Raw genomic sequence first — 46544 nt, 5'->3', positions numbered from 1 at the left:
AGATTCTGTCCATCGGCGATCGCCGCGGCGACGCGCAGCATCCGCAGCCAGAGTTTGTACCGGCGGAAGCTTGTCCCCGTCTGCGCGGCGAAGACGTGGAGGAAGTGACTGGGTGACATGGCGACCCGCGCTGCGACCGCTACGGCCGATGTGTCGACAGTGGGGCCGACGTCGGGATCGGCGAGATGGTCGATCGCCGCCCGGATCCGGACATCCATCGTGGAACTGTCTGTCGTGCAGAGCAGTTCGTCGATCTCGCCGACGGTGCCGTGGTTCGCGAGGGTGATCAGCCGGTCCTCGTCCCGGTGCCCGAAGGCGAAGCCGTCCCGGACGTCGAGCATCCGATCGAGGTGTTCGCCGGCGCGGTGCGCCGTGGCGTCCAGATAGCCGAACATCATCGTGTGTCCCGACGCGACGACCTGGTGGACACGGCGTGGACTGACCAGGGCGCTGTGCGCGACCACGTCCGGTATGCCGTCGACCCGCAGATCGAATGGAGCATCGACCCCGACGACCAGGCAATGCACCGACGTCGAGTGCGGCGCGAGGCGCAGTGACGGCCCCACGTACACCGCGCGCCCCGCGGCGACCCGCAGCACCGGTCCCACGGTTCCATCGGTTTCTGGAAGCGACCGATCGCTCATCGGGCCGATTCTAGGACGGGAAGACGATCACCGGGCGAGTCATTCGCCACGAGGCAGAAGGAGTCGGAGATGCCGGAGCAGGATCTCACCGCAGGACTGGGCGCGCAGACGGTCGTCGATCTGCCGGCGGGACCGGTACGGGTGTACCGCCGCGGGGCTGGGCCGACGATCGTCTTCGTGCACGGGATGTCGGTGAACGCAGCAGCCTGGCGTCGCGTGGTCCCGGCTCTGGCCGACGAGTTCGACTGCGTGACAGCCGATTGGCCGTTCGGCGCACATCAGATGCCGATGTCGCCGGACGCCGACCTCAGTGCACCCGGCATCGCCGACATCATCGCGAGCACCATCGAGCGACTCGGACTGTCCGACGTCACGTTGGTCGGCAACGACGGCGGCGGGCTCCTCACCCAGGTGATGGTGACCCGACATCCCCATCGGATCGGTCGGGTCGTCCTCACCAATTGTGATGCGTACGAGAACTTCCCGCCGCCGGAGTTCGACTACCTGTGTCGTGTCGCGCGGCTGCCGGTGTCCCCTCGGCTGGCATCTGCGGCGCTACGCCCGGCGTTCGTGGGCAGGCTGTTCGGACGTTGGTGCCGGGGCTTCGGCGGCCTGCACCGACATCCGGTGCCCGACGCCGTCATCGACCACCATCTCCGTGGTCTGCGGGAATCGCCCGAGGTGTTCCGCGACTTCGTGAAGTTCCTCCGCTCGGTCGACGCCGAACACGCGATCACGGCCGCCCGAGGCTTCGGCGACGTCCACCAACCGGTGCTCGTGGCCTGGGCGCCCGGCGATCGGTTCTTCCCGGAGCACCACGCGCACCGTCTTGCCGCAGACTTCCCCGATGCTCGGCTGGAGTTCATCGATGACTCGAACACCTGGGTCGCCGAGGACAACCCCGACCGGGTGATCGAGCTGATCCGGGGATTCGTGGATGGTGGTCGGTCGCCGTCCGTCAGTCGTTGACCTTCGCGATCACGTTGTCGGCGTACCAGTTCAGATGGTCGATCTTCTTCTGCAGCGGTTCGGTGTCGGGACCCTTGATGTAGGGCAGTCGGAATCCGACGATGACGTCCGTGACGCCCTTGTCCTCGAGACGTTTCACACCGTCGACGGAGTAGGCGTCGACCGAGATCACGTGGATCTCGAAGGGGTCGTCCAGCTTTCCTTCCGCCTTGCGGATCTCGTTGATGCGCGCGATGAGTGAATCGAGCTCGTCACCGTCTCCGCCGCCGTGCATCCAGCCGTCGCCGCGAACGACCGCACGACGCAGCGCCGGCTCGGCGTGGCCGCCGACGAGCAGCGGGATGGGCTCGGTGGGAGCGGGCGACATCTTGATCTTCGGGATGTCGTAGAACTCGCCATGGAACTCGAAGTACTCGCCGGTTGTGAGGCCCCGGATGATGTCCATGCACTCGTCCATCCGCTTGCCGCGGCGTTTGAAGTCGACGCCCATGAAGTCGTAGTCCTCGGGCCATGGGCTGGTGCCGACGCCGAGCGCGAAACGGTTGTTCGTCAGGAACGCAACCGAGCTCGCCTGCTTCGCGACCAAGGCGGGCGGGCGGACCGGCAGCTTCACCACGAAGGGGGTGAATCGGATCGTCTCGGTGACCGCACCGAGCGCGGCGGCCTGGATGAAGGTCTCGATGAAGGCCTTGTCCTCGAGGAATTCGCGGTTTCCGTCCTCGGTGTAGGGGTACGTCGCATCCGACTCCTCTGGGTACGCGAGCGAATCGGGGATGGTGAACCCCTGGTAGCCCGCTTTCTCCGCGGCCTGCGCCAGCGGCGCATAGTACGTCGGATCGGTCATCGCCTCGGCAAAGGTGAACCGCATCGTGCTCCTCGGGATCGCGGGTCGGGGGCGTCGTCGCCTCCCATCGATTAGAACATGTTCTAGTTTGCCGATGGGGTGAACGGTCGGCGTATGCCTCTCTGCGCAGGTCACACGCCGCTCCGCGAGACGGAAGTTCGGCGGGATGACATCTGTCATCGACCGATCGTCCGGGATGTCACGGCGAATGCGTGATGCCGCGTACTACTGACCGGCGCTCGTGCCGAGCAGAGTCGAGAACAGAACCCGAGACCATCGAGAAGGAGACTTGTGATGATGAGTTCGACCTCGACCCCGGCCACCGATTCCGCCGAGTCGCCGCGCACGCCGGACGCCCAGCAGATCTTGATGGACAGCTTCGGCGGTGTCTCCGGGATGATCTACAGCGCCATCCCGGTCGTGGTGTTCGTCGCCGCGCACGCCGCCGTGTCGCTGCCGATCGCGATCGGTGCCGCGCTCGCCGTCGCGGCGGTGACCGCCGTATGGCGGATCGCCCGCAAGGAGCGGGTCAGCACGGCCATCGGAGGGGTCATCGGTGTCGCGGTCGCCGGTGGTGTCGCGGCCTGGACCGGCTCGGCCGACGGGTACTTCCTGATCGGCATCTGGGCAGGCCTCGCGGGTGCAGTGATCACCATCGCGAGTCTGGTGGCTCGACGCCCGCTGACCGGACTGCTGTGGAACGCCCTGCACGGCCGGCGCCACGCATGGCGCGCCGATCCGAGCGTCCTCCGCGCCCACGACATCGCCACCCTGACCCTGGCCGTCCTGTTCTCGGCGCGGTTCGTGGTCCAGCAGGCCCTCTACGAGTCCGAGGCCACCGGATGGCTGGCCTTCGCCAAGGTCGCCATGGGCACCCCGCTGCTGGCTGTCGCCCTGGTCGTGGTCGTGTGGGCCTTCCGCCGCTCGTCCAAGCGGCTCACCGACTGACGGCGACGATCGAATCGGTGAGGATGTCCATCCCGCGGTGGAGGTCATCCTCACCGATCGTCAGCGGCGGGGCGATCCGGAAGACTCCACCCAGTCCCGGCAGTTGGACGATGTTGAGATGCAATCCACGAGAGAGACACTCGCCTGTCAGGTCGCGGCCGAACTCGTCGGCGGAACGGTCGGACCGGGCGTCCCCGGTGAGCTCGAGGCCTTGTAACAGTCCGCGTCCGCGCACGTCGACGACGACCTCGAAGCGATCCTGCAGACCGGTGAGGCGGTCGCGGAGCTGTTCACCGAGCTTCTGCGAGCGGTCGACGAGGCCGTCACGGTCGATGACTCGCAAGACGGTGAGCGCCACCGCCGCGGCGAGAGGATCGGAGACATGGGTGGTGAAGAAGAGGAATCCACGCTCATGGCATACCTCCTCGATCTCCGGCGAGGTGACGACCGCCGCGACGGGGAGCCCCGCACCCAGAGTCTTCGACAGGGTCACCAGGTCCGGCACCACGCCGTCACGCTCGAATGCGTACATCGCACCGGTGCGCCCCAGTCCGGTCTGCGCCTCGTCGGCGATCAGCAACATGCCACGCTCGACGCACCGCTCGTGCAGGCGGGCGAGGTATCCGACGGGGAGGTCGATGAGTCCGCCCGAGGAGATGATCGGCTCGACGATCGCTGCGGCGAGGCTTCCCACGGACTGCCGGTCGATAAGCCGAAAGCCGTAGTCCAGCTCGGTCTCCCAGTCGTAACTGCCGTCCGCGTGCCGGAACGGCGATCGCAGGGCATCGGGCGTGGGCAGGGCCAGGTTGCCCGGCACCATCGGGCCATAGCCGCGCCGACCGGCGGAGAAGGTCGCGGCCCGTGCCCCCGAGGTCATGCCGTGCCAGGACCGGTCGAAGGAGATGATCTCGTGCCGTCCGGTGTACAGCTTGGCCAGTTCGAGCGCCGCCTCGTTGGACTCGGCGCCGGTGGTCAGCAGCAGGACCTTGCGCAACGGGGCCGGAAGGGTGTCCGAGAGCGCGGCCGCGACGTCCAGCAACGGCTGACTGACCATTCCCGAGAACAGGTGGTCGAGGGTGGCGACCGAGTTGGACACGGTCTCGACGATGTCGGGATGACCGTGTCCGAGAAGTGAACTCATCTGCCCCGAGGTGAAGTCGAGGATCTCGTCACCCGACGAGGTGAACACGGACGAACCGGCGGCCCGCTCGATGAGCAGCGGAACGAACGCCGATCCGTAGCGCACCAAGTGGTCGGTCGCACCGGGCGCCAACGTGGACGAGCCGGACAGGGCATTCGACGGGTCGCTCATGATTGCCCATTGAACACCGTCGTCGGCGGTGACGCTCGTCGATCAGGACGGTCGGGAGAAGCGCTCTCGTCGACCCAGGCGGCGGAGCCGGACCCATTCCGCGAATCCACGCGGATCCCGTTGTTGGACCAGGAAATACCATCCGAAGCGGGCGTACTCCTGCGGCAACAACTTCCGCATTCCCGGCTGACTCATGAGGTATCCGCGATTGCGGTAGGTGAAGTACCGCTTGGTGTCGTCGTCGGGGTACTGCGTGTGCATCCGGCCACCGAGGATGGGGCGGAACTCCGCCGAGCCGTCGGGGTGCAGGTACCCGGTGGTCAGGCAGGTCCCGAACTTCAGGCCGGACCGCTGGAGCCGCCGGTGCATCTCTACCTCGTCGCCGCGGAAGAAGAGCCGGAGGTCGGGGACCCCGATCTCGTCGATGGCGCGTGCCGAGAACAGCGCACCGTTCATCAGAGACGCGATGCCCGGCAGGAGATCGTCGGACTCGCTCGCTGCGCTCCCGGCGTCGGTGTCGGCGAACAGCTCAGAGCGCCTACGGCGCCAGACCAACCCGCGGCGCAGTGGGAAGGCCAGGGTGTCGAGGTCGTCGATGTTCGCCACCACCGGCGACACCTCGTCGAGACCGTGCCGGGCGGCGCAGTCGAGCAAGGTGGACAACACCGACGGTCCGTCCGGACGGCCGTCGTCGTCGGCGCACCACACCCAATCAGCGCCCAGTGCCAGCGCATGCAGCATCCCGAGGGCGAACCCGCCCGCCCCACCGAGGTTGCGCTGCGACCCGAGGTAGGTGGTCGGGATCGGCTGTGACGCGACCAGTTCGGCGACGGCCGGCTCGTCGGCATTGTCGACCACCACCAGGTGGTCGACCGGGCGGTCCTGAGTCGACACCACGGCCAGGGACTCGGCCAGCAGGGCGACACGACGATGTGTCACCACGACGGCGACGACGCGGTCACCGGCTTTCGTCACGCTGACGCCTCATCGGTGCCGGTGCCGGTGCCTGAGCCCGTGGTCCCGGAGTCTTCCTGCTGCGTCGACGCGATCACCTTGCGGACGTGGGCCGCGGCGGTCGGGCCCTCGTAGGCCTCGACGACCTCTTCGATGCCACCGTCCATCCGGACCTCGCCGTGGTCGATCCACAGTGCGCGATCGCAGAGCTGGGCGAGGAACTCGTTGGAGTGGCTCGCGAAGACCAGGATTCCCGACCGCTCGACCAACGCCTGGAGCCGGACCCGTGCCTTCTTCATGAATTCCGCGTCGACCGCGCCGATGCCCTCGTCGAGGATCAGGATCTCGGGGTCGATGCTGGTGACCACGCCGAGCGCGACGCGCACGCGCATGCCGGTGGAGTATGTGCGGAGTGGCATCTGCAGGTAGTCACCCAGCTCGGTGAACTCGGCGATGTCGTCGATCTTCTTGAGCATCTCCTTGCGTGTCATGCCCAGGAACATGCCGCGGATGATGATGTTCTCGTAGCCCGAGATCTCCGGGTCCATGCCGACGCCGAGGTCGAAGACCGGCGCCACGCGCCCACGGATCGTGCACGCGCCACGGGTCGGTTCGTAGATCCCCGACAGGAGGCGCAGCAACGTCGACTTCCCGGCGCCGTTGTGGCCGACCAGCCCGATGCGGTCACCGTGCTGCAGATGGAGGTTGACGTTCTTGAGCGCCTCGACCACCACCACGTTCGACTCGGTGGACCCGATGACACCGCCGGCCTTGCCGAGCACCGACTTCTTCAGCGACCGCGTCTTCGCGTCGAAGATCGGGAAGTCCACGCAGGCATCCCAGGTGTCGACCCGTACCTCGCTACTCGCTCCCATTGTCGTCCTCCTACACCCAGTACGAGACCCGGGCGCGATAGTTGCGCATCACCAGGATCGCCATCAGCCATCCGACCGCCGTGCAGCCCAGCACGATCGCCCAGTGGTAGAACTCCACCGGCTCGCCCAGCAGCGGTCCGCGTGCGATCTCGATGTAGTGGAACATCGGGTTGAGCTCCACCAGCTTCAGGCGGCTCGACGTCTGGCCGGTCGTGTTGTGCAGGCTCGTGGTGGTCCAGATGATCGGTGTCATGAAGAACACCAATTGCACCGCGGTGGTGAGCAATTGACCGATGTCGCGGAATCGGGTCGACAGGATGCCGAACACGATGGTGACCCACAGTCCGTTCAGCACGAACAGGACGATCGCCGGGAACACCAGCAGCGCAGTCCAGTTCAGTGGTTGCGGGAAGATCGCGAAGACGATCGCGTAGATCACGATGTTGTGCGCGAAGATGATCAGCTGTCGCCACACCACCCGGTACACGTGCACGCTGACCGGTGCCGGGATCTGTTTGATCAGTCCCTCGTTGGTGGAGAACACCACCGAACCGTCGAGGATCGAGGCCTGGATGAAGTTCCAGAAGATGAAGCCGAGCGTGACGTAGGGGAGGAAGACCTTGATGTCCATCCCGAACAGCTCGCCGTAGAGCAGGCCCATCGCGACCGCGGTCACACCCGTGGCGACGGTGATCCAGAGCGGTCCCAGCACGGACCGGCGATACCGCTGTTTGATGTCCTGCCATCCGAGGTGCAACCACAGTTCGCGGTTGCGCAGGCCGGCGTTGAGGTCGCCGAACGCGCGACGCAGCGTGCGGGACCCGGAGGCCGTCGGGCGCGCCGGGATGGCGTCGTCGTTCACTACCGCTGACACGGGGACTCAGCATACAAGCGGTGGAGCCGACGCCCGTCGGACGATCGGTCCCGGGGCATCCGAGGCGTGTCCGGGGCGGCCCCGATGGTGGTCAGAGGTACTGACCAGTGCTCGGGCCCTGCCCCTGGCCGGGCGTCATGGTGACGCCTGGCGGGAGGGCACCCTGTCGCATCTGCTCGAGTTGCGCACGGGCGGCCATCTGCTGGGCGAACAGAGCGGTCTGGATGCCGTGGAACAGTCCTTCCAGCCAGCCGACCAGCTGCGCCTGTGCGATGCGCAGCTCCGCGTCGGATGGCGTCGCATCGTCGGAGAACGGCAGGGCGAGCCGCTCCAGCTCCTCGCGGAGCTCCGGTGCCAGACCGTCCTCGAGCTCGCGGATCGACGACTGATGGATCTCTCGGAGCCGGTTACGACTGGCGTCGTCGAGCGGTGCCGCTCGGACCTCCTCGAGGAGTTGCTTGATCATCGTCCCGATCCGCATCACCTTTGCGGGCTGTTCGACCAGGTCGGCCACCGACGGGTCGGCGTCGTCACCCTCACCTTGTCCGCCGACGATGATCACCTGGTCGCCGTCGCCGGGCTCGCCGCCGGGCGCCGAGGCGGATCGCGGGTCTGGGCTGCCGAACGCGGGAGGAGTCATGGCCCCATTGTGCCCAACTGCCCGTGCCGGAACCTCAAAGGTCGGGTCCGGCGGGGGAGATCGGGTACGTCGAACGGCGGGACCTCGGAGTCTAGGGTGTTCCCCATGGCCTTCGATGTCGCCGCGGTGCGTGGGTTGTTCCCCTCGCTCGGCGACGGCTGGATTCATCTGGATCCGCAGGTCGGAATGCAGATCCCCGACTCGGTGGCGACCGCGGTGTCGGCAGGGTTCCGGCAACTCGTCTCCGCCCCGGGCGGTGTCTATCCTGCCGCGCACGCATCCGCCGAGATGGTCGACACCGCTCGTCGTGCGGTTGCCGATCTGGTCGCCGCCGACTCCGCCGGCATCGTGCTCGGCCCATCGCGCGCAGTTCTGCTCGCCGGCCTGGCCGAGGCGATGACGCCGGAGACCTGGCTGCGCGGGGACGTGGTGGTCACCCGACAAGACGACGAACCCAACATCGTGCCGTGGGTGCGCACGGCAGACCGCTTCGGCGGGCGGGTCCGCTGGGCCGAGGTCGACGTGGAGACCGGCGCGTTGCCGGCCTGGCAGTTCGCCGACCTCCTGTCGGAGAAGACCGCGGTGGTCGCGGTGACCCTCGCGTCGTCGACGACCGGTGCCATCACCGACATCGCCGAGGTCGCCAAACAGGTGCACGAGGTCGGGGCGACGCTGATCGTCGACGCCACCAGTGCTGCGCCCTACATCTCGCTCGACATCGACGAGCTCGCGGCCGATGTGATGGTGGTGTCCGCGGAGCGATGGGGCGGCCCCCGCATCGCCGCACTGGCCTTCCGCAATCCGCGGATGATCGATCGCCTGCGGCCGCTGTCGATGGACCCGCGCGCCACCGGCCCCGCGCGCCTGGAACCCGAACCGCACGCCGGAGCGCTGTTGGCGGGTCTGGTGGCGTCGGTCGAGCATCTGGCCTCGCTGGACGACACGGCCATCGGCAAGCGGCGGCGCCGACTCGTGAAAGCGCTCGACGGAGTCTACGAGTACCTGCAGCGATTGACCTTCTATCTCATCTCCACCCTCCAGCACCTGAATCAGGTCAACGTGGTCGGAACGATCGAACACCGCATCCCGGCGGTCAGTTTCACCTTCGAGGGCGTCAGCGCCGACAAGGTCGTCCGCCGACTGGCCGACAACGGCATCTGTGCGCTCGCCGATGTCCCCAGCCGTGCGCTGCATCGCGTCGGTGTCGACGACTTCGGCGGGGCGGTCACCGTCGGTCTCGGCCCCTACTCGACCCCGTACGAGGTCGACCACCTGGTGCGCACGCTCGGCTCACTGGGCTGACCGCCCGGCGCACCGGTTTCGCCATACCTGTGTCCGTCGGGTTAGGTTTGCCGAGATGAATTTTGCCGTGATGAATACTCTCCACTCCCGTTACGAGGTCACGTCGTGAGCGCACGTCCCGACGGCGGCGACGCATCGCTGTCCGAGGCGGAGCAGGCAGTCTGGCGTCAGGTCGTCGACGGCGGGTGGGGTCTGCTCGCGGTGGTGAACGAGAGCATGGCCCGCAGCAACCTGTCGCCGGCTGACCTACGGGTACTCGAGGCCCTCGACGCATCCACGCTGTGCAGCATCAGCGAGCTCGCCGGTCGGACGCACATCCGCCTCAGCACGCTGTCCCGACACGTCGCCCGACTCATCGACGAGGGGTCGGTCGAGCGCGTCAGTTCACCTGTCGACGGTCGGCATCGACTCGTCCGCGTCACCGACCACGGGCGCGACGTCCTCCGTGAACATGTGAAGGCCCGCGACATCCTGATCCGACAGCACGTCATCGACGTACTGTCGGACGAGGATTTCGAGAGCCTCGGCCGGATCTTCGGCAGGATCGCCGACAACCTCTGAGGCTTCCGGGTCACCCGTCTCGGTCTGTGTCCGCCCCGACGCTCAGCAGGACCTTCCCGATCGCGTCCCCGCCGTCGAGATGTGCGTGCGCGGCCTCGACGTCGTCGAGTGAGAACACGCGATCGACGATCGGCATCACCTGTCCGGACTCGATCAACGGCCACGTGTGTCTATGGGTGGCGGCGACGATCTCGCCCTTCCCGTCGGGGCCGTCGACCGGACGCGCGCGCAGGGTGGTCCCGAAGACGGCGGCGCGCTTGGTGAGCAGCTTGGCGATGTTCAGTTCGGCCTTGATCCCGCCCTGCATGCCGATGATGACGAGGCGCCCACCGGTGCCCAGTGCGTCGACATTGCGCTCGAGGTACTTCGCGCCGAGCAGGTCGAGGATGACCTCGGCGCCACCTTCGGCGGTGACGATGTCGGCGAAATCTTCTGCGGTGTAATCGATCACGATGTCCGCACCGAGCTCACGGCAGCGATCACGTTTTGCCTCGGTGCGTGCGGTGGTCGCGACCCGCGCACCGATCGCGTGCGCGACCTGGATCGCGTGGGTGCCGATGCCGCTGGAGCCGCCGTGCACCAGGAAGAGGTCGCCGGCGGCGAGACCACCGGTGAGGATCACGTTGGACATTACCGTGCAGGCCACCTCGGGCAGAGCCGCGGCGGACACCAGGTCGACACCGGCCGGGACGGGGAGCACCTGCGGGGCAGGGACCGCCACCCGCTCTGCGTATCCGCCGCCCGCGAGCAGCGCGCAGACCTCGTCACCGACCGACCATCCGGTCACCTCGGCGCCGATCTCGGCGATCCGACCGGAAACCTCCAGCCCGAGGATGTCCGACGCGCCCGGTGGCGGCGGGTACTTGCCCTGCCGTTGCATGAGGTCGGCGCGGTTGACACCCGCGGCCGCGACGTCGATGATCACCTCGCCCGGGCCAGTGGTCGGGTCGGGCACGGTGGTGACGGACAAGGATTCGGAACCGCTGACAGCACGCATCCATTCGATGGTCGCACATCGCTTTCCAGGCCTCCGACGTGCGGCGACGCGATACGGTGTGGCCCGACGAGAGGGAGTGTGCGATGCGGGGGTCGGTACTGGGGTCGGTACGTATGGGTGCGGTGCTGACCGCCATGGCGGCCGGGATCGTCGGCCTCCAGGCGCCGACGGCCGGGGCTGCGCCGGCGTGTGCCGGTGTGGTCGTCACGAAGGTCGAGCCCTCGCCGACGCTGACCGGATGGTCGGAGAACGTCGGGTACGACGCGGCCGGGAACCTCTGGGTGTCACGGATTCTCGAGAACGTCGTCGAGCGGCGTGACCGGCAGGGCCGGGTCACCGCGCGCGTCCGGGTCGAGTCCCCGGGTGCTGTTCGCCGGGGACCGGACGGGCTCCTGTACGTGGCCTCCGGTGACTCGCCGATCAACATGCTGCCCGGGACCCCGCTGATCGGGAAGGTGCTGCGGATCGATCCGCGGCGGCTGTCGGTGCCGCCGACGGTCTTCGCGCGCGGACTCGGGATGCCGAACGGACTGGCCGTCGACCGTACCGGCGACGTGTACGTTTCCGACGGACGACTCGGGGTCGTCCGCATCCGCCCCGACGGGTCCATCGATCGCGCGTGGTCGGCCGCTGCGCCCAAGAACCTCAGCCCGAACGCCACCGTCAACGGGACCGGCGTCAACGGCGCGACCATCGTCGGTCGCACCTTGTACGTCACGCTGACCACCAGCGCATCCGGCCGCGTGCTGCGTGTTCCGCTGGCCGACCCGGGTGCACACTCGGTGGCCGCCGACCTCACCGCTCCGCTCCCCGGTGTGCTCGACGATCTCACCCAGGTCACACCGGGACGGCTCGCGGTCGCATCGACCACCGGCCAGGTCCACCTCGTCGACCTCGCGACCCGTCGGACGTGCACGGTGAACGTCGGGCAGCCGGTGACCGCCGTGGCCGCGGTACCCGGATCGACGGGCCGACTCGTGGCCGCCACCGAGTCGGGAGCACTGCTCACCCTGTCGGTCAGGTGAGTGCGAATGCCCGGATGCACTTTGCTTAACTAGTTCTTCGAACTGCGGCTTCAGACCGGAGGCCGCGACCGTGGGATCCGGGAGAATGCGTGGCATCAGGGGTTACCGAATCGGATGGCGTCCCGTGGCTCGATGAGCTCGAGATGGCTGCCTGGCGCGCCTTCATCGACGGCTCGTGGCACCTGACCGCGGTGATCAACGCCGAGATGCAGGAGGAGTCGGGGGTCGGGCACACCGAGTACCGCATCCTGGTGGTGCTGTCGGAGCATCCGGAACTGCGGATGTCTGAGCTCGCCGTTCACGGTTTGAGCACCCCGAGCACGGTCTCGCGGCTCGTCACGCGACTGGTCGAGATCGGGCACGTCGAGCGGCTGCCCGCGCTCGAGGGGGTGGATGCCCGCAACCGGTATGTGCGGATCACGCCTGCCGGCCGCGAGTCCCTGCACTCTGCAGCGGCCAAGCATGTTCGACATGTGCGCAGCCACCTCGTCGATCACCTCACCCGTGACGAGTTGACGGTTCTCCGCGACGTGTTCGAGGGCCTTCGTGACCGCCTGGGGCGTCCTGAATCCGGTCGGTTCAGCACCCGCCGGGCCCGAGTGTCGAGGCCGGGCGGTGACGCGGCGATCGAACCGCTGAAGTAGCCTCGTGACCAGGGAAGCGTGGCAGAGCGGCCGAATGCACTCGCCTTGAAAGCGAGCGTGGGTAAAACCACCGGGGGTTCAAATCCCTCCGCTTCCGCCAAAGTCAGGGGCGGTTTTGAGAAACCGCTTCCTGACATCGGAAAATCCAACAACGCTCCGAGTGACACGGACATGACACGCGATCGTTGGTATCTCGAGCTTGGCGTTGCGAAATGGCTTTGAGAACTCCAGTTGCCAGACAAGTTCTGCTCGGATCGACAGCGGACCCCAGACCGACGTCGTCCTGACCGGGTTCGAGGTAGTCCTCCCATCCATGGCCACGTCACGGTCAAACCTGGCATTGCCGAGCGGTTGATCCTCGACTCGCTCGTCGTGGTCGACTAGACGGGGTCGCCCGGATGCTTCCACCGGCCGCTGCCTCGACCCGAGGCGATGCCCAGAAGCGGTGCGCGGGACAAACGATCTGACCGGGCTGACTGTCGGCGCCCGGCCGAACTACCTGTATCCGTCTTCCGATTCGACACTTGGCGACACAAGATCCACGATGTCGCCCGTCAAGCGAACCGACGCCTCCTCGTCAACGAGGACCCCTACTGCGCCGCGGTTGATGGCTGATCGCGTCCCGGCATGCTCGACGGAAACAGCCCGCTCGAGGACCTCGAAGCCGGACAGATCACCGAGATCGCCGTCGGCAGCATGATCGACGAAGACTGGCAGGTATGTGATCTGTTGAGGCCGTACCGTATTGGACAGTCCCTCATTGGGGAACTCTCTCCCGCAGAAGCCCGCCGGGGTGTAGATCGTCAACGGCAACGACATGTGGTCCGCCTCTGCCGGGCCGGTGCAGCGAGCAGGACTTTGTGCCGACGGAATTCGGTCGATGGTAGGGGTGGCCTCGTCAGGCTTGTCCGTTGCCGGGACGTCTGTCGGCCCACCGTTCTCCGGTCGGCCGAGAGCGCGGGCGACGTTGTTGAGGTCTATCACCAACTGCTCGATGTCCGCGTGGTGAGTCGATGATCGAGTTCGGCGTAGACGAGTCCTCGGACTCGAGAGCGCGACGGTCGTATTCACGAAGCCGAAGGAGGTCATCGACGGGATCAAAGGCGGCCACCGGCTGACCCTTCGCGCCGATGATCATCGGTTCTGGCAGAGACGGTTCACTCACTTGCACGGTGCAACCGGGCGAGAACCTGCATCCCGAGGACGCTGAAAGCTCGAGGCGGAAGCGCCCGTCCTTGAGGACGAGTGATCCGATACGAAGGCCCCGTGTGGAGGATGCCGGTTGCTCTCAGTGTTGCTGACGGTCGATGAAGTCGATCGGCGCTGCGACCTCACCTCCTCGGTGTCGTCGGCCGCTCAGTGAGGCGATCCGCTTAGGGAACATCCCTGCGTATCGGTCGGACCTGACTTCGGATGTCATACATATTGGCCGCATAGAAGGACTTGCTGCTTGTCACCATCGGGACCGCACTCCCCCGCCGCTGTACCGCAAAGACCAACCCAGTCCCTGGACTCTCGCAGCATGTCCTTGGCGGTTCCCGTCCGGAACGACCCGGAGGTAGTAGATTGCGCGTGTGACAAGAGCAAGGACGACCGGCGACGTACCGGAAGCCGACAGGTTGTCCGAACGCGGCTGCCTGCTGCTCCAGGGTGAGCTAGCCGCCGGTGCGGAGATCCGTCTTGTCAAGCCTCTGACGGGTGGTCGGTCGGGCGCACGAGTGTGGCTGTGCGACATCATCGAGCCGGCGTCCGGCTCAGCGTCTGTCGACGGCCAGTACGTGCTTAAGGTGTCATCCGGCCCGCTGATCACAACAGGCAGTGCAAGCGATCTCGCCCTTGGGTTGGGGACGTACGCCGAGACGCACGTGCCCAGAATGCTTCGCTCTGCTACCAGCGACGACCTTAGCGTCGAACTCTACGACCTGGCTGGCCATAGCCTTGACGCCGTGCGCACGGCCGAGTCCGTGTCAGACCACCTCGATCTCGACGAGGTGCATAGCAAGCTTGCGTCCGAGCTCCTGCGCGCACAGCTCGCCAGCGGATCTGCCTGCTCTCCCTCATCTGTTGGGTCCGTTCTGGAGAAGTGGCTCGGGGGGAGTTGGCTCGAGGATCATCGTGGCGGTCGACTAAACACTGAATCGCAAGCGCTGAACCCGCAACAAGATGACCTCTTCCGTCACGGCGCGGAGCTGTTGCCCGATCCCGTGCTGGTCGCCCACTATTTCCTCAAGGTCCCCCTTGACGGAACCCTCGACGGGATCTGCCACGGCGACCTCCACGAGCGAAACATACTGGTACACGGGTCGCGGCAGACGTCCAACCTGACCTACTGGCTCATCGACTTCAATTGGGACCATCGGGCTCCCCTGCTCTACGACCATGCCTACCTCGAGTGCAGTTTGATCCTGGGCGGTCTCGAGCGGATGAGCAACCCGGTGCTAGCCACGGTGCTGGGGAAGATCGATGGCGTTGAGCCAGCCGCACCTGCCCCGCTCGACCTGATCGCCAGCGTGCTCGTGCACCGGATCAAGACCATTCGGGCGGCTACCGAGCAGGAGCTCCTCCGCACAGAACCCAGACGCCGCGACCTCTGGCGGAGGCAGATTGTCCTCGCACGCATTGCCGCAGCGCTGAACTGGGCCTCAAAGGCAGCGGTTGACCCAGAACGGGCCAGAGCCGCCTACTTGGTGGCAGCATGGAACCTCCGAAGTTGGCTGCGCGACTACGACAGTGACGAGTGGCAGGCGCTCACCTCGCCGGCACCGCGGACGGCGGCGCTTCGAGGAGATATCATCCCCGAAGCGGAGATCCTCCGCCTATGGTCAACCTTCACGCTCCGGAACACCGGACGGGACCTATTCATCGTCGCCGGAGCGGTGCCCGGCGACATCGACACGTCGCCCCTCGCCTACTGCGACTGGTCGGCAGTTATCGACCTGGATCCCGCCAGCGACATATCCGGTATGGCGTCCACCGTCATCGAGCAGCTTCGTCTGCGCCGCCACGTCAGCGCCTTCGGCGCCAACATTCAGCTGACCGGGCCTCGGCGTGCAACGAACTGGCTGATGGCGAACGGCTGGCACTCTCACAGCGAAGCGACCAGTGCGTCCCGCGAGGAGTGGAGGCGGGGCTATTTCCGGCAGGTCCGCGAAGTCATCGACGTTGTGCGTGACGACTCGCTGGCTGGGTCGGCCGCAATACTTGTGCTCCAGTCGGACGAGACGGACGCCGCCTATTCCCGGATCGTAGAGTACATCGACGAGGCTTACCAGGCGGCACCTGAAGTCCTCGTGCTAGATGTCGGTCCTCACGCCTCGCAGGGCGTCGATGCGAGGTCTTTCCTTGAGACGGTGCGCAATTCGTTGCTGCAATCGACACCCGGCGGTGTTCCAACAATCCCGGGAGCGACGGGTCCGGTCGAGATTCCTCGAGCGGACCTGCTCCGGCTGGAGGTCGACCTCGAGGTTCTGCACTCGGAAAAGCTGAGCGATGAGGGTGAGGCGTCGATCGCCGATGATGAGTTCTGGAAGGGTCGTCCACCCACCTGGGGTGAACTCGACGCGCAAATCGATCTGAAGCGCGACGTATATCCCGCTCTACGACACGCCGTGCTTGAGGCGCTCGATCCCCCCCAGCTGACCCAGAAATCGGTTTACCACTCACCAGGCGCCGGAGGTACTACGCTGGGCCGCCGCACCGCCTGGGACCTTCACCTCATCTACCCGACCGTGCGCCTACGGAACTTCACGGACTCGACGGCCGAACGGATTGACGAGATCTTCCGCCTCGCTGGCAAGCCCGTCCTCGTGCTCGCCGAGGCATCCGATCTCCAACCGTCCGACCGGGATGAGCTGTTCGAGAAGCTGCGTACGCGCGGCGCAGCCGCCGCAGTCTTGTTGATTACACGAACGGCACACGGTGGGAACGCAGGCCATCAACTCATCGACCCGATGCCGTTGCTGGAATGTCGACGCTTCATCGATGCGCACCAGCGTCCCGACATGTCGCCCAAGGCGTCCAAGCGCCTGTCCGACCTCGGCGAGCAACTCAGTGACGACAGCCCAAGCCAGTATCGCTCGCCGTTCTACATCGGACTTTGCGTATACGACAACGAGTTCGAGGCCATCGAGCGTTACGTCGACCACCACCTCGAAAACCTGTCCGAGGCAGGAAGGCAGGTGGCCACTTACCTGGCCCTGGTTACACGGTACGCCCAGTTTGCGATCCCCCCGGCCGTCATCCAGCGCTGGTTCGGCGGCGCTCGGCCAAGTCAACTCGAGATGAACCAGACCCTCACAGAGGTCCTCGGTCCTGACCTCCGACACCTCGTGGTCGCCTCCAGCGGCGGCGCTCGGCTACTGCATCCCCTCATCGCCGAGCGCGTGCTGACGAGCCAGCATGGTGGCGCCCAGCAAGGCTTGGCGCAGATCTCGGTCTCCTTCACCCGCGAACTGCACCGTGCGCTCGGGGCTAGTAGCGATGTCGCGCGGAAGATGCTCGCTGAGCTATTCGTTTACCGTGCCCCGATCTCCGGACGCGACAGGAAGGGCAATTTCGCCCAGGTCATTCAGGCATTGACCCCCGAGGGCGGACAGCTCGTCTTCGAGACGCTGACCGACCTCTACCCACACGAGCCCCATTTCTGGAACCACCGCGGGCGCTACCACATCTACGTCGTGAAGGGGGATTTCAGTAAAGCGGAGGCGCACCTTAACAACGCGGTCAAAGAGGCCGGAGCTGATGCGTCACTGCACCAGCACACGCTGGGCATGGTCCGGCGGTTTTGGCTCGAGAACGAGGTCCGGGACCTGCTCAAGGTGGGGGGCGAACCCATTAACGCCGATCGCCTGCTCGAGCGAATTCAGCCACTGTACGCGAGCGCCATGGAGGCCTTCGCCCAGTCCAGGACTGGCATGACTACCGACCACGGCCTGGTGACACCTCTTCAGCTGTTGACCTTTATAGTCGACGCGCTGATGAGGGCATCCAAGGAGCCCAACCTTCCATCGTTGCTCGCAACGAACACCACGGTCGCAGATTGGATCGCAGGGCAGATCGACGAAGCGGAGGCGCTCCTCGACGAGCTGCGGACCGCCACCCTCGACGGACGCTCTCGCCACCGCTTTTACGAACGTCTGACGCAGGAGCTCGACCTCCTATATGGAGACATCGAGGCGCTCGTCGAGCAATGGCATGCGCTCAAGGAGGACCGCGGTCACGAATCGAGCGCGCTCGGCCTCGCGCTGGCACGCACTATCTTCGCAGCGACGGGTCGCGATTGGAGCGACGTCTCCGAGGCCCGCTCGCGAGAGATCCACGAGATGCTTTGGGAGGCAGTGTCAACCGGGACCAGCAGTGACAGTGACCTCCGGCTGTGGATCCAGGCATACCGGCGGCTGCCGGAGTACTCCGAGACGATTGTCCTTGAGCGGTTGAGCTTTGCCGCCGAGTTCGGAAGCCTCGACGCGCACTACTACCTGTACGTCCTGAACTTCATGAGGTGGCTGCGCGGCGACGTCCAGAACCAGGACCGGGCCCGGCAGTTCCTCGAGCGATGCCAGCCGCTGGCGCGGAACAAGAACCGATCCTGGAGTTTCGAGTGGGTTGGCGAGAGCGAACCTGCGCCGACTGTCGTGCACTTCACAGAGCTCGGCTCTCAGCCACCGGGCGCGAACAACTTCTTCACTCGTGCCTACCTGCTGCGACGCCTGGAGGGGGTCATCGAACGCATCGACGGCCCGCAGGCGGGCAGGATCCGCGTGATTCCTGGGACCTTGACTGCTCACTTCCGGCCCCGCTTGAAGTTCCTGCAGACGCGCGACATCAACGCAACGGTCGACTTCTTCCTAGGCTTCACCTACGACGGCCTTCGCGCGTATGAGGTCGAGTACCCGGGTGAGTATCGTGGGCTGGCGCGTCCCAAGGCTTCCGTAGCGCAGCCTGTCGCCGCACCGATCGATCGCTCGATCGTTCCTCAGAACATCGTCGAGCCTTACGCCACCGTCGATGGCGATCTCGCGGCCGCGATCGCCGGACAGCGCGCGCATCCGAGCCGTAGGGATGAGCGCCTCGTGCTCGACCTGGCGTCGTGTCGCGACGCCATCGCCGGTTCGTCCGGGGACGAGGCCGGGAGACGCGCCATCGAGAATCTGATCAAGCAATGTGAGTCCGCGGGAGCACGACTCGACTCGCTTCGCCTCGGTGAGGCGCTCCAAAACGTCCTCGGTCTGCCCGGATACCAGCGACTCAAGGGCGGCGGCAAGCTGCGCCAGGCGATCACCCGACTTGGATTCATCACGGAGCAGGGCCCAGGGGCGTTTTTCGTTTCATCCGAGCCCGACGGCTCTTGACGGCGGTGATCACCGCAGCACGTCGGAGCTCCGACGTCGATACGTTCATTACTACACACGGAACCCCCACGGGCGTGTTCCGGAATTGGCTCCCTGACCAGGAGCTCGTGAACCGGCTGGTGTCAGTAGAGTGGTCCAGTGGCCGTGAAAGCGAGCGTGAGTGAAATTACCGGGGGTTCAAATCCCTCCGCTTCCGCCAAGAGGTGGCCGGTCAATCGTCGGCCGGGATCGTCGTGTCGATGGTCCCGACGGAGCCAGACCACAAGATGTAGCAGATGGTGTCGTCAGGCGGCACCTACTGCTGACTCTGTCGGAGTATCGCGGCGCGCTCGCACAAACCACACGAATCCGCCAGGCGGACGGCCATATCCGTGTCCACGGGCTGACCCGGTGTGGTTTGGGTATGCGTCCAGACCACATGTAGCCGGTGGTGTGACGCTGTGCCTAGCGACGCGTCGCGACCATCTTCTCCTCGAGGCGCCAGGTGCGGGCCTCGTCGTCGGAATACTCGCCGAGCCAGACGAAAGAGTCGGGTCCGACCTCGGTGAACCTCCAGCGGAGGAACGGGTCCTCATCCGTGCTGACCAGGTGCATCTCGTCCCCGACCCGACGTCCGATGAACTTGCGGACCCGGCCCTGGATGGGCTCGACCCACGTCGACCGCCACGCACCGAGTGCATCGTCGAAGAAGCGGATCGTCGTCCCATGGAACGCGAATCGCTTCTCGTCGTCGCGTATCGATCCGGCGGGCACGATCCACACGTCCTGGATCGCCCGCCCGCCCAGCACGGTGCCGAAGTGCAACTCGCCCGTGAGCGAGGTCGGCGCGACCGGGTCGCCAGGGCGACTCCACTCGAGATCCCAGCTGCCGTTGAACCGAGAGAAGGCATCGAGTTGTGGAGCCGCTTCGTCAGCGAGCAGGTGCGTCCCGAGTGCATTCATGAGGTCAGTGTGCCGTCCGTACAGGCGATCCGCACACCTCTTTCGTAGTGGAGGGTGTCGTCAGAGCCAGTCTTTGCGGCGGAACTGCAGGTACAGGAGCGCCACGATGCCGACTATCAGCGCCGAACTGATGACGAATCCCCACCATTGATCGATGCCGGGGTAGGGCACGTTCTGCCCGTAGAAGCCGGTGATCGCGGTCGGGACGGCGATGATCGCGGCCCACCCGGTCAGCTTCTTCATCACGGTGTTCAGTCGCGCATCGACCATCGACAGGTTGGTCTCGAACACCGTCGTGATCATGTCCCGCAACGATTCCGTCCACTCGGCGGCGCGGAGCGCGTGGTCGTAGAGGTCGGAGAAATGTGGGTCGAGGTCGCTGGGGGCCTTGTTCTCCAGACGTCGACGCTGGATCGCCGCGATGACGTCGCGCATCGGCAGGATGATCCGGCGCAGCGACACCAGATCTTTGCGGACGCGATATGTCTGATGCTCCAATCGCTTCCCCGAGATGCTCTCGTCGAAGAGCAGTCCCTCGATGTCTTCGATGGCGTCGTCGAGAGCCTGCACCGCCTCGAAGTGTCCGTCGACGATCACGTCCAGCAACCCGTGCACCAGGGCGCCGACTCCGTTTCCGACACTGCCGATCTCGTCCCACCGGTCCACCACCTGGCCGATGTCGAAACCGTCGTCCAAACGGATGGTGACCATGACGTTGCCGCGCACGAACACCGACACCCGATGGATGTCGAACATCGACGTGTTGCGCCGGTACAGGTCCTCGACCGACGTCGTCGCAGGCACCGTCGCCGCACGGGCCTCGGCACACAGGCTGACCGCGTAGACCGTCAGGAAGGTGTGGCGCGCGTACGCGACAGTCTTCACCCGCTCCGACTCCGCCACGGCGTCCTCGACCGCGAACGGATCGAGTTCGAGCTCGTCGGCGAGCGCGGCAAGGGTCTCGTGGGTGGGCCGCAGGATGTCGGCCCAGACCAACGTGCCGTCGACGTCCAGATGCTCGGAGATGGTCGTCAGCTCGAATCCGTCGACCGGTTCGCCGTGTTCCCAGACCTGCCCGCGTACGTGTTCACGGGCATCCGAACGGGCACGGGTCGCTTCGGTCATCTCCTCATCGTGCCACCGCCGACCACGATGACCGGCTCGTCCGAAGCACGCGGCACGCAACTGGCAGGATCGCGGCATGTCCACGCGGATCGACTCTCTGACCGGCATCCGGGCCGTCGCAGCGCTGATCGTCTGCCTGACGCATGCCGCGTTCTGGACCGGCGGATACACCGACGACTACGTCGGGCGCCTGTTCTCACGATTCGAGATCGGTGTGGCGATCTTCTTCGTCTTGTCCGGGTTCCTCTTGTTCCGACCATGGGTCCGCGCCGCCGTCGACGACTCCACGCCGCCGTCGGTGCAGACCTACGCCTGGCATCGGGCACGGCGAATCCTGCCGGCCTACTGGCTCACGGTGCTGGCGGTCTACGCGCTGTTCACCGTCTACGCCCCACCCGACGCCGCACCGACGGGCACAGGATGGTCGGGACTCGTGCGCAACCTCACGCTGACCCAGGTCTACGGCGTGGGCCACCTTCATTCCGGGCTCACCCAGATGTGGAGCCTCGCCGCGGAGGTCGTCTTCTATCTGCTTCTGCCGGTCATCGCATGGGTGTTGATCCGAGTCGTCTGTGGTGGCAGATGGCGGCCCGACGTCCTGATCGTCGGCCTGCTCGCGGTCATGTGCATCTCGCCGATCTGGGCGTTGGCGGTGGTCGGCAACACCGGCGCCGACCTCACCGCGCGACTGTGGGCACCCGCGTTCCTGTGGTGGTTCGTCGCCGGGATGGTGCTCGCTGTGGTCGCTCGACTGATCCGACGTTGGCCTGCGACACCGTCGTTCGCCGTGGCGGTGGCGGCATTCGCGTTGTCGGCCACCGGCATCGCCGGTGAACCGACCATCACCCCGACCACCGCATCGGCGACCATCGTCAAACACCTGCTCTATCTGGTGATCGCTGTCGGCCTGATCGGACCGCTGATCGTCAGCGACCAGTCGTCGTGGTGGGCTCGGCTCTGCGGTAGCCGACCGATGGTCTGGCTCGGCGAGATCTCCTACGAGTTCTTCCTCGTCCACGTCGTGGTCCTCGAGGTCGCTGTCGACGTCCTGGGCTACGGGGTGTTCCAGGGTTCGATGATCGTCACGTTCGTGGTCACCACCGTCGCCAGCGTCCCGATCGCGTGGGTGTTGCACCGCGCGACGGCGCCGCTGTGGCGGATTCGCCGACCGGGGCACGTCGTGGCCGGTCGGTAGCATGGACGGACAACCCCGCTACCGGCACGGCGGCCGAGCAGCGGGTTCCGAGACGGCGGGTCCGAGAGACGAGGCGGTAGACGATGGTCGAGCAACCGCAGGTGACGACCGCGCAGATCCGGGACTGGTGCGATCGTTCCCGCGTTCCCGGTGACCGGCCCGAGCTCACCGACACCGCCTCGCTGCTCATCGCTGCCGGATACCTGACGCCCGCCGGCCGCGCGATCGTCGTGCGCCGTGCGTCGACGAACCGCCCGCTGCCGGCGATCGACGGTGGTTTCGGCGAGCTACGCCGACTGCAACGCGTGATCGCCCAGACCGAACACCAGCTCGCCGGCCCGATGGTCCCCGGAGTGGTGGCCGCGGTGCTGCGCAACCGGCTCAACGGTGCCAACCGACGCCGCGAAGACCTCCGCAAGCAGGTGGTGAACCCCAAGGGCGTCTTCGCAGGCGGCACGCGGGCCATCCGACGCGAGCGTCGGGAGAACGTCTATCTCGAGATCGACGAGCGCGAGCGCCTGTTCGCCGGGTTGACCTGTACGCCGACGCCCAACGTCAACTCGTCGAGTCCGATGCGCCGGGCCGGTACCGTGGCGATGGACCGACTGGCCGGAGTCGTCGGTCAGGTCGCCGCGAAGTCGGGGAGCCCGCAGGCCGAGCAATGGGCCAACCAATTGCTCGGCGTGGGACGCGAAGCCGCGCCACTCGCTGGGGCGACCGCGCCCGGCAACGCGAGCTTCGTCGACGGCTACGAGACGGTGCTGTTCATCGCGGGGCATTACTACGACCGCGTCGTCGGGAATCCGGCGTGGCGGTCCGACCATTTCGCCGCCCAGCGGACGCAGGTCAACCTGCAGGCGGAGCTCGCCGAGATCGCGGCCGACGTCATCGCGCTCCGTGCAGTGCGGATCGATCTCGACCGTTCCAAACGGGACGCCGGATTCGATGCGGCGTTCGCCGAGCAGATCGACCAGCGTGAGACCACGCTGCGGCCGGTGTGGACGGAGTTGCTCGATCGAGTGCAGGCGCTGGTCGAGGTCGCGCACGTGGTCGAGTCCGCGGCGATCGAGTTGCGCATCCTCGCCGAGTACGACAAGGCCGCGACCATCGACGACCGCATCGACCAGCTGATCGCGCGATCGGGCGATCGAGAGATCTCGGCCGACAACTCGCGCCGGCTGACCGAGCAGGTGCGCAGTGGCGAAGAGCAGCTGCGCATCTATCGGGATGTTCTGCAGGGCAACATCGCCCGACTCTCGCCCGCGGTGCCGCGGGAACTACCGGCGCGCTACGAGCCGTCCTGAACGCGGGTCACCGCGTCCGCGACCACTGTCGGAGCAAGACCTTCTCGTGATCGGTGAGGCGTCGCAGGGTGTGTGCCTCGATGTCGACCACCGCCATCTGTGTGCGCGCCACACACGCGGGCTTGCTGTCCGGCGCGGCCTGGGCCGATCGGATCTCATAGCCGATGGTGAAGTCGACCGAGCGATTGCCGACGATCCACATCCCGACGTGCAGCGGGGAGTCGTCATGACGCAGCTGCGACTGGTAGCGGATGTCGACGTGCACGATCATCGCGCTCTTGATCAGTGGCGCGTACTCCTCGCCTGCCGACAGCAACCACTGGATCCGCGCCTCCTCCATGAGCGTCACCATGCGTGCGTGGTTGATGTGACCGAATGCATCCATGTCGGACCAGCGCACGACGACATGGGCGTCGAATGCGAACCCACCGTCGGGGAGGCCATCGTCGGTGGTCGAGGGCGTTTCGGGGCTGGATTCGGACACGGTCGGCCACCTCCGGTCGTTGTGGAATCGTGACGCGCTCGGTGCCCAGCCGTCCACTGCGGGCTTTCGCAGCGCTATTACCGGCCAGTAGTCTGTCATCGGAGGGGTCGACTCCATCCGCGGGGGGCTGCAGATCAGACGACCATCCGGCGATCCGGCTGGACCGAGGTCGTCGTGGATGCGGCGTTGCGAATGCTAGGGAGTGAACACGTGTCGAGGCGTCTGAGGGTTGTGGGTGCGGTGCTTGCCGCGTCGGCTCTGGTGGGTGCCGTGACGGCGCCATCCGTCGACGCCGCCCCACGGAAGAACGTCGCCGAGATCTCGTCCAGCAAGACGCTCGGACCGCTGCGCACCGACATCTGGGTGAATTCCCCGGCCATGGGTGAGCGCGTCAAGTTGTCGGTGCTGACCCCGCAGTACTCGTCCGGCCCGCGGTCGACGGTCTACCTGCTGGACGGCGCGGGCGCCGACGGTGACGTCAGCGACTGGATCACCAAGGGCAGCGCCGGGCGCTTCTTCGCCAACAAGAACGTGAACGTGGTGCTGCCGACCGGCGGCAAGGGCTCCTTCTACACCGACTGGACCCGCCGCGACCCCAAGCTCGGCAAGCCGATGTGGGAGACGTTCCTGGCCAAGGAACTCCCGCCGCTCATCGACAAGAGGTTCAACGGCACCGGGCGGAACGCGGTCATCGGTCTGTCGATGGGCGGACAGGCGGCATTCGCGCTCGCCATGCGTCATCCGTCGCTGTACACCGGCCTGGCTTCCCTCAGTGGTTGCCCGCCGGTTTCGGGGCCGGTCAACGAGGCTTATGTCCGGACCACCGTCGGTCGCGACGGCGGCGACGCCACCAACATGTGGGGACCGTTCGGCAGTGCCGGCTGGAAGGCCCATGACCCGAGCCTGCATCTGGACAAGCTCCGCGGAAAGAACATCTTCTTGGCCGCGGGCTCGGGTGCGGTCGGTCCGCTCGATCTGCAGCGTCGCATCGAGCCCAAGGAGGGCCCGCGCGATGTGGTCACCGCATCATCGTCGGCACTCGAGTTGGGCGCGTACCGGTGCTCACTCGAGTTCGCAGTGACCCTGCGGGCGAACAATGTGCCCTACTCCGACGGCTTCCGCCTCATCGGCACCCACACCTGGGCGTACTGGGAGCGTGACCTGCCGGTGCTCTGGCCGGTCATCTCGCGCGGTCTCTGACCGCCGTTCACTAGCGCGGTCTCTGCCCCGCGGTCCCTAGAGGTTCTGCTGGGACCAGCGCTCGGCGAAGGCCAGGAAGACGTCGTTCTCGGCGGGGTTGGTCACGGTCACGCGCACGCCGTCACCGGCGAACGGTCGGATCACCACACCCGCCTCGGTGCTGAGGGCGGCGAAGTCGGTGGCGCGCTCGCCCAGGGCCAACCACACGAAGTTCGCCTGCGAGTCGGGCACCGGGTAGCCGAGTTGCCGGAGTCGGGCGGTCACCCGTCCTCGTTCTTCGACGACGGCGTCGGTCCTGGCCAGCAATTCGTCGGTCGCCGACAGACTCGCGAGGGCAGCACGCTGCGCGATGGTGGACACCGAGAACGGCACGTGCACCTTGTTCAGGGCCTCGATCACCTGGGGGTCGCCGACCGCGTAGCCCACCCGCAGACCGGCGAGCCCGTAGGCCTTGGAGAAGGTCCGCAGGATGACGAGGTTGCGGAATTCACGCCGGAGTTCCAGAGCGTCGTAGGCCTGCTCCGGGGACGGCCGGAAGTATTCGAAGTAGGCCTCGTCGAGCGCTACCACGATGTGCGGCGGCACCGAACGAAGGAACGCGCGGAGATCGTCGGCGGTGACGACGGTCCCGGTCGGGTTGTTGGCATTGCAGATGAAGATCAGTCGGGTGCGGTCGGTGATGGTCTGTGCCATGGCGCGGAGGTCGTAGGTGTGGTCGACCGTCAGCGGGACCATCACAGGTGTAGCGCCGGCAACGCGCGTCGCGAGTGGGTAGGTCTCGAACGACCGCCACCCGAAGAGCACCTCGTCACCGGGGCCACTGGTGACGGTGATCAGGTTCTGGCAGAGGATGACCGAGCCGCAGCCGACCTGGATCTCGTCCTCGGTGACCCGCAGCTTCTTGGCGAGTGCGGCGGTGAGGTCCACCATTCCGTTGTCGGGGTAGCGGTTCACGCCGATGGCGGCCTCGGTGATCGCCGACAGCACGCTGGGCAACGGACCCTCGGAGACCTCGTTGCTGGCGAGCTTCACCGCACCGGGAAACGTCTTCCCGGGCACGTAGACGGGCAGGTCGTCGAGGTCGGGACGGATTCGCAAGGCCACGTCGACCAATGTAGGCGGACCCGTCGTCGGCGGCGCGGGGACCCCGCTGACGGGCTGGTTTGCCTCGCTCGGTCGGGGGTGTGTAACCTTTCGTTTCGGCAGTTCGAAAGGACTCCGTCAGGAGGCGTGCCAGAGCGGCCGAATGGGACTCACTGCTAATGAGTTGTCTCGCTAAAACGGGACCGGAGGTTCAAATCCTCTCGCCTCCGCCGAACCGCAGTCGCGCCGACTGTGGACAGGTCTGCTGTCTCCGACAGCGGGGGAACAACTGAAGACTCGCGCCCGTAGCTCAACGGATAGAGCATCTGACTACGGATCAGAAGGTTTGGGGTTCGAATCCCTACGGGCGCACCACGACCCCCCTCCATCTGCGAACAGCGGTGGAGGGGGGTTCGTCTTTGTCGGGGTGTCTTCGCCGGCGTCGCAACTCCAAAGTGCCTATGGGCGAGTGGTTTCGGCGTGTTACATGGATCCGATCAACGAAGCACACAGAAACAACACCGGCCGGCCGGCCGGCCGCTCAGACTCCAGGAATCCGATGATTCGGTGTGGTTTCGGAGCATCGGTGATCTGAGCTGCGCGTAGTACATCTCGGGGCCGACGCTTCGACATTTCCTTGTGTTCACCGACATCGGCGATTCAGTGGGCTAAAGTCCTGCGCAGGTGGGGACCCTGTCACAGGAAAGGCACGGTATGGCCGCATCATCGCCCGTCGCCAAACTCGGCGCGGAACTTTTCGGCACTTTCTGGCTGGTGTTCGGTGGCTGTGGTTCCGCGATCTTCGCGGCAAAGCAGATCGCCGAAGCCGAGGACGGTCGAAACGCATTCCAGCTCGGTATCGGATTCCTCGGTGTCTCGCTGGCATTCGGACTCACCGTCGTGACGATGGCCTATGCCGTCGGCCACGTCTCGGGCGGACATTTCAACCCGGCGGTCAGCCTCGGTGCGGCCGTCAGCGGCCGACTGCCGTGGAAGGAACTCCCCGGCTACTGGATCTCGCAGGTCGTCGGTGGTCTGCTCGCCGGCCTCCTCCTGCTGCTGATCGCCAAGGGCAAACCAGGTTTCACGGCCGAGGGCAACATGGCCGCCAACGGCTACGGCGATCATTCGCCCGGCAATTACTCGTTGGTGGCGGTGCTCATCGCCGAGATCCTCCTGACGGCGTTCTTCCTGATCGTCATCCTGGGTGCCACCGACGGACGCGCCCCGAAGGGATTCGCCCCGCTCGCAATCGGACTCAGCCTGACGCTGATCCACCTGATCTCCATCCCGATCAGCAACACGTCGGTGAACCCGGCCCGTTCGACCGCCGTCGCGTTCTTCAACGGGAACGGCGCACCCGGCCAGCTCTGGCTGTTCTGGCTGGCACCGTTGATCGGTGGTCTGCTCGGTGGCCTCCTCTATCCGCTCATGTTCGAGGACGGGAAGCTGAAGTTCGGCAAGGCGACCGCCTGACCCGGATTCGCACACCCGGATTCTGTACATCCGGACGCGGCGACTTCACCCGACACCCGTGCCCGCATCGGCGGACGCGGGTGTCGGTCTTTCTGCACAGGTGTGTATCTGCCGACCGCCTGGTGGCCGCGTACGCGCCGCACTCGTAGGGTCGAGGGACGACCCCGGACTCCGGTCAGGAGCCCAGGGATCGATCGGCGAGGTGGAGGAGGCGCAGGATGACCCGACCGGAGGACCCGGAACGGCAGCCACTCGGCGACCTCTACCGTCGACCGCTCTCAGGTGGTCTCTATCCGCCGCTGGGCCACGGCCCCGACGGCACGCCACTGTTCGTGCCCGGCCAACCGCTGCGTTCCGAACGTCCACCGACACCGCCGCCGAGCGACGACGGTGCCGGACCGGAGACGGTCGACTCGCCGGACCGTGCGCGTCGACCGTTCGCCGGGCTGGCGGTCGCCGTCGTGCTACTCGTCGTCGCGGTACTCGTGGCCGTCGCCGGGGCGTCGTGGCTCCGGCCCGACCCGACACCGGACGACTCGGCCCTCCCGACGATCACCGAACTTCCTGAGGTCCCGACCTATCCGACTGCACCTCGGACCCGCACGCCTGACACCGACCAACCGGGCGCCCGACAGCCTGGACTCGTCCCGCCCGGCGGCACCGACGACCCGACAGCTCCCCGCATCGACGCGACCGGCAAGTCGATCGTCTACGAGACAACCGTCAGCGGAACCGCCACGCTGCTCTACATCGATGACGGCGGACTACAGACCGTCATCAGCGCGCCGCCCACCTGGACCATCGCGTTCACGGGTTCCACCATGCCGCTCCGGCTGCTGGTCATCGCGGGTGACGGTACCGCCAGCTGCACCATCAAGGTCGACGGGAAGGTTGTGGTCACCGACCGCGTGGGGGAGACGACTGCTGCGCGCACCGCGTCCTGCACCGCATGACGCGACCCATGATGTGAGTCACGGTCGGCCGGTCGCAGTCGGGTCCGGCCGGAGATTGTGTGCTGAGCACGGCGGATCGCTACCGTGTACCCGTGAGTCCTTCCGATACGGCAGCCCAGGACCCAGCCCAGGAGTCCGCGCCCGAGTACAAGACCCTGATCACCTGGCGTGGTGAGGGCACCGACCGCCTCGAGCAGGTACGGGTGCACGTCAGCGGCGAGCGCATCAAGGCCTATGGCCGCATCATCGCCGCCGCCGACGGCGAGCAGGAAGCGTTCTCGGCATCGTATGAGCTGGTCACCAACGATCTCGGTGTCACAAAGCGCCTCTCGGTGCACCTGGTGCGCGAGAGTGGCGAGACGCAGATCGGCATCCTGCGCGACGGTGAGCACAACTGGCTGATCCAGACCTCCGAGGGCACCATCCGCGAGGACTTCAGCGAGGCCCAGGACGTCGACCTCGCTTTGTCGCCACTGTTCAACGCATTGCCGATCCGTCGGCGCCGGATCGCTGAGGCCGCCGGTGCGGTCGAGGTCCCGGTCGCCTACCTCTACCTGCCCAGCAGTCGGGTAGAAGCCGCGACGCTGACCTATACCCCGAACTCCTCGGGTGGTATCGACGTGGTGTCGCCAGTGGCGAACTCCACCATCACGATCGACGACAACGGCTTCGTGGTCGACTACACCGACCTCGCACATCGCGTCTGACCGGAATCGCGTCTGATCAGCCCTCTCCGACCACCAGCCGACGAACCGTCGCCATGACCTCATCGCGCGTGTGACGGGGGTGCTCGGCGCGGAGCAGGCCGTTGCCGATCGCCACGCAGAACGCGATGAGGCACCAGGCTTCCAGCTCGTCCTCCGAGCGCGAGTCGTCGGCCAGGGCAGTCCGCAGCAAGCCCATTCGACGCTCGTCGACATGACGCAACCGGCGTGCCACCTCATCGTCCCGGCGGGCCCACTCCCGGACGGCCAGGTCCACGGGTAGCAGGTCGTCGGCGAAGGTCAGTTGCCCGGCGAGCACCGCCTGTTCGCGCAGGTCACCGCCCGTCCGCTCGATCGCTGCCAGGACGTCGTCGACGCTGTCGCGTTCCCACCGGTCGAGCGCAGCGTCCAGGAGCGCACCACGGTCGTCGAAGTACCCGTAGAAGCCACCCTTCGTGACGCCGAGCCGACGCGCCAACGCCTCGATGCGGACAGCGTCGGGTCCGCCTTCGGCCAGCGCCGACAACGCCTCGTCCACCCATCGGTCACGGGGCGTGCGTGCATTCCTGGGCATGGGTTCTCCTCGATCTCCGATCTATACGCTGCCGTACAAATCGGGTAGTGTCGCGCTCTATACGCAACCGTATATCGACCCGAAGGTGACCATGTCCCGGACCGAGAACCCTGAGCGCGGCGAGATCCTCGGTGCCGTAGGCGTCGATGCTGCAGGCGTCGACGTCCGCAACCGATCCTCGTTGGATGCCGACTACATCGACCATTACGAACTCACCACCCCGATCGGGGCGGCGCCGCAGGACTACGCCCGCGCGATGTTCGGCGACGTGCCGACCCCCGGCGAGCGGTTCATCTGGACCGGGCTGCTACACATCACTCTGAGCCGCGGTACGAGTCCGGACACCATCGCCGGCTGGCGGCTCGCCGAGGAGACCGCGGACTGGGTGCGGATGGAAGCTCGATCTTGGTTCCTCACAGCACATCTCGTGGTGCGCGCCGTCGGTGACCGACTGTCGCTCACCACCTACATCCGGTACGACCGAATCGTCGGACGCCTCGCTTGGACGACGCTCTCGGGCGTGCACCGGTCGCTGGTACCGGGACTTCTCCGTGATGCGGCCCGGCGGGTGGCACAGCGGGCCTGAGCGTGTGACAGGTTGCGTTGTCAGCCCATCCAGACCTTGCCCTGGTGTGCCTGGCGGCGCAGCTCTTCCTGCCAGCCGTCGGCGCCGACGGTCACCCCGGTGATCGCCGACGGTTCGGCCCCGGCGACCTCGTCGTAGGCCAGACGGGCCCGATGGCCGTCGTCGGTCAACACCTCGACGGTGCCGTGGTCGCGGAGTTCGTCGCGTGCGGCGGTCAGTCGGTCGATGGCCTCGCTGAGCACGTTCAGGAGTGCGACACCGTTCGCCTCGAGCATTGCCCGCTGCAGCGCGGGAGCGGTACCGGCGACGCGGGTACCGTCGCGAAAGCTACCGGCTGCCAGCCGAAGTGCCAGGCCACTCTCGCCCGCGCCGACGGCTGCCGTCACGTCCGCGGTGAGGTGCGGGAGGTGGGAGATCGCGGCCACGGCGCGATCGTGTGCGTCATCGGCGGCGGGCACGACCAGCGAGCCGACGGACAGCGCGAGGGTGGCGATGGTGTGCCAGGTGTCGGCATCGGCGTCGTCGCCGGTCGAGACCATCCACATCGCACCCCGGAACAGGTCGGGATCGGTCGCCGACCAGCCCGATCGGCTGGTGCCCGCCATCGGGTGGCCGCCCACGTAGCGCGCTGTCGGGTGATGGCGGGCCACCGCCCGCGTCACCGCCTCCTTGACGCTGACGACATCGGTCAGCCGGCAGTCGGGTGCGAGTTCGGCGATCCGCGGCAGCAGGTCGTCGAGGGTGGTGGCCGGTGTCGCCACCACGATCAGCGCATCTCCCGCGGCGGCCCACCCCAGGGTCTCCTCCAGGTCTGTCGAGGCCGTGTACCCGGCTGCGACCGCGGCATCCGCTCCGGCCTCAGAACGGTTGTAGCCGTACACCTCCCGACCCGAGTCGGCGACGGCGCGCAGCAGCGATCCGCCGATCAGTCCCAATCCGAGCACGCAGATCGGTGGCAACGAAGCGTCCGTGGTCACCACCACACAGTGGCACACCACGTGGTCAGGACGGTCGCTGACACCGTGACGGCCTGTGGGGCGGGACTTGGGGGTGCGGCGAGATAACGACTACGGTGACCTGCATGGCTGGTGCCGGCGCTGGGAGCTCGGGTGGTTCGAACACGCAGGACGTGAGTGAGGACATCGACGGGTTCGCCGTGGCCGTCGTCCGCGAGGAAGCGGCCTGGAAGGTGACGGCGCTGAAGGCGAGCGCGCTCACCGACCTCGCCGATGCCGAGCGGCAACTCCGTGACCTGCGCGCCGCCGGAGCCGTGTTCGGCCTCCTCGACGTCGACGACGAGTTCTTCATCGTGCTGCGTCCGGCGCCGGGCGGTGCCCGACTGCTGGTCTCCGACGCCACCGCGGCAATCGACTACGACGTAGCCGCCGACGTCCTCGACGCCCTCGACATCGACGTCCCCGACATCGACTCCGACGACCTCGACGACGTCGACCCGTGGGAAGAAGGTGACCTCGCGGTGCTCGCCGACCTCGGATTGCCCGACGCGGTCATGAGCGTGATCGTCGGGGACACCGACCTCTACGCCGATGAGCAGTTGGGCATGATCGCCGCCCGCCTCGGCTTCGCCGACGAACTCGCCAAGGTGCTGGACTCCCTGGGGCACTGACCGTCGTGGAGCAGCTCGTCCGCTGGGAATCCATGATGCGATCGGCGCTCGATGCCGCTCGCGCCTCGGGCTCGGACGACATCCCCATCGGTGCGGTGGTGTTCGACCCGGACGGGGTGGAACTCGCCCGCGCTTCGAACCGCCGCGAAGCCGACGCGGACCCGACCGCACATGCCGAGGTCCTCGCTCTCCGCGCCGCGGCCGCGGCCTTCGGCGACGGGTGGCGTCTACCCGGTTGCACGCTCGCGGTGACCGTCGAGCCGTGCACGATGTGCGCCGGCGCGGTCACCCTGTCCAGGATGGATGCGCTGGTCTTCGGTGCGTGGGAGCCCAAGACGGGCGCGGTCGGCTCACTCTGGGATGTCGTGCGCGACCCACGGCTGGCCCATCGACCACAAGTGCGTGGTGGCGTCCTCGAGGACGAGTGTCGGGAACTCATGCTCGACTTCTTCCGGCCTCGCCGCTCGTGATCGATCCGTGATCGCAGGCAACAGCTCGATGACGAGTCGTCGAGCAGGTGGCCAGCTGCACGGCATCGTGGCAGATTGGAGGGGTCGACGCATGCCCGGCCCACCCGAGGAGGATCGATGGCCGAACCCAACGACAAGGTGAACGACGCGGTCGACGCCGTGCGCGAGAAGATCAACGACATCGCGTCCAACGACAAGGTCCAGGACGCTGTCGGGACCGCACGCCAGAAGATCTCCGACATCGCGTCGAACGAGAAGGTCCAGGACGCGGTCGACACCGCGAAGGACAAGATCAACGAGTTCGCCGAGAGCGACACCGTGCAAGGTGCCCTCGCCACGGCGAAGGACAAGCTCGGTGGTCTGAAAGACAAGTTCACCAACCGCTGACCGACGGTTCATCTCACTCGAAGCATCAAATGCCGATGTTTCGGGTACTCGGTCATGGCTGACGACGGCAACCGGCCGTCGCTCTCGCGTATAGGGAGGAAATCACATGGGAATCGCTGACGACGCACAGAACAAGGCAGAAGAGCTGAAGGGCCGCGGCAAGGAAGCCGCGGGAAGCATCAGCAACGACGACGAGCTCAAGGCCGAGGGCCAGGGCGACCAGGCCGTCGCCCAGGGCAAGCAGAAGGTCACCGAGGCCGCCGACAAGGTCAAGGGCGCCGTCGACAGCATCAAGGACAAGGTCACCGGCAAGGACTGATCTTGCTCAGGCCGCTCTGACCAGCCAATTTCGGTGGCTGTAGCGACTGCGGTACAGTCTTCCGCGGTGGCGTGTCCGAGCGGCCGAAGGTGCAGCACTCGAAATGCTGTGTGCGGTAACCCCGTACCGAGGGTTCAAATCCCTCCGCCACCGCAGCGAACAACCCCCTACCGATCCGGTAGGGGGTTGTCCTGTTTCTGGGGGTCGCCCGGCTCGGATCTGGCCCGGAGCTGTGGGGTCGGCGGAGAAATGACACCTGAGCGCGGCCAGCTGCGCAGAGTGCACAGTCAGCCCCGATGAGGTGTCAAAAATCCGGGAAGTGGCCGGCTGCGGGCCCAGTAGGGTTCAAACCCCTTCCGCCACTTCAGCGAACAACTCCTACCGATCCGGTAGGGGTTGTTCCGTTTCAGGGGGGCTCACTCGCAGGCCACGCCGTCACCGTCTCGATCGAGCTTTGCGCGATAGCCGGGCTGTCCGGCGTACAGCGGCGCATCGCCTGCCGCGCGAGCCTCCGAGCAATTCGAGTAGTAGCTCGAGGGCGAGGAATCCGTAGTCGGCGGAGTGTACGGCGTGGTGGTGGGCGGCGTGTAGTCGGGTGCCTCGACAGCAGTTGTCCGGTCTGGGACGAGTCCACGACGTACAGTCGCGCCGGTATCCGCCGTCTGGCCTGCCGTTTCGACCGTTGTGGTCTGTGTGGCGGTCTCTGTGATCGTCGCAAAATCGGTGACCGTGGTGGTCGATGCAGTCGCCGGATCGGCACCGGAACTGCTCATTCCGGTGCCAACCGCGCACGATGCGATCATCAAGAACACGGCCGCTATGCCGCCGAGAACCCATTTTGCAATGCTGTTCTTGGCCGGAGTCGGTGCCGCGGCCGGGGGTGGAGTGTATGCCATCGTCAGTGCCTTCACTTGCAGGTCGAGACCTGTATTCGTCGCGATCACACACGTGGCTGGATGTGCTCGCTATCACGTCGATCCGGGGATAGATCGACAGACGAGGGTGAAGGGTTACAGAACAGTCGGGAGCAGAGCCCGCCTCAGCGAATCGGCGCGGGCAGCGGCATGCCGCGATCGCGCATGACTGCACGCAGGCGGGTCGGGTAGTCGGTGATGATGCCGTCGACGCCGGCCTCGATTTGCGCGTTCATGGTCGCCGGATCGTTGACGGTCCACGGGATCACCTTCAGACCGAGGCGATGGGCACGGTCGACGAAGGCGCGGTCGGCGATCAGGCGGAAGCCGGGATCGGACGTGGTCTGACCGTAGGGCACCGAGTAGCCGGGCGAGAGCACGGTGGCCACCTGCCGGGCGCCGGCGATGACGTCACCCTTCACCCCCGCGTAGCTGACCGGTCCCAACCACCGCGAACCCGGCTTCCAGGTGGTCTCGTCCCAGAGCGCGACACGGGGCAGGTCGGGAGCCAACTGCGCCGCGATCGGGAGCGTCCGCCAGTCGAAGCTCTGGATGGTCGCCCGGATCGGGGCCCCCTGCGCGGCTGCGGCGGCGCGGATGGTCGCGACGATCACGCCGACGTACTCCTCCGGGCTGGCCGACTGAGACCGCTTCTCTGCCTCGATCTTGGTCTCGATGTTGTAGCCGATCGACCGCGCACCGAGTCGACGCGTCAGATCGAACAGGTCACGCAGCCGTGCGATCCGGTTGTCGACGATCGGCTGGGCATCGGGGAAGTCGGCCAACTTCTTGTCGCAGCGCAGCGTGGAGATCTGCGCGTACGAGAGGTCATGGACGACCTTGCCGACATACGGGAACTGACGATCACCGGGTGTCACCGGTCGGGTGTCGCGGCACTTGTCGGCCTGGATGGTGGCGTCGTGCCAGACGATGGGGGTCAGGTCTCGTGTCAGCACGATGTCCAACTCGAGCGTGCTCACACCGAGGCGCAGCGATCGCTCGAATCCGGCCAACGACTCCTCGGTGTGCTCCCCCCGACCGCCGCGGTGGGACTGCAGATCGAATGCACCGCGCGCCGGCGCGGCGCCGGGGGCGGTCGGTGCGGCGGAGGCCGGGACAGCGGTCAGGGTGGCGGCCGCGAGGGCTGCGAGCAGGACACCGACCAATTGTCGGCGACGCGAGGTGCGGATCATCTCTCGAACCTAGAAGAGCCTGGCCTACAGAGCAATTCACGTCGGCACGCGACACCGTACGTTCAGCTGTACCTCACCATTCGGCCATCTGGCGGCGTGCGCGCGTGACGCGGGCTAGGTTCAGGGCATGACAGCGGAGCGACTCCGGGCGATGTTCGATCAGATGGTGGTCCGCAAGGACCCGGATGCGATCGAGACCTTCTATCACCCGGATTTCCTGATGCATTCCGACGGAGTGGAACAGGGGTACGAGGCGTTCGCCGCGAGTCACCGTGCCGTCTACGACACAGCGATCTCCTATGCCGTCGCCTACGACGACGACGCCTGGGTCGAGGCGGCCGACAAGGTGGCCGCCCGCGTCTGGATCACGACATCGCGGCCCGGCGAGGAACCGACCCGGATCGAGGTGGTCCTGATCGCCGCCTATGTCGACGATCGGATTCATCGGGTGTGGGAGACGACGTTCCCGAGCTGGCGGAATGTCGCCGCCTTCGAGAACTACTGAACCCCTGACCGCCGGCCGGCCTAACCGAGGAACTGTGCGGCGTGCTCCGCCAGATCGAGCACAGGCTGCGGGAAGACACCGAGTGCGATGGTGACCACCGTGCACACCGCGATCCCCGAGGTCGTCAGGATGCTCGGCTTCACCACCTCCGGCGCATCGGCGGGGGAGTCGGCGAAGAACATCGCCACGATGACCCGGATGTAGAAGTATGCGGCGATGGCGCTGCTGATCACTCCGATCACCACCAGAATCGAACCGCCTGCTCCGGCCGATGCCGAGAACACCGCGAACTTCGCGATGAAGCCGCTCGTCAGTGGGATACCCGCAAAGGCCAGCAAGAACATCGAGAACATCGCACCGACCAACGGGTTCCGCCGACCCAGCCCGGCCCACTGTGACAACTCCGTGGCCTCGCGGCCAGAGAGATGCGGACCGCTCGATGCGCTCCCGGCCGTGCGCTCCCGGACCACGGCGATCGTCGCGAACGCGCCGAAGGTCGAGAACGCATACGCCGTCAGATAGAAGAGCGTCGCGCCGAGGCCCCCTTGGTCGAAGGCGATGACCCCCAACAAGATGAAGCCCGCATGGGTGATCGACGAGTACGCCAGCATGCGTTTGATGTCGGTTTGGGTCACGGCCATGATCGCGCCGATCAGCATGGTCGCGATCGCAACCACCCAGCCGACCGGCTGCCACTCCGCGTGCAGTCCACCGAATGCCACGTAGAAGACCCGCAGCAGGGCCCCGAAGGCGGCGATCTTGGTGGCTGCGGCCATGAATGCCGTCACCGGGGTCGGCGCGCCCTGGTACACGTCCGGAATCCACGAGTGGAAGGGCACCGCACCGATCTTGAACAACAAGCCCACCGCGAGCAGACCCAGGCCGATCACCGCGAAGGTGCGGTCGTCGGATGCGCGGATTGCCCGATCGATCTCACCCAGGCCGAGGGTCCCGGTGCCCCCATAGACGAACGCTGCACCGAAGAGGAAGAAGGCCGACGAGAAGGCCCCGAGCAGGAAGTACTTGAGCGAGGCCTCCTGCGACAGCAGTCGCCGACGTCGGGCCAGACCGCAGAGCAGGTAGAGAGGCAACGAGAAGACCTCGAGTGCGATGAACATCGTCAGTAGGTCGCCACACGCCGGGAACAACATCATCCCGCCCACGGCCAGCATCGTCAGCGGGAACACCTCGGTGGTGACCGCGCCTGCGCGGGTCGCCTCGAGTTCGGCGTCGGTGTTGGGTACGGATGCTCCCGACGGCGTGAACATGTCGGCGGCAACCGAATCCGACGGCACCGACGATCCGGCCGCGACGCGCTGCGCCACGGTGGACGGCGAGACCACACGCTCGAGCCGACGCTCGCCCATGAAGGCGACGGCGAGGATCGACACCAGCAAGAGCACTCCCTGCAGGAACACCGCGGGACGATCGATCACCACGGCACCGGAGATCGTGACCGCACCTTGCCCGCCGTCGGCGAAGCGGCCCGCCGCGACGATGACGACCGCCACGAAGGCGGCGACCAGCCCACCCAACGCCAACACGAGGTGGGTGCGATAACGCACCGACCTGGGTGCGAACGCCTCGACCAGCACTCCCACCACCCCGACGGCGAACACGATCACCATCGGCGAGAGTGCACCGTAAGCGATGCTGGGGGCGTCGATCGTGGCGAGTCCCGCCGCGGTCACCGTCGCAGTCGTCATCGTCCACCGCCATTCGCCTGTACCGCTGGGTTCGGATCCTGCGTGTCCGTCGTCGTCATCGTGTGTGTCACAGCCGGTTCGACGATGTCGATGATCGGCTTGGGGTAGATCCCGAACACCAACAACAGTGCGAGGAGCGGTGCGATGACCACCATCTCCCGCCGACGAAGATCGGGTATCCGACGGGTCGCGGCGCCGGGGCCCTCCGGGCGCGCCTGGCCGCCCATCATCCGCTGATACGTCCACAGGATGTAGATCGCCGAGAGGACCAGTGCGCTCGTCGCGATGATCGCCGCGATCGGGTAGCGCGTGTATGTGCCGATCAGCACCAGGAACTCACTGATGAACGGCGCGAGCCCGGGGAGCGAGAGTGTGGCGAGACCGGCGACCAAGAACGTCCCGGCGAGTACGGGGGCCACCTTCTGGACTCCGCCGTAGTCGGCGATGAGGCGGCTACCACGCCGCGAGACCAGGAATCCGGCGACCAGGAACAGTGCGGCCGTGGAGATCCCGTGGTTGACCATGTACAACGTCGCGCCCGTCTGTGCCTGCGTGGTGAAGGCGAACACACCCAGGATGATGAACCCGAAGTGAGAGATCGAGGTGTAGGCGATCAACCGCATCACATCGGTCTGACCGATCGCCAGTACCGCGCCGTAGACGATGCCGACGACGGCGAGCGCTGCGATCAACGGAGCGAAGTACTTCGACGCATCGGGAAAGATCTGCAGGCAGTACCGCAGCATCGCGAAGGTCCCCACCTTGTCGACCACCGCCATCATCAACACCGCGGTCGACGGTGTCGAGGCCACCGCTGCGCCGGGGAGCCAGGAGTGGAAGGGCCACAGCGGGGCTTTCACCGCGAAGGCGAAGAGGAAACCGAGGAACAGGAGCTTCAGCACGCCGGAGCTCGCGTCCAGCTCGCCCGCCGAGGCGGCGTCGACAACGGTACGCAGGCTGAACGTCCCACCACCATCGACGCCGAGGTCGCTCCGTGCGGTCACCACGTACAGCCCGACCACGGCGGCGAGCATGATGAGGCCGCCGAAGAGGTTGTAGAGCAGGAACTTCACCGCAGCGGATGCACGGTCGCGCGTGCCTTCTGAACCTGGCCCGCTCGCTCCGCTCCCGGCGCCGTCGCCGAAGGCACCGATGAGGAAGTACATCGGGATCAGCATTGCCTCGAAGAAGATGTAGAACAGCAGGATGTCGAGGGCGACAAAGCTCATCAGGACCATGGCCTCGACGGCCAGGGTCAACGCGACGTAGGTGTGCGGCGACCGCGCGCGGCGGCCGGGACCGGTGTCGTCGGCCGACTCCGGACGATCCGCGTCGTTCCATCCGGCCACCACGAGCAACGGTACGAGAGCGGCGGTCAGCACCACCAGCACGAGCCCGATCCCGTCCAGTCCCAGCGAATACCGGGTACCGAAGGACGGGATCCAGCTCACGTCCTCGACGAACTGGTAGCGAGCCCCATCGGGATCGAAGGCCACCGCGAGCCCCAGGGCGACGACGAGCGTCGCCAGCGTCACCCCCGCACCCAGCCACTTGGCCGCTGTGGCCCGATCAGCGGGAATCGCGAGTGTCGCAACAGATCCGAGTGCGGGGAGCACCCAGAGTACGGTCAGCCAGCTGATGCTCATCGCAGCCCCACCACCATCACCACGGCCACCAACAAAGTTGCACCGCCGAAGATGGACAATGCGTAGGAGCGCACATAGCCGTTCTGCCAGCGCCGTATTCGGCCCGACAGTGCCGTCACGGTGGTCCCGACTCCGCGGGTCACCCCGTCCACGCCGTCATCCTCGACCGCCACGAGTGCGCGGGTGGCGTGCTGGCCCGGGCGCATCAGGAGCGCCTCGTTGGCGGCATCGCCGTAGAGATCCGCGCGCGCGGCCGTCGTCAGGGCGGTGACATCGGTCGGAGCTGTCGACGACACCGGCTCTCGTGCGTACATCTGCCACGCGACCGCGACGCCGACCGCGACGACCGCGAGAATGATGACGGTCATCGACCAGGTCGGTATCGCCAACTCCGAATGATGGGTGCCCACCACCGGTTCCAGCCAGTGCTCCAGGGTGCCCCCGACGGCCAGGAGGGCGCCCGAGGCCACCGACCCGATCGCGATCAGGACCATCGGGCCCGTCATCGACGATCCCGACTCATGCGGATGTGCGTCCGCCGACCAGCGTCGCTCACCGAAGAACGTCATCAACATGACCCGCGTCATGTAGAAGGCGGTGATCCCGGCACCGAGAAGCGCGGCGCCGCCGAGTACCAGCCCCTTGGCGCCGCCCGCGCCGAACGCGACCTCGATGATGTGGTCCTTGGAGTAGAACCCCGCGAACGGTGGGACACCGATGATGGCCAGGTAGCCGACACCGAACGTGGCGAACGTGATCGGCATGACGGTGCGCAGGCCGCCGAACCGGCGCATGTCGGTCTCGTCACCCATCCCGTGCATCACCGACCCTGCGCCGAGGAACAGCCCGGCCTTGAAGAAGCCGTGGGTGAGCAGGTGCATGATCGCGAACGCGTAGCCCGCGGGCCCGAGTCCGGCGGCGAGGACCATGTAGCCGATCTGGCTCATCGTCGATGCCGCGAGCGCCTTCTTGATGTCGTCCTTGGCGCAGCCGATGATCGCGCCGAACAGCAACGTGACCGCACCGACGGTCACCACCCCGATCTGAGCGATGGGTGCGAGGTCGAAGATCACCGCCGACCGTGCGATCAGGTACACACCTGCGGTGACCATGGTGGCCGCGTGGATCAGCGCCGACACCGGCGTCGGGCCCTCCATCGCGTCGCCGAGCCAGCTCTGCAGCGGCACCTGCGCGGACTTGCCGCAGGCCGCGAGCAGCAGCATGAACCCGAGAGCGGTCATCGTCGCCTCACCCGCGGCACCGGCCCCGGCGAAGACGGTTTGGAACGCCACCGAGCCGAAGGTGGCGAACATGATCATCAGCGCGACGGCCAGGCCGATGTCACCGACCCGGTTCACGACGAAAGCCTTCTTGGCCGCAGTCGCCGCAGACGGCTTGTACTGCCAGAACCCGATCAGCAGGTATGAGGCGAGACCCACGCCCTCCCAGCCGACGTAGAGCCCGAGATAGTTGTCGGCAAGGACCAGCAGCAGCATCGCTGCCAAGAAGAGGTTGAGATAGGCGAAGAACCGTCTGCGATCGGGATCGTCGGCCATGTAGCCGATCGAGTAGATGTGGATCAGCGACCCGACGCCGGTGATGAGCAGGACGAAGCACATCGACAGCTGATCGAGGGAGAGGCCGAAGTCGATCTGCAACGCGCCGACGGGAATCCAACTGAACAACACGTCGCCGACCGCCCGCGACTCGGCGGGCCTGTCCACCATCCCGATGAACATCGCGGCGCAGACCACGAACGATCCGATCGCGAGAGCGGTCGCCAGGAGATGCCCCCAGGGGTCGGTGCGTCGACCGCCGAGGAGCAGTACCGCGGCTCCGGCCAGTGGTAACGCGAGCACCAGCCAGAGCAGGTTCTCTGTGATCTCGGCGTTCACCCGACCTCCCTACCGTCGCAACAGATCCGCGTCATCGACCGAGGCCGAGCGTCGGGCACGGAAGATGGTCATGATGATCGCCAGGCCGACCACCACCTCGGCGGCTGCGACGACCATCGTGAAGAACGCGATCACCTGACCGTCCAGCGAGTGGTTCATGCGGGCGAAGGTGACGAACGCGAGGTTCGCGGCGTTGAGCATCAGCTCGATGCACATGAACACCACGATCGCGTTGCGCCGCAACAGCACCCCTGCGGCGCCGATGGTGAACAGCAGCGCCGACAGATAGAGGTAGTTCTCCGGGTTCATCGGGGACCGCCGTTCTCACGCAGCTCGACGTCCGGTCGGCTGTGGCCGGGCCGCGCGGTGAGGGTCGCGTTGACCGACAGCGTCGACGGCGAACCGTCGGGCAGCAGCGCCGGGACGTCGACGGCATTGTGGCGGGCGAACACTCCCGGACTCGGCAGCGGCGTCATGTCGACGCCGCGGCGGAACCGCTCCTCGGCGATCTCCCGCTGGCTGCGTCGCGGGCCGAAGCGTTCCCGATGCGCCAGGACCATCGCACCGAGGGTCGCCGCGATGAGCAGCGCGCCGGTCAACTCGAAGGCCCACAGGTACTTGACGAAGATCAGGATCGCGATGGCTTCGACGTTGCCGTTGGTCCCCTCGAGCATCGTGCTGCTCAGCGCTCCTCGGCCGTTCGCGGTGCCGCCGACCGCGCCGGGTGTTCCCGCGATGGCCAGCGATGCGTTCGCGATGCCTGCGATCAGCAGGACGCCGAATCCGAGGCCGAGACCGATGGCGACATACCGTTGTCCGCGCAGGGTCTCGACCAGGGAGTCCGACGAGTCGACGCCGATCAGCATCAGCACGAACAGGAACAGCATCATCACCGCACCGGTGTAGACGACGACCTGAACCACGCCGAGGAACAGCGCGCCTTGCGCGACGTAGAAAACAGCGAGCACGATCATGGTGGTGGCCAGGAAGATCGCCGAGTAGACCGCCTTGGTGGCGAACACGACCCCGAGCGCGCCGAGTACCGCCACGGTGCCGAGCACCCAGAACTGCACGGCCTCCGCCGTACTGGTGCTGGCTGCAGCGGCGATCGCGGCATTCATGACACGTCGCCGGGGATCGTCGATGCCCCTCGTTCCACCGAGCCGTCGGCAGACACCTCACCGCGGTAGTAGTTCTCATCGGTCGCGCCGGGGGCCATGTCGTGTGGTGGTGCGGTCATCTCCGGGGCGAGCGGCGCGAGTAGGCGATCCTTCTCGTAGATCAGGTCGGCCCGGTTGTCGTCGGCGAGTTCGTAGTCGTTGGTCATGGTCAGTGCGCGGGTCGGACACGCCTCGATGCAGAGTCCGCAACCGATACAGCGGAGGTAGTTGATCTGATAGACCCGTCCGTACCGCTCGCCGGGGGAGTAGCGCTCGTCGTCGGTGTTGTCGGCACCCTCGACGAAGATCGCGTCAGCCGGGCACGCCCACGCACACAGCTCGCAACCGATGCACTTCTCGAGACCGTCGGGGTGGCGGTTCAGTTGGTGGCGACCGTGATACCGCGGCGCGGTCGGGGTCTTCTCCTCGGGGTACGACTCGGTGATCGGCTCGGCGAACATCGATCCGAAGGTCACCTTGAATCCGGCGAGCGGCTTGAAGAGGTCAGGCATCGGTCGTCTCCTTCGTCGGCGCGGGGGCCGCTGGACTCGCTCCGTCTGGTTGGTCGCCGGCGCGCTGCCCGGGCATCGGCGGCACCGGGAACCCGCCAGCCATCGGGTCGATGACGTCGAGGGGTGGCGCGGTGTAGGGATTCTCGTCACGAGAACGGTTGCGGTCGGGTGGTGTCGGCAGCCGCATCAGCCACCAGATGGCGACGACGATCAGCGCCGTGACCACCAGACCCGCCGCCGCCGACACCAGCGTGCGCGCGGTGTCGTCGTCGGCACCGAAGATCGCACGGATGACCCCGACGACCAGAATCCACAGCAGCGATATCGGGATCAGGACCTTCCAGCCCAGATTCATGAACTGGTCGTACCGCAAGCGCGGCAACGTGGTCCGCAACCAGATGAAGACGAACAGGAACGCCCAGACCTTGAGGGTGAACCAGAGGACCGGCCACCATCCTTGATTCGCGCCGTCCCACAGACTGATCGGCCAGGGCGCCTGCCATCCACCGAGGAAGAGGGTGGTCGCCAGCGCCGACACGGTGACCATGTTGATGTACTCGGCCAGCATGAACATCGCGAACTTCAGCGACGAGTACTCGGTGTGGAAGCCGCCGACCAGTTCGCCCTCGGCCTCGGGCAGGTCGAATGGCGCCCGGTTGGTCTCGCCGACCATCGAGATCACGTAGATGACGAATGACGGCAGCAAGACCAGCAGGTACCAGTGATGCTGCTGTCCGGCGACGATCCCGGATGTCGACATCGTCGACGAGTCGAGGAAGACCGCAGCGAATGCCAGGCCCATGGCGATCTCGTAGGAGATCACCTGCGCGGTAGAACGCAGACCGCCGAGGAGCGGATAGGTCGAGCCGGACGACCAGCCGGCGAGCACGATGCCGTACACGCCGATCGATGCCATCGCGAGCACGTAGAGGACGCCGACGGGCAGGTCGGTGAGTTGGAGCGGGGTCTGGTGCCCGAACACCGACACCATCGGACCGAACGGGATGACGGCGAACGCGAGCACGGCGGGCACCACCGCGATGATCGGCGCCAACAGGTAGATCACCTTGTCGACTCCGCTGGGCGTGATGCCCTCCTTCAGCGCGAGCTTCACGCCGTCGGCCAGGCTCTGCAGTATGCCGTGCGGACCCACACGATTCGGACCGATACGGGTCTGCATCCGCGCCATGATCTTGCGTTCCAGGAGGATCGCGACGAGTGGGTTGAGCACGAGGAAGACGAAGACCGCCAGCGCCTTCGCGAGGATCAGCCACCACGGATCGCGCCCGAAGTCGAGCAGATCGGGGAAGCCGGCGGCCGTGCTGGTCGTAGCGGTGCTCATCGCTGCGCCACCTCGATCGTCACGAGCGCGCCGGGATGCACGCCCAACTGTCGGAGGACGGACGAGCCCGGGGAGTTGAGGGGCAGCCACACCACGCGATCCGGCATCGCCGTCACCGACAGGGGGAGTTCGACGTCCCCGACGTGGGTGCGAACGCGAACGAGGGATTCGTCTGCCGCGCCGATCTCGGCCGCGGTGGTCGGCGACAGTCGCACGACCGGGCGACGCGCCGTGGCCGCCAGATGCGGCTCACCGTCCTGCCCGCGGCCGGAGTCGAGGAGCATCCGCCAGCCGGCCAGGATCGCCTGTCCGGCAGCGGGAGCCAGCCGATCGGGATCGAACTCGACAAATGTGGCAGGCGCCGCCGTGGCACGCGGGCCGGACCACGCCCCGATCTCGGCGATCTCGCGATGGATGTCGTCGGCTGAGTCGCACCGCAGGTCGATGCCCAGCTGACGTGCCAGAGCACCGAGGACACGATGGTCCGACAGGTGACCCGTGTCGCGGAGCGCGACGTCGAACGGCCTCGCCCGGCCCTCCCAGTCGACGAACGTCCCGGCTTTCTCGGTGGCCGCCGCAACCGGCAGGACGACGTCGGCGTGGTCGGTCACCCGACTCCGTCGCATCTCGAGGCTGACGACGAATCCGGCTGCGACAAGCGCAGCCTCGGCATGATCGGGATCGGAGAGGTCGTCGAGATCGACACCTGCGACGACTGCGGCGGTGAGTTGTCCGGCGGCGAGCGCGTCGACGATGGCGTCTCCGTCCCGGCCGCGCCCCGCCGGGAGATCCGGGACGCGCCACGCCCGCGCGATCTCGGCTCGCGCATCCGAATCGGCCACCGGACGACCACCCGGGAGCAGGCTCGGCAGCGCGCCGACGTCGAGGCTTCCGCGGTCACCTGCTCGTCGCGGAACCCAGGCGATGTGGGCGCCGGTCCGGGATGCGAGGTCGATGACGGCGGACAGTGTTCCCGGGGCGAAGGTCGCACGTTCGCCGACCACGATGACCGAACCGGGTTCCGTGAGCAGGTCGCCGGTGGTCGCCGCCGCGAGGATCGAGGGCTGCTCACTGGGGACGCAGGGCAGTAGGGTCGCCGACAGCTTCTCGGCGCCCGCGCTCAGGAACGGTGCGATGGTGTGGACGCGCGTCGCCGACGAGCGGACAGCTCGGCGCAACCGCAGGAAGACGATCGGCGACTCCTCTTCCGGCTCGATGTCGACCAGCAGGACCGATGGAGCTGCGGTGAGTTCGGCGTATGTCACGTCCCCGCGGCGCGCGGCGATCGTTGACGCCAGGAAGTCCTCCTCCTCCGCCGAGTGCACGCGGGCTCGGAAGTCGATGTCGTTGGTGTGCAGCACCATCCGCGCGAACTTCACGTAGGCGTAGGCGTCCTCCGCGGTGAGGCGACCGCCGGTGAGCACCCCGGCACGTCCCCGGGCGTCGGTGAGACCGGCCGCCGCCGCCGAGAGCGCCTGAGCCCATGAAACCTGACGGAACTCACCGTCGGTTCCACGGACCAATGGGGCGGTGATCCGATCAGGCTGCGTCGCATAGGCGAACGCCCAGCGGCCCTTGTCGCAGTTCCACTCCTCGTTGACCACGGGATCTTCGCCGGCGAGCCGCCGCAGTACCTTTCCGCGCCGGTGATCGGTCCGCTGGGCACATCCGCTCGCGCAGTGCTCGCACACGCTCGGGGTGGACACCAGATCGAAGGGGCGGGCGCGGAACCGGTACGCAGTGCTGGTCAGTGCCCCGACCGGACAGATCTGCACCGTGTTGCCGGAGAAGTACGACTCGAAGGGCTCGTCGTCGTAGATGCTGACCTGTTGCAGCGCACCGCGGTCCGCGAGATCGATCAGCGGATCGCCGGCGACCTGTGCCGAGAAACGCGTACAGCGTGCGCACAATACACACCGTTCACGGTCGAGCAGGACTTCCGACGACAGCGGGACCGGCTTGGTGAAGGTCCGCTTGACTCCGGTGAAACGCGATTCTGCACGACCAGCGGACATCGCCTGGTTCTGCAACGGGCATTCGCCGCCCTTGTCGCAGACCGGGCAGTCGAGCGGGTGATTGATCAGCAGCAACTCCATGACCCCGCGCTGGGCCGACTCGGCGATCTCCGAACTGCGCTGGGTGTGCACCACCATGCCGTCGGTGACCACGGTGGTGCACGACGCCATCGGCTTGCGCAGCCCCTCGACCTCGACGAGACACTGACGGCAGGCGCCGATCGGATCGAGCAGCGGATGATCGCAGAACCGGGGGATGGTCACACCGATCTGCTCGGCGGCCCGGAT

General features: G+C 66.6%; 44 protein-coding genes and 4 tRNA genes. 23 read left to right on the top strand and 25 right to left on the bottom strand.

The annotated features are described in order from the left end of the window. Positions 1 to 644 (bottom strand): helix-turn-helix transcriptional regulator (locus GS4_RS07655; RefSeq protein ID WP_007619193.1); only part of this gene is annotated, 644 nt, incomplete at its 3' end. Positions 645 to 713: 69 nt separating this feature from the next. Here GS4_RS07655 and GS4_RS07650 point away from each other — a divergent pair. After that, complete coding sequence (locus GS4_RS07650; RefSeq protein ID WP_007619191.1) at positions 714 to 1613, top strand: alpha/beta fold hydrolase; 900 nt, start codon at positions 714 to 716, stop codon at positions 1611 to 1613. Here the strand turns inward: GS4_RS07650 and GS4_RS07645 are convergent. Next, entirely contained in the window at positions 1603 to 2481 is an 879-nt protein-coding gene (locus GS4_RS07645) for a TIGR03619 family F420-dependent LLM class oxidoreductase (RefSeq protein WP_007619189.1), read from the bottom strand. The genes GS4_RS07650 and GS4_RS07645 overlap by 11 nt on opposite strands. A gap of 270 nt (positions 2482 to 2751) precedes the next feature. Here GS4_RS07645 and GS4_RS07640 point away from each other — a divergent pair, with 270 nt between their 5' ends. Continuing rightward, positions 2752 to 3405 (top strand): DUF3159 domain-containing protein, encoded by a 654-nt coding sequence (locus tag GS4_RS07640; RefSeq protein ID WP_007619187.1) that lies wholly within the window; start codon positions 2752 to 2754, stop codon positions 3403 to 3405. On the opposite strand, the gene GS4_RS07635 is transcribed toward GS4_RS07640, so the two are convergent. The 5 genes from GS4_RS07635 to GS4_RS07615 form a co-directional block, all read right to left on the bottom strand. After that, on the bottom strand, positions 3395 to 4717 hold the full coding sequence (locus GS4_RS07635) for an aspartate aminotransferase family protein (RefSeq protein ID WP_007619186.1): 1323 nt from the start codon (positions 4715 to 4717) through the stop codon (positions 3395 to 3397). The genes GS4_RS07640 and GS4_RS07635 overlap by 11 nt on opposite strands. A gap of 42 nt (positions 4718 to 4759) precedes the next feature. Then, positions 4760 to 5692, bottom strand: a complete 933-nt coding sequence (gene glfT1, locus GS4_RS07630; protein ID WP_007619185.1) for a galactofuranosyltransferase GlfT1 — start codon at positions 5690 to 5692, stop codon at positions 4760 to 4762. Continuing rightward, on the bottom strand, positions 5689 to 6546 hold the full coding sequence (gene wzt / locus GS4_RS07625; RefSeq protein ID WP_007619184.1) for a galactan export ABC transporter ATP-binding subunit Wzt/RfbE: 858 nt from the start codon (positions 6544 to 6546) through the stop codon (positions 5689 to 5691). Before wzt ends, glfT1 begins: the two co-directional genes overlap by 4 nt. A gap of 10 nt (positions 6547 to 6556) precedes the next feature. Next, entirely contained in the window at positions 6557 to 7420 is an 864-nt protein-coding gene (gene wzm, locus GS4_RS07620) for a galactan export ABC transporter permease subunit Wzm/RfbD (protein ID WP_040509878.1), read from the bottom strand. A 91-nt stretch (positions 7421 to 7511) separates the two neighbouring features. After that, positions 7512 to 8060, bottom strand: a complete 549-nt coding sequence (locus tag GS4_RS07615) for a bacterial proteasome activator family protein (RefSeq protein WP_007619182.1) — start codon at positions 8058 to 8060, stop codon at positions 7512 to 7514. Positions 8061 to 8165: 105 nt separating this feature from the next. On the opposite strand from GS4_RS07615, the gene GS4_RS07610 reads away from it, so the two are divergent. Both GS4_RS07610 and GS4_RS07605 read left to right on the top strand, forming a co-directional pair. Then, a complete protein-coding gene (locus GS4_RS07610; protein WP_007619181.1) occupies positions 8166 to 9362 on the top strand; it encodes a cysteine desulfurase-like protein in 1197 nt (398 codons plus the stop codon). 105 nt (positions 9363 to 9467) lie between these two features. Then, on the top strand, positions 9468 to 9923 hold the full coding sequence (locus tag GS4_RS07605; protein ID WP_007619180.1) for a MarR family winged helix-turn-helix transcriptional regulator: 456 nt from the start codon (positions 9468 to 9470) through the stop codon (positions 9921 to 9923). Positions 9924 to 9933: 10 nt separating this feature from the next. Here GS4_RS07605 and GS4_RS07600 read toward each other — a convergent pair whose 3' ends face one another. Beyond that, the gene (locus GS4_RS07600) at positions 9934 to 10920 is read right to left on the bottom strand and encodes an NAD(P)H-quinone oxidoreductase (RefSeq protein ID WP_007619179.1); all 987 of its coding nucleotides are present in this window, start codon (positions 10918 to 10920) and stop codon (positions 9934 to 9936) included. 83 nt (positions 10921 to 11003) lie between these two features. Between GS4_RS07600 and GS4_RS07595 the strand changes: the two genes are divergently transcribed. The 3 genes from GS4_RS07595 (at position 11004) to GS4_RS07585 (ending at position 12689) form a co-directional block, all read left to right on the top strand. Then, positions 11004 to 11945 carry an SMP-30/gluconolactonase/LRE family protein gene (locus GS4_RS07595; protein WP_007619178.1) on the top strand — a complete coding sequence of 314 codons (942 nt, stop codon included), beginning with the start codon at positions 11004 to 11006 and terminating at the stop codon, positions 11943 to 11945. Between the two features lie 143 nt (positions 11946 to 12088). Further along, positions 12089 to 12589 carry a MarR family winged helix-turn-helix transcriptional regulator gene (locus GS4_RS07590; RefSeq protein ID WP_051989655.1) on the top strand — a complete coding sequence of 167 codons (501 nt, stop codon included), beginning with the start codon at positions 12089 to 12091 and terminating at the stop codon, positions 12587 to 12589. Positions 12590 to 12601: 12 nt separating this feature from the next. Continuing rightward, positions 12602 to 12689: transfer RNA gene (locus GS4_RS07585), tRNA-Ser, on the top strand. A 395-nt stretch (positions 12690 to 13084) separates the two neighbouring features. On the opposite strand, the gene GS4_RS07580 is transcribed toward GS4_RS07585, so the two are convergent. Next, positions 13085 to 13678 carry a hypothetical protein gene (locus tag GS4_RS07580; protein ID WP_157226549.1) on the bottom strand — a complete coding sequence of 198 codons (594 nt, stop codon included), beginning with the start codon at positions 13676 to 13678 and terminating at the stop codon, positions 13085 to 13087. A 485-nt stretch (positions 13679 to 14163) separates the two neighbouring features. Here GS4_RS07580 and GS4_RS07575 point away from each other — a divergent pair, with 485 nt between their 5' ends. Further along, a complete protein-coding gene (locus GS4_RS07575; RefSeq protein WP_157226548.1) occupies positions 14164 to 18939 on the top strand; it encodes a hypothetical protein in 4776 nt (1591 codons plus the stop codon). 444 nt (positions 18940 to 19383) lie between these two features. Here GS4_RS07575 and GS4_RS07570 read toward each other — a convergent pair whose 3' ends face one another. Both GS4_RS07570 and GS4_RS07565 read right to left on the bottom strand, forming a co-directional pair. After that, entirely contained in the window at positions 19384 to 19881 is a 498-nt protein-coding gene (locus GS4_RS07570) for a hypothetical protein (protein WP_007619172.1), read from the bottom strand. Positions 19882 to 19941: 60 nt separating this feature from the next. Then, positions 19942 to 21006, bottom strand: coding sequence for a magnesium transporter CorA family protein (locus GS4_RS07565; RefSeq protein ID WP_007619170.1), 1065 nt, complete (start codon positions 21004 to 21006; stop codon positions 19942 to 19944). A 76-nt stretch (positions 21007 to 21082) separates the two neighbouring features. Between GS4_RS07565 and GS4_RS07560 the strand changes: the two genes are divergently transcribed. Both GS4_RS07560 and GS4_RS07555 read left to right on the top strand, forming a co-directional pair. Then, on the top strand, positions 21083 to 22201 hold the full coding sequence (locus GS4_RS07560) for an acyltransferase family protein (protein WP_007619168.1): 1119 nt from the start codon (positions 21083 to 21085) through the stop codon (positions 22199 to 22201). A gap of 83 nt (positions 22202 to 22284) precedes the next feature. After that, a complete protein-coding gene (locus GS4_RS07555) occupies positions 22285 to 23505 on the top strand; it encodes a hypothetical protein (RefSeq protein WP_007619167.1) in 1221 nt (406 codons plus the stop codon). Between the two features lie 7 nt (positions 23506 to 23512). Here the strand turns inward: GS4_RS07555 and GS4_RS07550 are convergent, their stop codons facing one another. Continuing rightward, entirely contained in the window at positions 23513 to 23989 is a 477-nt protein-coding gene (locus GS4_RS07550; protein ID WP_007619166.1) for an acyl-CoA thioesterase, read from the bottom strand. A gap of 192 nt (positions 23990 to 24181) precedes the next feature. Between GS4_RS07550 and GS4_RS07545 the strand changes: the two genes are divergently transcribed. Beyond that, on the top strand, positions 24182 to 25189 hold the full coding sequence (locus tag GS4_RS07545) for an alpha/beta hydrolase (RefSeq protein ID WP_040509881.1): 1008 nt from the start codon (positions 24182 to 24184) through the stop codon (positions 25187 to 25189). Between the two features lie 36 nt (positions 25190 to 25225). On the opposite strand, the gene GS4_RS07540 is transcribed toward GS4_RS07545, so the two are convergent. Further along, a complete protein-coding gene (locus GS4_RS07540; RefSeq protein ID WP_040509876.1) occupies positions 25226 to 26293 on the bottom strand; it encodes a pyridoxal phosphate-dependent aminotransferase in 1068 nt (355 codons plus the stop codon). A 120-nt stretch (positions 26294 to 26413) separates the two neighbouring features. On the opposite strand from GS4_RS07540, the gene GS4_RS07535 reads away from it, so the two are divergent. From GS4_RS07535 to GS4_RS07515, 5 genes are all read left to right on the top strand, one after another. Next, positions 26414 to 26502, top strand: a tRNA-Ser gene (locus tag GS4_RS07535). A gap of 69 nt (positions 26503 to 26571) precedes the next feature. Continuing rightward, a tRNA-Arg gene (locus GS4_RS07530) sits at positions 26572 to 26647 on the top strand. Positions 26648 to 26986: 339 nt separating this feature from the next. Then, positions 26987 to 27748 carry an aquaporin Z gene (gene aqpZ, locus GS4_RS07525; protein WP_007619159.1) on the top strand — a complete coding sequence of 254 codons (762 nt, stop codon included), beginning with the start codon at positions 26987 to 26989 and terminating at the stop codon, positions 27746 to 27748. A 218-nt stretch (positions 27749 to 27966) separates the two neighbouring features. Next, a complete protein-coding gene (locus tag GS4_RS07520) occupies positions 27967 to 28701 on the top strand; it encodes a hypothetical protein (RefSeq protein WP_007619158.1) in 735 nt (244 codons plus the stop codon). 92 nt (positions 28702 to 28793) lie between these two features. Next, positions 28794 to 29408: a putative glycolipid-binding domain-containing protein gene (locus GS4_RS07515; RefSeq protein ID WP_007619156.1), complete on the top strand. Its 615-nt coding sequence runs from the start codon at positions 28794 to 28796 to the stop codon at positions 29406 to 29408. Between the two features lie 16 nt (positions 29409 to 29424). On the opposite strand, the gene GS4_RS07510 is transcribed toward GS4_RS07515, so the two are convergent. Beyond that, positions 29425 to 29979, bottom strand: a complete 555-nt coding sequence (locus tag GS4_RS07510) for a TetR/AcrR family transcriptional regulator (protein ID WP_007619155.1) — start codon at positions 29977 to 29979, stop codon at positions 29425 to 29427. A 91-nt stretch (positions 29980 to 30070) separates the two neighbouring features. Between GS4_RS07510 and GS4_RS07505 the strand changes: the two genes are divergently transcribed. Then, the gene (locus GS4_RS07505; protein ID WP_040509875.1) at positions 30071 to 30565 is read left to right on the top strand and encodes a DUF2867 domain-containing protein; all 495 of its coding nucleotides are present in this window, start codon (positions 30071 to 30073) and stop codon (positions 30563 to 30565) included. A gap of 20 nt (positions 30566 to 30585) precedes the next feature. On the opposite strand, the gene GS4_RS07500 is transcribed toward GS4_RS07505, so the two are convergent. After that, the gene (locus tag GS4_RS07500) at positions 30586 to 31548 is read right to left on the bottom strand and encodes a prephenate dehydrogenase (protein WP_007619153.1); all 963 of its coding nucleotides are present in this window, start codon (positions 31546 to 31548) and stop codon (positions 30586 to 30588) included. Positions 31549 to 31646: 98 nt separating this feature from the next. On the opposite strand from GS4_RS07500, the gene GS4_RS07495 reads away from it, so the two are divergent. The 5 genes from GS4_RS07495 (at position 31647) to GS4_RS07475 (ending at position 33521) form a co-directional block, all read left to right on the top strand. Beyond that, entirely contained in the window at positions 31647 to 32192 is a 546-nt protein-coding gene (locus tag GS4_RS07495) for a tRNA adenosine deaminase-associated protein (protein ID WP_040509874.1), read from the top strand. A 32-nt stretch (positions 32193 to 32224) separates the two neighbouring features. Then, positions 32225 to 32662 carry a nucleoside deaminase gene (locus GS4_RS07490; RefSeq protein ID WP_040509880.1) on the top strand — a complete coding sequence of 146 codons (438 nt, stop codon included), beginning with the start codon at positions 32225 to 32227 and terminating at the stop codon, positions 32660 to 32662. A 117-nt stretch (positions 32663 to 32779) separates the two neighbouring features. Next, complete coding sequence (locus GS4_RS07485; RefSeq protein WP_007619150.1) at positions 32780 to 33049, top strand: hypothetical protein; 270 nt, start codon at positions 32780 to 32782, stop codon at positions 33047 to 33049. Positions 33050 to 33155: 106 nt separating this feature from the next. Beyond that, positions 33156 to 33368: a CsbD family protein gene (locus GS4_RS07480; RefSeq protein WP_007619148.1), complete on the top strand. Its 213-nt coding sequence runs from the start codon at positions 33156 to 33158 to the stop codon at positions 33366 to 33368. 65 nt (positions 33369 to 33433) lie between these two features. Then, positions 33434 to 33521, top strand: a tRNA-Ser gene (locus tag GS4_RS07475). Positions 33522 to 33784: 263 nt separating this feature from the next. Here the strand turns inward: GS4_RS07475 and GS4_RS07470 are convergent. Beyond that, a complete protein-coding gene (locus GS4_RS07470; RefSeq protein WP_007619147.1) occupies positions 33785 to 34312 on the bottom strand; it encodes an excalibur calcium-binding domain-containing protein in 528 nt (175 codons plus the stop codon). Between the two features lie 95 nt (positions 34313 to 34407). Then, the gene (locus tag GS4_RS07465; RefSeq protein ID WP_007619146.1) at positions 34408 to 35475 is read right to left on the bottom strand and encodes a glycerophosphodiester phosphodiesterase family protein; all 1068 of its coding nucleotides are present in this window, start codon (positions 35473 to 35475) and stop codon (positions 34408 to 34410) included. Positions 35476 to 35602: 127 nt separating this feature from the next. Here GS4_RS07465 and GS4_RS07460 point away from each other — a divergent pair, with 127 nt between their 5' ends. After that, positions 35603 to 35980, top strand: a complete 378-nt coding sequence (locus GS4_RS07460; protein ID WP_007619145.1) for a nuclear transport factor 2 family protein — start codon at positions 35603 to 35605, stop codon at positions 35978 to 35980. 20 nt (positions 35981 to 36000) lie between these two features. Here the strand turns inward: GS4_RS07460 and nuoN are convergent, their stop codons facing one another. The 8 genes from nuoN to GS4_RS07420 all read right to left on the bottom strand — a co-directional run. Beyond that, entirely contained in the window at positions 36001 to 37686 is a 1686-nt protein-coding gene (gene nuoN, locus GS4_RS07455) for an NADH-quinone oxidoreductase subunit NuoN (RefSeq protein ID WP_007619144.1), read from the bottom strand. Beyond that, the gene (locus GS4_RS07450) at positions 37683 to 39332 is read right to left on the bottom strand and encodes an NADH-quinone oxidoreductase subunit M (protein ID WP_007619137.1); all 1650 of its coding nucleotides are present in this window, start codon (positions 39330 to 39332) and stop codon (positions 37683 to 37685) included. Before GS4_RS07450 ends, nuoN begins: the two co-directional genes overlap by 4 nt. Continuing rightward, complete coding sequence (gene nuoL, locus GS4_RS07445; RefSeq protein WP_007619135.1) at positions 39329 to 41227, bottom strand: NADH-quinone oxidoreductase subunit L; 1899 nt, start codon at positions 41225 to 41227, stop codon at positions 39329 to 39331. The genes GS4_RS07450 and nuoL overlap by 4 nt, the downstream gene beginning before the upstream one ends. A 9-nt stretch (positions 41228 to 41236) precedes the next feature. Continuing rightward, positions 41237 to 41536, bottom strand: a complete 300-nt coding sequence (nuoK, locus tag GS4_RS07440) for an NADH-quinone oxidoreductase subunit NuoK (protein ID WP_007619129.1) — start codon at positions 41534 to 41536, stop codon at positions 41237 to 41239. Continuing rightward, entirely contained in the window at positions 41533 to 42348 is an 816-nt protein-coding gene (locus tag GS4_RS07435) for an NADH-quinone oxidoreductase subunit J (protein ID WP_007619127.1), read from the bottom strand. The genes nuoK and GS4_RS07435 overlap by 4 nt, the downstream gene beginning before the upstream one ends. Next, positions 42345 to 42899, bottom strand: a complete 555-nt coding sequence (gene nuoI / locus GS4_RS07430) for an NADH-quinone oxidoreductase subunit NuoI (protein WP_007619125.1) — start codon at positions 42897 to 42899, stop codon at positions 42345 to 42347. Before nuoI ends, GS4_RS07435 begins: the two co-directional genes overlap by 4 nt. After that, complete coding sequence (nuoH, locus tag GS4_RS07425; protein ID WP_007619123.1) at positions 42892 to 44241, bottom strand: NADH-quinone oxidoreductase subunit NuoH; 1350 nt, start codon at positions 44239 to 44241, stop codon at positions 42892 to 42894. The genes nuoI and nuoH overlap by 8 nt, the downstream gene beginning before the upstream one ends. Continuing rightward, the coding region (locus tag GS4_RS07420; RefSeq protein ID WP_007619121.1) for an NADH-quinone oxidoreductase subunit G at positions 44238 to 46544 on the bottom strand (2307 nt) is incomplete at its 5' end. The genes GS4_RS07420 and nuoH, both read right to left, overlap by 4 nt.

Origin of the sequence: Gordonia soli NBRC 108243, assembly GCF_000334455.1 — a bacterium.
Taxonomy (GTDB): domain Bacteria; phylum Actinomycetota; class Actinomycetes; order Mycobacteriales; family Mycobacteriaceae; genus Gordonia; species Gordonia soli.
The sequence above is the reverse complement of the archived record's forward strand: the minus strand, read 5'-3'. Positions and strand labels throughout refer to the sequence as shown.

Coding starts and splice junctions, on each gene's coding strand:
- GS4_RS07650 (WP_007619191.1), top strand. CDS start 714: ATGCCGGAGCAGGATCTCACCGCAGGACTGGGCGCGCAGACGGTCGTC.
- GS4_RS07645 (WP_007619189.1), bottom strand. CDS start 2,481: ATGCGGTTCACCTTTGCCGAGGCGATGACCGATCCGACGTACTATGCG.
- GS4_RS07640 (WP_007619187.1), top strand. CDS start 2,752: ATGATGAGTTCGACCTCGACCCCGGCCACCGATTCCGCCGAGTCGCCG.
- GS4_RS07635 (WP_007619186.1), bottom strand. CDS start 4,717: ATGAGCGACCCGTCGAATGCCCTGTCCGGCTCGTCCACGTTGGCGCCC.
- wzt (WP_007619184.1), bottom strand. CDS start 6,546: ATGGGAGCGAGTAGCGAGGTACGGGTCGACACCTGGGATGCCTGCGTG.
- GS4_RS07615 (WP_007619182.1), bottom strand. CDS start 8,060: ATGACTCCTCCCGCGTTCGGCAGCCCAGACCCGCGATCCGCCTCGGCG.
- GS4_RS07610 (WP_007619181.1), top strand. CDS start 8,166: ATGGCCTTCGATGTCGCCGCGGTGCGTGGGTTGTTCCCCTCGCTCGGC.
- GS4_RS07600 (WP_007619179.1), bottom strand. CDS start 10,920: ATGCGTGCTGTCAGCGGTTCCGAATCCTTGTCCGTCACCACCGTGCCC.
- GS4_RS07595 (WP_007619178.1), top strand. CDS start 11,004: ATGCGGGGGTCGGTACTGGGGTCGGTACGTATGGGTGCGGTGCTGACC.
- GS4_RS07590 (WP_051989655.1), top strand. CDS start 12,089: ATGGCTGCCTGGCGCGCCTTCATCGACGGCTCGTGGCACCTGACCGCG.
- GS4_RS07580 (WP_157226549.1), bottom strand. CDS start 13,678: ATGACCTCCTTCGGCTTCGTGAATACGACCGTCGCGCTCTCGAGTCCG.
- GS4_RS07570 (WP_007619172.1), bottom strand. CDS start 19,881: ATGAATGCACTCGGGACGCACCTGCTCGCTGACGAAGCGGCTCCACAA.
- GS4_RS07565 (WP_007619170.1), bottom strand. CDS start 21,006: ATGACCGAAGCGACCCGTGCCCGTTCGGATGCCCGTGAACACGTACGC.
- GS4_RS07560 (WP_007619168.1), top strand. CDS start 21,083: ATGTCCACGCGGATCGACTCTCTGACCGGCATCCGGGCCGTCGCAGCG.
- GS4_RS07555 (WP_007619167.1), top strand. CDS start 22,285: ATGGTCGAGCAACCGCAGGTGACGACCGCGCAGATCCGGGACTGGTGC.
- GS4_RS07545 (WP_040509881.1), top strand. CDS start 24,182: ATGCTAGGGAGTGAACACGTGTCGAGGCGTCTGAGGGTTGTGGGTGCG.
- aqpZ (WP_007619159.1), top strand. CDS start 26,987: ATGGCCGCATCATCGCCCGTCGCCAAACTCGGCGCGGAACTTTTCGGC.
- GS4_RS07520 (WP_007619158.1), top strand. CDS start 27,967: ATGACCCGACCGGAGGACCCGGAACGGCAGCCACTCGGCGACCTCTAC.
- GS4_RS07510 (WP_007619155.1), bottom strand. CDS start 29,979: ATGCCCAGGAATGCACGCACGCCCCGTGACCGATGGGTGGACGAGGCG.
- GS4_RS07505 (WP_040509875.1), top strand. CDS start 30,071: ATGTCCCGGACCGAGAACCCTGAGCGCGGCGAGATCCTCGGTGCCGTA.
- GS4_RS07495 (WP_040509874.1), top strand. CDS start 31,647: ATGGCTGGTGCCGGCGCTGGGAGCTCGGGTGGTTCGAACACGCAGGAC.
- GS4_RS07490 (WP_040509880.1), top strand. CDS start 32,225: ATGATGCGATCGGCGCTCGATGCCGCTCGCGCCTCGGGCTCGGACGAC.
- GS4_RS07485 (WP_007619150.1), top strand. CDS start 32,780: ATGGCCGAACCCAACGACAAGGTGAACGACGCGGTCGACGCCGTGCGC.
- GS4_RS07480 (WP_007619148.1), top strand. CDS start 33,156: ATGGGAATCGCTGACGACGCACAGAACAAGGCAGAAGAGCTGAAGGGC.
- GS4_RS07465 (WP_007619146.1), bottom strand. CDS start 35,475: ATGATCCGCACCTCGCGTCGCCGACAATTGGTCGGTGTCCTGCTCGCA.
- GS4_RS07460 (WP_007619145.1), top strand. CDS start 35,603: ATGACAGCGGAGCGACTCCGGGCGATGTTCGATCAGATGGTGGTCCGC.
- nuoN (WP_007619144.1), bottom strand. CDS start 37,686: ATGACGACTGCGACGGTGACCGCGGCGGGACTCGCCACGATCGACGCC.
- GS4_RS07450 (WP_007619137.1), bottom strand. CDS start 39,332: ATGAGCATCAGCTGGCTGACCGTACTCTGGGTGCTCCCCGCACTCGGA.
- nuoK (WP_007619129.1), bottom strand. CDS start 41,536: ATGAACCCGGAGAACTACCTCTATCTGTCGGCGCTGCTGTTCACCATC.
- GS4_RS07435 (WP_007619127.1), bottom strand. CDS start 42,348: ATGAATGCCGCGATCGCCGCTGCAGCCAGCACCAGTACGGCGGAGGCC.
- nuoI (WP_007619125.1), bottom strand. CDS start 42,899: ATGCCTGACCTCTTCAAGCCGCTCGCCGGATTCAAGGTGACCTTCGGA.
- nuoH (WP_007619123.1), bottom strand. CDS start 44,241: ATGAGCACCGCTACGACCAGCACGGCCGCCGGCTTCCCCGATCTGCTC.